Below are 57,671 nucleotides of genomic sequence, written 5' to 3'. Positions count from 1 at the left end.
TTGATGATCGTCATCGCGCGCACGGCCTCGGGGGTGGACAGCGTGATGTCCCCCGACTCGTCGAAGTAGAACTGTCCCTGCTGCTGCAGCAGCTGCTGGAAGAGATTGGCGGCGTCGGCCTGGGTGGCGGACTTGTCGATGCCGAGCAGCGCCTTGCCGGTCGCCTCCTTGACGGCGACCCCGACCTCGACCAGGTCGTCCCAGGTCTCCACGTCCTCGATGTCGGCACCGGCCTCGTCGAGCAGGTCCGTGCGGTAGAAGAACCCGGCCGAGTTGACCTCGAACGGGACCCCGTACACCTGCCCGTCCCGGGCGGCCGAGTTCCACACCCCTTCGGGGAACTTCCCGGCGTGCTCGTCGGCCCCGAGCTCGGACAGGTTCGCCAGGCCGTCGGGGAAGTTCTCGACGTAACCGGCGATGTAGTCGATGCCGACGTTCATCACGTCCGGCAGGCCCTGTCCACCGGCTGCCATCCCGGCGGTCATCTTGTCCCAGATCGCTGGGTTGCCGACGTTCTCCACGGAGACCGTCACGCCGGGGTGCTCCTCCTCGAACGCGGCCGCCGCCACCTGGAGCTCGGTCGTGGGCTTGTCCCAGGACCAGACCGTGACCACCCCTGAGAGCTCGCCGTCCGACGCCGGAGCCGGCGTCGAGGCGGCGCCGCACGCAGCCAGGAGGGTCGATGCCCCGACGACGAACGCGATGGACGCCGCACGACGGGCGGATCCTGATCGCCGGGTAAGCCCCCTGCTGAACGTGCTCCGAGCATCGCCCGCGCTCGTCCGCACGACGACGGGTACTCGTTGGGTGTTCATGCTGCCTCCTCACGGCCGTGGGCGGCTTCGTTACCGGCCCACGATCAAACTCTAGACAGATGCCCACCGGTTTTGCAATAGTGAGTTGCAGGCTTGCAACGTATCGTCGAATCGCGGCAAGCCGTCGCACCACTGCCAGACCCCCGGGACGTCGTCGTCGGACGACTGCACCCACCGTTCGCACTCAAGGAGGAGAGCATGTTCGGTCGACCACACGGCGGCACGACCCCGCCACCCAGAAGCACCCCCGACAAGAGGACCGCGGCCCCCACGGCCCTCTCGATGCTCGTCGTGGCCGCGGTCGCCGCGACGCTGGCCGTGCCGGCACCCGCGCTCGCAGACCCCGGCCAGAAGGACGACCTCGTCCACAACGGCGGCTTCGAGCTCGGCGCCGAGGGCTGGGAGTTCGTGGGCGGCGGGCTCGCCACCAACAACCCGCGCTCGGGCACCGGGCACGCGTACCTGAACGCGGGCGCGTCCAACGAGATCACCCAGGAGCTCGACGTCGTACGACCCGGCGACTACCTGGCCGAGGCATGGATCGCCACGTCGAGGGCGGGCGGCACGTTCGGGGTGCGTGACGACGAGGGAACGGTGCTCGCCACCGTCCCGATCCCCCAGCAGACGGCGTACCGGTCGTACACCCTCCCGCCCGTCGCGCTCGATCCCGACGCGGGAGCCGAGGTCTTCGTGACCGGGTCCACCGGCTGGGTCAACGTCGACGACGTCTCCGTGACACCGGAGCTGCGGACGCTCTACGGCTTCGAGCTCGACGGCCAGCAGGGCCCGGCCCTGCTGGACCAGAACGAGCGCACGGTCGCCGTCCAGCTCCCCTACGAGACCGACGTCACCGGTCTAACCGGCGCCGCCACGATCCCCACCCACGCCACGATCAGCCCGGACCCTGCCGGACCCCGGGACTACTCGGCGCCCGTCGAGTTCACCGTCACCGACGCCGCCGGCAGCACGACGGTCTGGACCGTCACGGTGACGCACGAGGCGAAGACCGTCACCATCGACAGCGACAACAAGACGCTCGTCGACGCGTTCAACTGGTCCAAGTGGCGCGCCCGCGAGCACGTGCAGACCGGTAAGACCGGACCGATCAACGTCAGCGACGGCGGACCGGGCACCACCCAGGTGGACTACATCCCGTCCTACTGGGCGGGGTACGCCCACCGCACCGCGTTCTACTCGCGCGACTTCGTGCACCAGGCCGCCGGCGGCCACCTCCTCGGCCTGGAGGAGGAGAACAAGTCGATGCTGCGTGCGTTCGCCGCCTCGGCCAACGAGGCGCGCAAGTGGTACCCGCTGTGGGCGCTGAACTTCGACGGCAGCCCGTACAGCGTCGACTACCGCAGCGACACCAACTTCGTGCGGGAGGTCCCGGCGGTCTTCGAGCTCGTGCACGAGGCGCACGACCAGTACCTGTGGACCGGCGACACCGACTACCTCGACGACGAGGTGCTGTGGCAGTACTACACCAAGGCGGTCACCGACTTCGTCGAGCTGCACGACACGCAGATCCCCAACGGGGTGGCCGAGGGCACCGGGCGCGGGATCTTCGCCGGCGCCGCCAGCTACAACGAGCGCGGCGACCACGCGGTCATCGAGGCCGGCGACGGCATCGCCTCCCAGTACCGCGGGTTCCTCGCGTACGCGGAGCTCGCCCGCGCCAAGGGCGACGACGCACTGGCGGCGGAGTTCACCACGAAGGCCGACGAGCTGCGCGACTACTTCAACACCGACTGGGGCGTGACCCGCGGGGCGTGGGAGTACGTCAAGGGACGCACCCCGGAAGGAGATCCGGTGACAGGGTTCGGCCGGGAGGCCTCGGTGTTCATCGGGCTCAAGGAGATCGGTGACCCGGACTCGAAGCGCACGGTCGACTTCATCGACTGGCTCGACGAGATGTACGTCGAGGACCGCCCGCCGAACATCGAGGCGACCACCTACGTCCCCGACACGCTCTTCACGTACGGGCGCGACGAGCAGGCCTGGGTCTGGATGAAGGACATCATCTCCAAGCTCCACCTGCCGCACGAGGTCCGCACGCAGGGCTCGAACGGCGACTACCCGGAGACCAGCTACACGCTCGTCTCGCAGACGATCGAGGGCCTGGCCGGCGTCCGGCCGAACGCACCCGAGCACGCCGTGACGGTGCGTTCCCACCTGCCGTCCGAGATCGGCCATCTCGACCTCGACCACATCACGGTCGGCGAGCACGACCTCGGGGTGCGGCACGACGGGCGCACCCGGACGACCGTCACCCACGGCGCAGGACCGCAGCCGCTGACGACGACCGTCCAGTTCGCCGGCGGGTGGCCCAAGATCTCGGTGAACGGCAAGCCCCAGAAGGTCGAGCACGTGCACGTCGCCGGACGTGCCGTCACGCAGGTGACCGTGAACGTCCCCGTGGGAGCCACGGTGACGTTCGAGACCGTCGGCGACGACGACCCGAACCGGTTCGGGGACACGATCCTCACCCACCCGACCGACTTCGAGCTGCTCTCGCCCGCTGACGGGGCCACCGGCGTATCCACCCACCGCACCCGGCTCACCTGGACCCGCTCCGACAACGCGAAGAGCTACGTCGTGCAGGTGGCGCGCGACGCGGGCATGACCGACCTCGTCGCCGAGGAGGAGGTGCGCGGACCGGTCGCCCACATCGACGGGCTCGCCGCCGGACGGACCTACTACTGGGAGGTCACCGCGATCAACCCCACGACCGGTCAGCGGCTCACCGTCCCCGGCGGGGAGCGCCGGTTCCGCACGGAGCCGGCGGCGGTGCCCGACGCCCCGACGGGGGTCGCCGCCTACCGGTCCGACGACCTCGTGGGTGTCGTCTGGTCCGCCGCCGAGTCGGCCGTGACGTCGACCGTGTACCGTGCTGCGGCCGGGACGGACGACTTCGAGGTCCTCGCGACCGACCTCACCGGCACCACGTTCCTCGACCGCAGCGCCGGCGGCGGCACCTACCGGTACCGCGTCACGTCGACGAACGAGCTGGGCGAGGGCCCGGGCACGGCCGTCGAGGAGCAGGACGCACCGGCCGACGGTCCGACCGAGCACCTCAGCGACCGGGAGTGGATCTCGGCCACGTCGGGCTGGCGCACCGTGAACAAGGACCGTGCCGTCTCGGGCAACCCCCTGCGGATCGACGGCACCACCTACACCAAGGGCATCGGCACGCACGCAAACTCGCGCATCGAGTTCGAGCTCGAGCCGGGGGACGCGATCTTCCGGGCGGTCGTCGGCATCGACGACGCCCAGCGCACCTCGCCGAACACGTCGATCGGCTTCCAGGTCTTCGCCGACGACGAGTTGGTGTTCGACAGCGGGGTCATGCGAGCGTCCCCGACGTACTCGCCGCCGCAGGAGGTCCAGGTGCCCGTCCTGGGGGTGCAGCGCCTCGTCCTCGTGGTGCACGACGCCGGTGACGGGAACAACAGCGACCACGCGAACTGGGCGGACGCCCGCGTGGTCACGCTGCCCACGGGCTGAGCGTGGGCGCCGAGGGCCGGACGGTCGTCACCGTCCGGCCCTCGGTCGCGCCTCGGGCCGCGACTCAGTAGGCCGTGCGGTCGGCGTGGGCGCGCCACGCGTCGAACGGCGCGTCCCACCCCGTCCCCTCGACGTGCCGCACGGGCATGTGCCGGTCCTCGGGCGCCGTCGCGAAGTAGTCGTAGAACACGGCGTCGTCGAAACCGGCGCGCGCGGCGTCGTACCGGTCCGCGGCGTAGACGACCGACCCGACGCGGGCCCACAGCGCCGACGACAAGCACATGGGGCACGGCTCGCAGCTCGCGTAGAGCGTGGCGCCGCTCAGGTCGTAGGTCTCGAGGCTCGCGCAGGCCGCGCGGATCGCGGTGACCTCGGCGTGGGCCGTGGGGTCGTTCGTCGCGGTCACCCGGTTCACGCCGTCGAAGACCTGGCCGTCACGCGTGACGAGGACCGCGCCGAACGGCCCGCCCGCGTCCGCCACGTTCGCGACGGCGAGCGCCACCGCCCGTTCGAGATGCTCTGCACGCTCGAGGTGCTCTGGGTGACCGGCGTCCATCCGAACCTCCACGACAGGGGTGGAGGGTCCACCGCGGGGCTCGACGCTAGCAGCGGTCACCCACGGCGACAACGACCGTTGCGCGTCAGGGCTCCACGCCGCACAGTTGTCCCAGCACCCGACGCGAACGAGGAGACGCGTGTGACCGTTCCGCCACCGTCTCCCGCCACGTCCTCCCCCGGACCGCCCCTGCGCATCCAGGTGCGTCCGGTGGCCCCGGCCTTCCGCGCCTTCCTCGCGACCGAGGCCGGTGGCGCGGTCCTGCTGCTCGCGGCGACCGTCCTGGCGCTCGTCTGGGCCAACTCTCCGTGGGCGGCGTCGTACGCTCAGGTGTGGGGGACGACGCTCGGGATGCACCTGGGGACCTGGGAGCTCGACCTCGACCTGCACCACTGGGTCAACGACGGCGCCATGGCGATCTTCTTCCTCGTCATCGGGCTCGAGATCAACCGCGAGCTCACGACGGGCGAGCTGCGCAACCGCCGCCGCGTCGCGGTCCCCGCCCTGGGCGCGCTGGGCGGGCTCGCGGTCCCGGCGCTCGTCTACGTCGCGTTCACCGCGGGCGGCCCTGCCTCGCACGGCTGGGGCATCGTCATGTCGACGGACACGGCGTTCCTCGTGGGCGTCCTCGCGCTCTTCGGCCCGCGCTGCCCCGACCACCTCCGGCTCTTCCTGCTCACCCTCGCCGTGGTCGACGACATCGGCGCCATCACGGTGATGGCCGTGTTCTACACCGACGAGCTCTGGCTGCCGGGGCTCGTCGTCGCCGGCTTCCTCGTCGCCGTGCTCGTCACCCTGCGCTGGCTGGGCGTCTGGCGCCTGGGTCCGTACGTCCTCGTCGGGCTCGCGCTGTGGCTCGCCGTCTACGAGTCCGGGGTGCACGCGACGCTCGCCGGCGTCGCCGTCGGCCTCATCATCCCCGCCCGGCGCTCGCGGCCCGACGAGGTCGACGTCGTCCGCGCCTATGCCCGCAGGCTCCAGCAGGACCCGACGGCGGAGCGCGAGTACCAGACCGAGCTCGCCGCGCGGGCGGCGGTCCCGGCGAGCGAACGCCTGCAGCGGGTGCTGCACCCGTGGAGCGCGTACGTCGTCGTCCCCGTCTTCGGCCTCGCCAACGCCGGGGTGCGCCTCGACGCGGAGTCGCTGCGCACCGCCGCGACGTCCTCCCTGACCCTGGGTGTCGCGGTCGCGCTCGTCGTGGGCAACGCCGTCGGCATCTTCGGCGCGTCGGCCCTCGCGCTGCGCCTCGGCCTCGGCGAGCTGCCGGGGCGGGTGCGCTACAGCCATCTGCTGGGCGGTGCGATGCTCGCGGGCATCGGCTTCACCATCTCGCTGTTCATCGCCGAGCTCGCGTTCGACGACCCCGCGCTCGTGGAGCAGGCCAAGATCGGCATCCTCGCCGGGTCGCTCGTCGCCGCGGTCCTCGGGTCCGTCACCCTGCGGGTCTTCGGCGAGCGCTCGCCCCTGTGCTCCCCGACCGCGGACGGTCCACCCGCCGAGCTCCCCTCCGGCCCCTGGTCGGCACCGGAGCGCTGACGAGACGCGTCAGTCGAGCGCGGACGAGACGGCGGCCTGGAGCCCTTGCGCGGTGACCCGCCCGCGATACCGCTCGCCGTTGACGAAGAGCGTCGGCGTCCCCTCGACACCGGCCGCGAGACCGTCGGCGTAGTCCCGCCGGACCGCGTCCGCGTGCTGCTGGACCGCGTCGCCGACCACGGCGCCGGCGTCCAGGCCGAGCGTCGCGGCGTGCTCCACGAGGTCGTCGTCGGTGAGCCGGTCCTGGTGGGCGAACAGCAGCTGCTGCATCTCCCAGAACTTCCCGGCCGCACCGGCGGCCTCGAGCGCGAGCGCCGCCGTCAGCGCGTGCGGGTGGCTCTCGAACAGCGGGAAGTGCCGGAAGACCAGCCGCACCGTGCCGCCGGAGGTTTCGACGAGCTCGCGCAGCACGGGCACGGCGTCCCGGCAGAAGGGGCACTCCAGGTCACCGAACTCGACGATCGTCACGGGGGCGTCCGAGTCTCCCAGGACGTGCGCGTCGACGGGGACGAGGGCGTCGTGCGCCGTTCCGCTGATCACCCGCCCAGGATCTCGACGGCGGGCGGCCGGCGCAACCGGGCGGGCTCACCGGCCACCGGGCACGAACCGGCGGCGGTCGTCGGCGACGCCCGGTACGGGTTCGACGACGGGTGCCAGGTCGCCCCCGACACCGTCCCTCCACCAGGCGATGTTCACGGCGTGCCGGGCGTAGGCCGGGTCGTTCCCGAGGAGCAGCGCGGACTCCGCGAGCCGCACCGCCTCGACGTAGCCGTCGCCCTCGCGCGGCGGCACCCCCGCGAGGAGGCGGACGTCGCCGCGGAACCGCGGTCGGCGCCGCAGCCGCTTGACGACGTTGAGCAGGCGGAACGGCAGGGACGGGTGCAGCGCGAAGCCGACGGTCTCCTCGTGGCTGAGCTGGGCCTCGACCCGGTCGGTGTGGAAGACCAGTCCGCAGGCCTGCGCCTCGCCGACCATCCAGCGCAGCGCGACGTCGGACAGCGCCCGGCGCGGCGCCCCGCCGCCGACATCGCTGTGCGCGCCGGGGAACCAGACCTGCTTGACGCGGTCCGGACGGGCGGGGTCGTCCTCGACGCTCCAGAGGCTGGGCTCGTAGGTGATCCGGCGCTCGTCGATCGCCAGCGCCTGACGTGCGCAGGCGACGGACCGCCCGAGGCGCACGTCGTGCCACATGCTGCGCCGCCGGGTGAGGCCGGGCACCCCGAGCGCGCCGACGGTGTCGAAGACACCGAGGAACGTGATCTCGACGTCCGCGTACGCGTGCTGCGCACGGAAGGCCGCTCCGCGCTCGGCGCGCGCGGGGGTGCGGTCGGCGTAGATGCGCGCGGCCTCGTCGAGCCTGTCGGTGACGAGCGCCTGCGGGGTGAGCAGCCCGACGACGCCGATCATGCCGACGACGCTGCGCGCGGTGTACGCCCCGCGGGAGAAGCCGATGACGTAGATCTCGTCCCCCGGCTCGTAGGCGAGCGCGAGGTGGCGGTACCCCGCCACGACGTTGCGGCCGAGACCGTAGCCGAACGCCCCGCCGAGGACCCGGTCCACGAGGTAGCCCTGCGTCCCGACCCCGGCAACCGAGAAGACGAGCTGCTGCACGCCGTCGGGCGCGACGCCCGAGACGACCGAGCGCACGATCTTCTCGACGTTGGACACGCTGGGGTTGACCGGCGAGTTCCACGTGCCGTCGCAGCACAGGACCAGACGCTTCATCGCTCCTCCTCGAACGACCCGCACGATGCGCCCCCTTGCCTAGGAGGAGGGCGACTGCCCCGCTGCTGATACGCGCGCTAGCAATCGCTCATCTGAGAGTCCACGGGCGCTCATCTGATACGGTCGAGGAGTTCACCGCAGCCCACCGCGACCCCGAGGATCACGCATGACCACTCTCGACGACGAGACCGTCCACCGGCTCCCGACCGGACTCGACACCCCGACGTACGACCGGTCCGCCCTCACCGCGGGGATCGTCCACCTCGGGGTGGGCGGGTTCCACCGGGCGCACCAGGCGATGTACCTCGACCGGCTCATGCGCGACGGCGCGGCCCAGGACTGGGCGATCTGCGGGGTCGGCGTCATGCCCGGCGACGCGCGCATGCGCGACGTCCTGCGCGCGCAGGACGGCCTGTACACGCTCGTCCTCAAGCACCCCGACGGAGCGCTCGAGGGACGCGTGATCGGCTCGATCGTCGACTACCTGCTGGCGCCCGACGACCCCGAGGCCGTCATCGAGAAGATGGCCTCTCCCGAGATCCGCATCGTGTCGCTCACCGTCACCGAGGGCGGCTACAACGTTCATCACGTCACGGGCGAGTTCGACGCCACGAATCCTGCCGTGCAGGACGACCTGCGCCCGGGCGCCGTCCCGGCCACGACGTTCGGCCTGGTCACCGAGGCGCTGCGGCGCCGACGCGACCGGGGCACCGGCCCGTTCACGGTGATGAGCTGCGACAACATCCAGGGCAACGGCGACGTCGCCCGCACCATGTTCGTCGCGTTCGCCCGCCTGGCGGACCCGGACCTCGCCGACTGGGTCGAGGCTCAGGTCCCGTTCCCCAACTCGATGGTCGACCGCATCACCCCCGTCACCACGGACGCCGACCGCGCCCTGGTCACCGAACGCTTCGGCGTCGAGGACGGCTGGCCCGTGGTCGCCGAACCCTTCACCCAGTGGGTCCTGGAAGACCGCTTCGCGGCCGGTCGGCCGCCGTTCGAGGACGCGGGAGTGCAGGTGGTCGACGACGTCGAGCCGTACGAGCTCATGAAGCTGCGGCTGCTCAACGCCAGCCACCAGGCCCAGTGCTACCTCGGCTACCTCGCCGGCCACCGGTACGCGCACGAGGTCTGCCAGGACCCGTCGTTCGCGACCTTCCTGCGCCGGTACATGGACAGCGAGGCCACGCCGACCCTCTCGGCCGTCCCGGGGATCGACCTCGACGAGTACAAGGCCACCCTCATCGAGCGGTTCTCCAACCCGCACGTCCGCGACACCCTCGCGCGGCTGTGCGCCGAGTCCTCGGACCGGATCCCGAAATGGCTGCTGCCCGTGGTCCGCGAGAACCTCGCGACCGGCGGGCCGGTCGAGTGCTCGGCGGCCGTCGTCGCGAGCTGGGCCCGGTACGCCGAGGGCACGGACGAGCAGGGCGAGCCCATCGAGATCGTGGACCGCCTCGCCGACCGGCTGCGCGCCGCCGCGCTGCGCCAGCGCACCGATCCGCTCGCGTTCCTCGCGGACCGGGAGGTCTTCGGCGACCTCGCCGACGAACCCCGTTTCGTCGAGGCCTACCTCACGGCGCTGACCTCCCTGCACACCCGGGGCGCCGCGGCGACCGTCGAGGACCTGGCCCCCCGGTGACGCCGCTCCCTGGCGGGAGCGACCGGCGGCGGGAGCGGCCTCGGCCCGCCGCCGGTCGGCGGTGAACCCGACCCGTCAGTCGGTGCTGCGCTCCTCGTCGAGGAGCCGCTCGAGGCCCGCGGCCGCCGCCTCGTCGACGACGAGCGTCGTGGCGAAACCGCCGGTGACGGCGGCCCGCAGCCCGCGGGCGGCGTCGGCGCCGTAGCCGACCACCACGACCTCGGGCGTCCGCGCGAGCTGGTCGATCGTCACGCCGACGATGCGCTCGTCGAGAGGTGTGCGCACGGGTGCACCCGCGTCGTCGAACAGCCGCCCCGAGCACTCGGCGACGGCGCCGCCGGCCGCGGCGGCCGCCCGCTCGTCCTCGGTAGCGTGCTCGAACACCGTCGACAAGGAGGGCGCCCACGCCCCGACGGCGACGACCGCGACGTCGAGCGCGTCGGCCCGGCGCAGCGCCTGGGCGATCTCGGGCTGGCGGCTCAGCCCGGCCGCCGTCGCGCCGTCGGCGACGACGAGCGGCGCCCAGACGGGCCACGTGCGCACCCCGGGGATCGACTTGAACCGCTGGATGAGCTCGAGGGAGTTCCCGCTGCCCGCGACCGGCAGCGCCCCGACGAGCTGGACGACGTCGCACGGGGGCAGCGCCTCGATGTACGACGCCGCCACCTCGATGGTCCGCGACCAGGAGATCCCGACGCTCGCGCGCTCCGTGACACGCTCGGCGAGGACACGGGCGAGCTCGCGCGCCACGTGGTCACGCGTGGCCGCGACGTCGGCACCGGTCCGCACGACCGCGACCTCCCGGACGGCGAGCAGGGCGGCGAGCCCGCGGGACCGGTCGCCGTCGAGGTGCCGCGGCCCGTTGATCTCGATCCGCACGACGCCCGTCTCCCGGGCCTGCAGGAGCAGGCGCGCCACCTGGAAGCGCGAGATCCCCCGCGCCTTGGCGATCTCGACCTTGGACTTGTTGTCGAGGTAGTAGTCCGTGCTCACCTCGGTGAGGAGCTGGTCGTGGGCGGCGCCGGCAGAGTCGTTCACGGAGGAGTCGGGCATGGTGGTCCTCGTCTCGGGCACCTCGTCGCGCCGCTGCGCGCGTTCGAGCATGGGGCCTTGCTCAGGTGAGCATATACGACTAGGGTCTCAACAGATGAGCGCAGTGCTGCCTCTCATGTGAGCGCAAGCGGCATCGGCACCGGTTCCCGAGAGCGACCGCCCGCACCAGGTCGCACCGACGTGAGGACAACGATGTTCGGATCAACCGCCGCGCCACCGAGCGCCGCCGAGGACCGCAGCACCCGCGGACCGACGCACACCCCACCCACCCGGCGGCGACGCACGGACCGCCGCCCGGTCCGCCTCGCCGCCGCGGTGTCCACGGTCGGACTGCTCGCGGGCTGCGCCGGCGCCGGCGCCGTGGGCGGGGGCGACGGCCGTGAGCAGATCATCGTCGCGATCGTCTCCAACCCGCAGATGCAGGACGCGATCTCCCTGCAGGACGAGTTCCGCGCCCAGCACCCGGACGTCGACGTGCGGTTCGTCAGCCTCCCCGAGAACGAGGCGCGCGCGAAGATCACGGCATCGGTCGCGACCGGCGGCGGCGAGTTCGACGTCGTCATGATCTCCAACTACGAGACGCCCATGTGGGCCGCCAACGGCTGGATCGAGAACCTCCAGCCCTACGCCGACGCCACCGACGGGTACGACCCCGACGACTTCATCCCCAGCGTCCGCGAGGCGCTCTCGGTCGACGGGGACCTGTACTCCGTCCCCTTCTACGGGGAGTCGTCCTTCCTCGCCTACCGCGAGGACCTGTTCGACGAGGCAGGGCTCGAGATGCCCGAGCGTCCGACGTGGGACGACGTGCGCGGCCTCGCCGCCGAGCTCCACGACCCGGACGCGGACTTCTCCGGGATCTGCCTGCGCGGCCTCGCCGGGTGGGGCGAGGTCATGGCGCCGCTGTCCACCGTCATCAACACCCACGGCGGCAGCTGGTTCGACGAGGGCTGGAACGCGCGGCTCGACTCCCCCGAGGTGCTCGAGGCCGTCGAGACCTACGTCGACACCGTCCAGAGCTACGGCCAGCCGGGCGCGGCGACCTCCGGGTTCGGCGACTGCCTGACCCGGTTCTCCCAGGGCCAGACGGCCATGTGGTACGACGCGACCTCGATGGTCTCGAGCGTCGAGGACCCGTCGTCCTCGACGGTCGCCGGGCAGACCGGGTACGCCCCGGCCCCGGTCGACGAGACCGACGCCGCCGGATGGCTCTACAGCTGGTCGCTCGCCATCCCGACGACGAGCGAGCACAAGGACGCCGCCTGGGACTTCGTGTCGTGGATGACGGACAAGGACTACATCCGGCTCGTCGGGGAGGAGATCGCCTGGGAGCGGGTGCCACCGGGCAGCCGGCTGTCGACGTACGAGATCCCCGAGTACGCCGAGGTCTCGCAGGCCTACGCCGACGCGACGCTCACCGCGATGGGCGAGGCGACCCAGGCGAACACCATGGTCGCGCCGGTCCCGTACCCCGGGATCCAGTTCGTCGGCATCCCGGAGTTCCAGGACCTCGGCACGCGCGTCGGGCAGCAGATGTCCGCGGCGATCGCCGGTCAGCAGACCGTCGCCGAGGCCCTCGAGCAGTCCCAGTCCTACGCCGAGACCGTCGCCGAGACGTACCGGGCCGAGTCCGCGTCCGCGTCCGCGTCTGAGCCCGACGCTGAGCCCGACGCCGCGTCCACCACCGAGTCCACAGACGCCGGAGGCTCCTGATGACCACGCTCACCACCCAGGCCGCGAGCGCGCGCCGCGCGCAGGAGCAGCGGGCGGCGCGGGACAAGCACACCCTGAGCCGCGCCGAGCGCTGGCGTCGCCGGGGCCCCCTGCTGCCGGCGCTGCTCTTCACGATCGCCGTCACGCAGATCCCGTTCCTCGTGACGATCTGGTACTCGCTGCACTCGCGCAACCTGCTGCGCCCCGACTCCGACCTGTTCGTCGGCTTCGCCAACTACGCGGACATCGCCCGCGACTCGACGTTCCGCGGTGCCGCGGTGAACTCGGTCGTCATCACGCTCGGGTGCGTGCTGGTCGCGATGGTCCTGGGCATCGTCCTCGCGCTGCTCCTCGACCGGCCGTTCCGGGGGCGTGGCGTGGCGCGGACCCTGCTCATCACGCCGTTCCTCATCATGCCCGTCGCGAGCTCGGTGCTGTGGTCGATGGCGATGCTCAACCCGACCTATGGCCTGTTCAACTGGACGCTCGGCCTCGTCGGGATCGACCCGGTGGACTGGACGTCGACCTACCCGATCGTCGCGATCCTCATGGCGCTCGTCTGGCAGTGGACGCCTTTTATGATGCTGCTCGTCCTCGCCGGCCTGCAGGCCCAGCCGAAGGACGTCCTCGAGGCCGCGTCGGTCGACGGCGCCGGCCCGTGGCGCACGTTCTCCTGGATCACCATGCCGCACCTGCGCCGCTACGTGGAGCTGGGCGTGCTGCTCGGGATCATCTACGTCGTCAACACGTTCGACCAGATCTACCTCATGACGGCGGGCGGGCCCGGCACGGCGAGCGCCAACCTGCCCTTCTACATCTACCAGCGGGCCTTCCTCGGCTTCGACGTCGGGCAGGCCGCCGCGATGGGTGTGGTCGTCGTGATCGCCACGATCTTCGTCGCGATGGCCGCACTGCGCCTCATCTTCCGCAGCTTCGACGTCAAGGAGCGCTCATGACCACCACCGCACCGGCCCCGACCTCTTCGCGGCCCGGGCCCGCCGCACCCGGCGGTCCGCGGCGGCGGCCGCGCCGCCGGACCACGGGCACGCTCCTGACGGCGCTCACCTGGATCCTCGCCATCGGGTTCTTCTTCCCCGTCGCGTGGATGGCGATGACGGCGTTCAAGCAGGAGAGCCAGGCGTCGTCGAACCCGCCCACGTTCTTCTTCGAGCCCACGCTCGACCAGTTCCGCGCCGTGGTCGGCGAGTCGGGCACCTACGTGGCGAACTCGCTCATCGCCACCGGGGTCTCGACGCTGCTCGTGCTGCTCCTCGGCATCCCGGCCGCCTACGCCCTGTCGATCCGGCCGGTGGAGAAGGTCGGCGACGTCCTGTTCTTCTTCATCTCGACGAAGATGCTGCCGGTCGTGGCCGTCATCGTGCCGATCTACGTCATCGCCGGGCAGCTGAAGGTCCTCGACAACATCTGGACCCTCGTGGTGCTCTACACGGCGATGAACCTGCCGATCGCCGTGTGGATGATGCGCTCGTTCTTCCAGGAGGTGCCGGCCGAGGTCCTCGAGGCGGCGTCGGTCGACGGCGCCGGGCTGCTGCGGACCATGCGGTCCGTCCTGCTGCCGATGGTCGCGCCGGGCATCGCCGCCACCGCGCTCATCTGCGTGATCTTCGCGTGGAACGAGTTCTTCTTCGCGCTCAACCTCACCGCGTCGCAGGCGGCGACCGTCCCGATCTTCATCGTCTCGACGATGACGAGCGAGGGCCTGTTCCTCGCCCGCCTGTGCGCGGCCGCCCTGCTGGCCTCGCTGCCCGTGATCATCGCGGGATGGGTCGCGCAGAAGCAGCTCGTGCGTGGGCTGTCCATGGGCGCGATCAAGTAGGGGCGATCAGTCGTCCGCCGGGCCGGTCACGTCCACCGACGTGACCCGGCCCGGCGTCGACCCGCCGCGCAGCCACCCCACCAGGCGCTCGAGGTCCGCGCGCGGGCCGCGCGCCTGCACGACGACGGTGCCGTCCGCCTCGTTGCGCGCTCCGCCGTCCAGCCCCAGCCGCGCGAGCTCGCGGCCCGTCGTCCAGCGGAAGCCGACGCCCTGGACGTGCCCGTGGACGACGGCGCGCACGTGCGCCACGCTCAGTGGTGCACGTGGGCGGGCGCGCCCGTCGACGACTCGATGTCCGACTCCGCGATCCCGAGCAGCCGGTCCGAGAGTCTGCGCAGCGCGCGACCCACCGCGATCTCGTCCCCGATGGCCGGGACGTCCACGTCCCCGGGGTCCTTGCGCGCCTCGCCGATCGCCCGCAGCCTGTCGGGGGCGTCCGCCACGAGCACGGCCTCGGCCGTCGTCCGCCCGTCGTCCTCGAGCACCGCGACCTGCACCCGCCACACCTTGCTCGAGGTGCTCGGCGCGCTCGGCGTGCCGGAAGCGTCCCGCGCCCCCGGCGTGTGCTCGACATAGCTGTCGGACCCCGGGAAGACGAGGGTCCGCTCGCCCGTGTCCGACCACTCGACGAGGTACGGCGGCGCACCCGCCGGGTCACGCAGCTCGACGACGACCCCGTCCCGGACCGCACCACCGACCACTCCCGAGGCTGTCACGATCCGATCTCCCACGGCTGCCTTCATGATGACGTCTCCTTCGCTCGTCACGCACCGGCTTCCCCACTCCCATCATGCGCGCGCCCGCCCGCGGGCGCACCTGTGCCCGCCAGCACGGCGCGCAGCTCGTCGGGCTCGGTCACCGGCAGTCGGCAGACGAAGGACTCGCACAGGTACGCCCCGACGCCTCGACCGTCGAGCAGGGCGACGCCCTCGGCCGCGAGCCGCACGGCCCCGGCCGGTGTCGCCCGCACCACGAGCGCCCCCGGGTGGTACCAGTCGCGCGCCGCTCCGAGGAGCGCGACGTCTGCGGGCGGCGTCGCGACGAGCGCGAGCTGTCGGTCCGGCTCCGCCAGCGTCAGCCCGAGGCGCAGCACCGCCCCGAACGCGAGCGGCCGCTCGAGCGCGATGCCGGCGACCGCCGCCACGACCGACCCGGCCGCCTCCCGGTACGCGGTCTCCCCCGTGGCAAGGTGCGCGAGCGCCGCGGCCCGGCCGGCCGCCGTCGGGCCGGACGGGTACGCACCCTCCGAGGGGTCGGCGTCCTGGTCCAGCCCCTGCGCCGCGAGCACCGGGTCGCCTCCCTGCGGCGTGCGCAGGCGAACTCCCTCATCGGTCCGCTCGAGGACGCCGGCGGCGAGGCGGAGCCCGGCCCGCAGGTACCGGGAGTCCTCGGCCTCGTCGCCCGGACCGGACGGCAGCAGCCCGCCGAGCACGATCAGGCCTGTCGCGAGCGCGCCGTGGTCCTCGAGGGTCGCGGCGGCGGCCGAGGCCCGGCCGGCGCGTGTGACGCGGACGAGGGTGCCGTCGTCGCGCACGTGCTCGGCGAGGAGCTGGTCCGCCGCACGTCGCGCGGCGTCCAGGAGGTCGGGCCGCCCGAGGTGGTGGCCGGCGCGGGCCAACGCCTCGATCGCGAGCCCGTTCCAGCCCGCCAGGACCTTCTCGTCGAGCGCGGGCGGCGCCTGCCGTTCCCGCTCGGCGGCGGAGAGCCGGTAGTAGCCGCCCTCGACGCGCTGCCCGTCGACGACGCTCTCGCTGTCCTGCGCGCTCGCGAACGCTCCCCCCGGAGTTCGCAGCACACCGGTGAGGAAGTCGCCGATCCCGCCGGCGACCGCCGCCGCCTCCCGCGCGATCGCCGAGCCGGGGTCCTGCGCCCGGGTCAGGACCGCGAGCGTCGTGTACGCCGACAGCAGCTGCGCGTTGTCGTAGAGCATGCGCTCGTAGTGCGGCTCGGACCAGTCCCGACGGGTGGCGTAGCGGAAGAAGCCGCCCTCGACCGGGTCCCGCAGCTCGCCGCGCGCCATCGCGAGCAACGACCGCTCCGCGAGCGCCAGCGCACGGCGCCGGGTCTCGTCGTCGGGCACCGACGCGGCCGCCACGTCGAGCAGCAGCTCGAGGACCGGTGCGGCGGGGAACTTCGGGGCGGTCCCGAACCCGCCGAGCTCGGTGTCCTCCTGATCCTCCAGCGCCTCGACGACGCGGGCGAGCGCCTCGCGGTCCACCGCGCCGGCGTCCCCGCCGGACCCCTCCGGGACGGCCGCACCCGACGCCAGCGCGTCGGCCACCGCACGACCCGTCTCCTCGATCTGGTCCCGACGCTGGGTCCACGCCTCGTCGACCGCGGCCAGCACCTGGGTGAACGACGCCCGACCGCTCACCGGCACGGGCGGGAAGTACGTGCCCGCGTAGAACGGGCGTCCGTCCGGCGTCGTGAAGACGGTGAGCGGCCACCCGAGGTCCCGGGTGAAGGCGCTCGCCGCCGCGAGATAGCTCGCGTCCACGTCCGGGTGCTCCTCCCGGTCGACCTTGACCGCGACGAAGCGCTCGCGGAGGTAGGCGGCGACCTGCTCGTCGGCGAAGCTCTCCCGCGCCATCACGTGGCACCAGTGGCACGTCGCGTAGCCGATCGAGACGAGGACCGGGACGTCACGCCGTCGGGCCTCCGCGAACGCGTCCTCGCCCCACGGGTACCAGTCCACCGGGTTCTGCGCGTGCTGGAGGAGGTACGGGCTGACGGCTCCGGCGAGGCGGTTGCTCATCGAACCACCCTACGGTCGGGGCTCAGCGCAGGCGCCGCAGGAACTCCCGGGTGCGCTCGCGCTGCGGGTCGCCGAGCACCTGCTCGGGGGTGCCGCGCTCGTGCACGGCGCCGGCGTGCAGGAAGCAGACCTCGTCGGCGACCTCGCGCGCGAAGCCCATCTCGTGGGTGGCGACGATCATCGTCATGCCCTCGGTGCGCAGGTCCGCGAGCAGGTCGAGGACCTCACCGACCAGCTCGGGGTCGAGCGCGGAGGTGACCTCGTCGAGCAGCAGGAGCTCCGGGGAGCTCACCAGCGCCCGGGCGATCGCCGCGCGCTGCTGCTCGCCGCCGGAGAGCTGGTCGGGGTACGCCGAGACCTTGTGCCCGAGCCCGACGCGACGGAGCATCGCCTCCGCCCGCTCCTCGGCCTCGGCGCGCGGCCGCCGGTGGACGAGGCGCTGCGCGAGGGTCACGTTGTCCAGGACGCGCATGTGCGGGAAGAGGTTGAACGACTGGAAGACGAGCCCCATCCGGGCCCGCACCCGGTTCGCGTCGAGCCGGGGGTCGGCGACGTCCTGCCCGTCGAGGAAGATCTCGCCGTCGTCGATCTCCTCGAGGAGGTTCACGACCCGCAGCAGCGTGGACTTGCCCGACCCGGAGGAGCCGACCAGCACGACGCAGCGGTGCTCGTCGACCGTGAGGTCCAGGTCGTCGAGGACGACGCGTCGCGCGGCGCCCTGGCCGTAGGTCTTGCGCACCGCGCGCAGCTCGAGGAGGTGGGTCACCGGATGTCCCCTCCCCCGCTGACCGTGGCGAGCGAGCCCCGCCAGCCCTGCCGGGCGGAGTACGCGTCGACCGCGCGCGTGAGCGGGATGGAGACGAGGAGGAACAGGACCCCGGCGACGACGTAGGGCGTGAAGTTGTAGTCCCCCGTGGTCGCGATCTGCGCGGCGCGGATCGCGTCGACCGCACCGAGGATCGAGATCAGGCCGGAGTCCTTCTGCAGGGACACGAGGTTGTTCGCCAGCGGTGCCGTGACGTTGCGGACCGCCTGCGGCAGGACGACGCGACGCGTCGTCTGCCCGCGGGTCAGGCCCAGGGACCGGGCCGCGGCGACCTGCGACGGGTGCACCGACTCGATGCCCGCCCGGAACACCTCCGCGAGGTACGCGGTGTACGTCAGGACGATCGCGAGCGCGCCGAGGAACGCGCCCGACGTCGGCAACCACTCCAGGCGCAGCGCCGGCAGCCCGAAGCCGACCAGGAGCAGGACGAGCAGGAGCGGGACCCCGCGGAAGACGTCCACATACACGGTCGCCGCGACCCGGCCCGGGAAGAGCACCGGCACCTTGCTCGTGCGCACGACCGCGAGCAGCAGGCCGACCACCAGGCCGACGACGCTCGCCACCACCCAGACCCGGAGGTTGAGCCACAGCCCCTCGGCGACCGCGGGCAGCACCTCCCACGCCCGCTGCGGGTCGAAGAACGCCTGCCGGGCGCGCTCCCAGCCGGGCGCACCGGTCACGACCAGCACCACCGTCACCGTCACGACGAGCGTGCTGGCGAGCGCGACCAGCAGCGAGCGCCGCCGCTGCGCGCGCCGGTAGGCGGCCCGCGCGAGCGCCTGGGGCGAGGGCGTCCAGTCCGGCGCCTCGTCCGGGGTGCGTGCCCTCACGCCCGGTCCGCTCAGCCCAGCTCGGGGACGTCGTCCGACTTCAGCCACGTGGTGCGCAGCTCGTCGAGGGTGCCGTCCGCCTCGAGGGAGTCGACCGCCGCCGAGACGCACTCGGTGAGGTCAGAGCCGAGGTCGAGGACGAGGCCGTACTGCTCGACCGTGCCCTGGTCGGGGAGCGTGCCGATGACCTCGGAGTCGGGGAAGTAGATCTCCGCGGCGGCGACACCCTGGTCGACGTCCATGACCATGACGTCGATCGTGCCGGACGTCAGGGCCGTCATGCCGTCGCCCGCGGCGTTGAACGGCACGATCTCGGCGTCCTCGCCGAACGCGGCCTCCGCGAGGGTCAGGCTCGTCTGCGACGCGGTGACCCCGATGCGCAGGTCCGCGAGCTCGTCGAGCGTCGTGGCGTCCGCGTGCTCGCCGTCGCCCTGCACGATCACTCCCTGGCGGGTGGTGAGGTACGGGCTGGAGAAGTCGACCGCCGAGCGCCGCTCCTCGGAGATCGAGGTCTGGTACGCCGCGACGTCGAAGGGCTTGATGCTCGGGCTGATGATCTGCTCGAACGTCACCAGCTCCCACTGCACGTCCTCGGGCGCGTAGCCCAGCTCGCCGGCCACGGCGTAGACGAGGGCGGACTCGAAGCCCTCGCCCGAGTCGTACTCGCCGAGGTACCAGGGCGCGTACGCCTCCCCCGCGCCGACCGTCAGCACACCGTCCGTGAGCGTGGGCAGCGTCGCAGGGTCGCACTGCAGGCTCTCGGCCGTGTCGTCGGGCGTCGGGCTCGCGGCGGGCTCCTCGTCGGCGCCGCACGCGGCGAGCAGGAGGAGGCCGGACGCAGCAGCCATCGAGGTGAACAGAGCGGGCAGACGACGCATGGGAACCTTCCGGAAGTCGGCGCGCCGGGCGCGCGCGGTGCGCGTGGACGCGCCGTCGACTCTACGCCGAACGCCCACGCTCCGGCAGAGCGCTCCGGGGGCACCCGCGGTGGGGCGCGTCACACCAGGTACCTCGACGCGCCGTCGGTCAACCGAGCCGGAGCGCGACGATGATGCCGACTATCTGAACGACGAAGGCCCGGACCAGTGGTCCGGGCCTTCGATCTCTGAGTAGCGGGGGCAGGATTTGAACCTGCGACCTCTGGGTTATGAGCCCAGCGAGCTACCGAACTGCTCCACCCCGCGTCGCTGAATAGAACTCTACGGGAAGGTGGCGGACGAGCCAAATCGGTGCCACGTGCGCCCCGTCACACCCCGGGCACGGAAGCGACCACGTCCACCCCGACCTCCATGACGTGCTCGTCGCCGGGCGCGAGGCGGACCGCGCCCACGCTGTCCTCCCGGTTGAAGGCGTCGGTGAGGGCGGAGACGGGCTCCAGGGCGATCGAGGTGCGCGCGCGCGGGCCCAGCCCGTCCCCGGTGAAGACGTGCATCCCACCACCGGTCTGCCAGACCTCGATCCCCTGGCCCGTCGCCGGGTCGGTCAGCCGCGTGCGCGCCCGGCCGTCCGGTCCCGGGACGAGGTCCCAGAACGCGTGGTCGTACCGGAGGCCCGCCAGCGGCAGCGGCCCGACGCCGTCGATCGCCACGCGGGCGGCCTCACCGCCCAGCGGGATCTGGTCCTCGTCCGTGACGATCGCCGTCCGGGCGGGGACCTCGAGCACGAGGTCGTCGATGCGGTCGCGGCCGGGGAGCCGGAAGTAGGGGTGCCACCCGGAGGTCACGGGCGCATCCCCCGCGCCGACGTTGCGGACCGACCACCGGACCCGCAGGCCGGAGGCCACAAGGGTGTAGCGCACACCGAGGTCGAGGTCGAAGGGGTAGCCAGCGGCGTCGCCGGCCCTGACCCGCGCCGCGAGGGCGAGGGAGGGCCGCGCAGCACCGTCCGGCCCGTCGAGGGACCCGGTCGTCGGGTCCTCGACCTCCCAGTCCAGCACCCGGGCGAACCCGTGGAACGTCACCGGCTCACGCTCCAGCACCGGCGGCACGACGTGCCGCGCACCGTCGAAGGTGAAGGTGCCGCCCGCGACACGGTTCGCGAACGGGATCATCAGCGCGCTGCGGGAGGCGTCCTGGGCACGGAGCTCGGCGGCGTCCGCGTAGCCGTCGACCAGGTCCGCGAGGTGCACCTGCCCGTCCGCCGTCCGCCACGGCGCGCGCCAGGCGAGGACGGTCGCACCCCGCAGCGCGACCGCGAGCTCGGCCCCGCTCGGGCTGCGGAGCGTTGCCGTGGGGAGGTCGTCGAGCACGTCCGCATCGCTGTAAGCGTTGCTGCAAGGGCTTGCAGAGGTCATGGGCACCCATGGTGGCGTGCGCACGGTGAAATGCCAAACGCCCCGCGGGGGTTCGCGCAGGCTGTGTGCCTGGGCGAACCCCCGCGGGGCGTCCGGGCGCGTGGTGCGCTAGCCCTCGAGCTCCTCCTCGGCGGCGATCGCCGCCTCGAGCGCCGCCTGCAGGCGCTCCTGCGACTCGCCGTAGGCCGTGAAGTCCCCCTCGGCGAGAGCCGCCTGGCCGTCTTCGATGGCCTGCGTCGCGTCCCGCAGCGCCTGGTCGAGCCGCACCCGGGCGTCCGGGTCGGCGTCGCCACCCGTGGCGGGGGCGTCCGGCTCGGTCGTCTCGGTGTCGGGCTCGGTGGTCGGCTCGGGCTCGGTGGTCGGCTCACCGACCGAACCGCTGTCCGTCTCGCCGTCTGCCGGCTGGTCGGGCACCTCGGTCTCGACCTCGCCGGACGCGTCGCCCGCCGTGGCTCCCGAGTCGCCGCCGAAGACCTGGTCGAGAGCCTCGTCCAGGGTGTCGGCGAACCCGATCTCGTCGCCGAACGACACCAGCACCTTGCGCAGCAGCGGGAACCGGGTCCCCTCCGCCGACTGCACGTACACCGGCTGCACGTACAGCAGCCCGCCGCCCACCGGGAGGGTGAGGAGGTTGCCGTTGATGACCGTCGAGTCACCCTGCCGCAGCAGGTTGAGCTCGGTGGACACCGTCGGGTTCGAGTTGAAGTTGTTCTGCACCTGGCCCGGGCCTGGCACCGTGGCGTTACGTGGCAGCTCCAGGAGACGCAACGTCCCGTAGTCGTCGTCCACCTGGCCCTCGGTGTCACCGGCCTCCGCGTTCACCGCGAGGAACCCGGTGAGGATGTTGCGGTCGCTCTGACCACCCGGGATGAACGTCGACATGAGCGAGAACGTCGGGTCGTCCTGGCTCGGCATCTGCAGCGTCAGGTAGTACGGCGGCTGCAGCGAACGCGTCGCCTCGGGGGCCGTGGGGTCCTCGGGGTTGCGCCAGAAGTCCTGACCCGAGAAGAACTCGCGCGCGTCGTCCACGTGGTAGCTCGCGAGCAGCGTGCGCTGGACCTTGAACAGGTCCTCCGGGTAGCGCAGGTGGCTCATGAGGTCCGCGCTGATGTCGGACATCGGCAGGAGCGCCTGGGGGAAGACACCCGTCCAGGCCTGGAGCACCGGGTCCTCGGTGTCCCACGCGTACAGGTCGACCGACCCGTCGAACGCGTCGACGGTGGCCTTGACCGAGTTGCGGATGTAGTTGATCTCCTGGGGCGCGAGCGCCTGGACCGCCGTGGACGTCGCGGTCAGGGTGTCCGCCGTCGCCTCGTCGAGCGGCTGCAGGCTCGAGTACGGGTACGCGTTCGTGGTCGTGTACCCGTCGACGATCCACTTCACGCGACCGTCCACCACGGCCGGGTAGACGCGTCCGTCGAGCGTCAGGTACGGCGCGACCTTCTCGACGCGCTCGCGCGGGCTGCGGTCGTAGAGGATCTGCGACTCCGCCGTGACACGGTCGGAGAACAGGAGCTGCTCCGAGCCGAACTTCAGCGCGTAGAGGACCTTGTTGAGGAACGGGCCGACGCTCGGGCCGGCCACCGCGCCCTCCTGCTCACCAGGGAAGGTGGTGTTGACCTGACCGCCGCTGGCGTCGTCGGCCGGGAAGTCGAGCTCCCACGGGGTCGTGCCCTCGGGCGCGCCCACGATGGAGTACTCGGGGGCGTTGGGGCTGAAGTAGATCCGCGGCTCGTAGCCCTCACCGTTGTCGCTGAACGCACCGGTCGACGGGATGCCACCCTCGTAGAAGGCCGGGCGGCCGTCGGGACCGATCTGGTTGCCGTAGGCAGCGACCACACCGAACCCGTGCGTGAAGACGGTGTGGTCGTTGACCCAGTTGCGCTGGTCCGCGCCGAGACCATTGAGGTTGAGCTCGCGCACCGCGATGACGGTGTCCCGGCTCTCGCCGTCGATCATGTAGCGGTCCACCGCGAGGGTGTCCGCGAAGTTGTAGTACTGCTTGTTCTGCTGCAGCTGACGGAACGACGGGCTGACGATCTGCGGGTCGAGCAGACGGATCGACGCCGCGGTCTGGGCGTCCTCGCGCAGCGCCCCTGCCTCGGCCTCGGTCTTCGCGTTGTACTGGTCCACCTCGACGTCGTTGAGGCCGTAGGCGGTCTTGGTCGCGTCGATGTTGCGCTGGATGAACTCGGCCTCGAGCTCCTGCGCGTTCGGGGCTACCTGGAACCGCTGCACGATCGCGGGGTAGATGCCACCGATCGCGATCGCGGACACGACCATGAGACCGACGCCGATCGCGGGCAGGCGCCAGTTGCCCCGCACCGCGGTGAGGATGAACAGCACCGCCACGAAGACCGCGACCACCGTGAGGATGGTCTTGGACGGGACCACCGCGTTCACGTCCGCGTAGGAGGCGCCGTCGAAACGGTCACCGCCCGAGACGAGGATCGAGTACCGGTCGAGCCAGTAGTTCGCGGCGATCAGGAGCATCAGCGCGGCAGCGGTCACGGACAGCTGCACCCGGGCCGCTGCCGTCGTCCGCGGGCCCGCGTCGTTCCCGCCACCGACCCGCAGGCCGCCGTAGAGGTAGTGCGTGGCGATCGCGGCGATACCGGAGATCACGACCACGGCCATGAGGAAGCTCACGACAAACCGGATCAGCGGGAGCGTGAAGACGAAGAACGACAGGTCCATGCCGTACTGCGGGTCGTTGGTGCCGAACGGCACGGCGTTGAGCGCGAGCAGGATGGTCTGCCACTGCGCGGCCGCTGCGACGCCCGCGAAGAAGCCCACCAGCACGGGCACCGCGATCATCACGATCCGCCGCAGGGGCTCGACCGCCTCGCGGTACTGGTCGAGCGTGGCCTGCTCCGGCGTCGAGGGCGCGTAGATGGGGCGCGAACGGTACGCCAGGGAGAAGGACAGGAAGACGAGGCCACCCATGAGGAGGAATCCACCCGCGAACAGCGCGGCGCGGGTGCCCCACTCCGTCCAGAGCACCTCCTCGTAGCCGAGCTGCGTGAACCACAGCACCTCGGTCCAGAACTGGGCGAGCAGGAGCAGGAGGACGACCAGGACGCCGACGACGGCGATGGCGATCCCGAGCGGACTGCGGCGTCGGGCGGGCCTGGACCCGCCGGCGGACGGCCGGCTTGGCGCTGCGGCGAATGACACGGTGGACTTACCTCTTCGCGATCTTCGGGTGTGTGGTCTCGAGCAGGCGAGGACGGTCGCGCGTCACGGACGCGGGCCGCCCTGCCTCCTACCCTGCCGAGTCAACGTTCCGGCGTCGTCCAAGGTTCCCACGATTCGCGCACGCGACGCACGCGCGTTCGCCTGGCGCCCCGTGGGTCGACGTTCTGAGATCCTGGTGCGATGTCTGACGCATCCTCGCCCGAGACCGTACCCCTGCCCGCGACTCCCGTCGGTACCCCGGCACCGGCGCCGCTGCCGCCCGCCCAGGTCTCGCTCGCCGAGGCGGTCCGCGAGATCGAGCAGCACGTGGCGGGCGCCGGGTGGGACGGTCCCGTGCGGGTCTTCGCCCTGGTCAACGCGCGCTCCGCGATCACGGCCGACCCGGCCCTCGTGTCCCAGCTGCCGCCCGAGGTCGTCGCGGCCGCCGGCGCCGACCCGCACCACCTCGTGTCGGTCGAGCAGGAAGGGCTCGACGCCGCGACCGACGTGGAGTCGCTGCTGGCAGGGATCTCCTGGCCGCCGAGCGTGGACGGAGCGGCGATCGTGCTCGAGCGCGTCATCCTGCCGCCGTCCGCCGAGGCCGGGGTGCCCGAGGACCCGCAGGAAGCGCTCGCCCACCTCGCGCAGCACCCGGACCGCGAGGACGTGCGGCTCGCCGTGGGTGTACTGCGCGACGGGCCCGGGTGGTGCGCCGTGCGCACGAAGAGCCACGACGCCGACACGGACGTGGCGTTCGGCCCGACCCTCGTCCCCGGCCTGCTCGACGCGCTGTCCGCGACCTTCGAGGACTGACGGGTCCGGTCAGTCGGTCGAGCTCGTCAGTCGGTGGAGCAGGTCGGCAGGCGATCACCCTCGCCCGCACCGATGGCCGTCACCGCGGCCCGCGCCTCGGACAGGGTCGCGACCCGTGCGACCTGCAGTCCGTCCGGCACGTTCCCGTCGACCTCGGGGCAGTTCGCCGACGGCACGAGGAACCACGTCGCGTCGTCCCGCAGAGCGCCGTAGAGCTTCTGTCGGATCCCGCCGATCGGGCCGATGTTCCCCTCGACCCCGATGGTCCCGGTGCCGGCGATGATCGCGCCGCCCGCCTCGTCCTCGGGCGTGAGCAGGTCGATGATCCCCAGCGCGAACATCATCCCGGCGCTCGGGCCACCGATGTCGTCGATCTGGATGGTCACGTCCACCGGGAAGTCGAACGCCGGGTCGATGTAGACCCCGAGCAGGGCGGAACCATCGTTGTCACCGGTCGTCACCGTCAGGTCCAGCTCCTCGCCGTCCCGTTCGACCGCGAGGGTCACCTCGTCGCCGGGGGTCACAAGGGCGAGGTCGTCGATGAGGTCCTCATAGCTGAGGACCTGGGCGCCGTTCATCGCGGTGATCACGTCCCCCTCCTCCACGACGCCGTCCGAGCCGGTCCCCTCGACGGCACCCGCGACGGTGAGCGTCGCCGGAACCTCGTAGCCCAGCTCGGTGAGCGCCGCGACGGTCGCGTTCTCCTGCGAGCTGACCATCTCCGCCTGGCCCTGCTGCTCGGTCTCCTCCCGCGTGCGGTCCCGGGGGAAGACCTCCTCGACCGGGCCCACGGAGCGCGACGTCTGGAACCACCCCTGGACGACCTGCGTGAGGTTCGCCGGGTAGCCCGGGCCACCGGCGACCGAGACCGTCGTGAGCAGCAGCTCGCCGCTTGCCGGGAAGGTCTCGGCGCCCTCGATCTCGATGAGGGGCACGTCGCCCTGGGCGCCGAGGGTGTCCTCGGTCGGCCCGGGCGTGCGCACCGCGTACGGCGCCGGCAGCACGGCGAGGCCGGCGAGGAGCAGCGTCGAGACCAGCAGCGAGACACCGAGCGTCATCGTGCGCCGGGTCACCGGTGGGGGGCTGAGGTCCTCGTCGCCGGCACGCGCGCCGAAGGAAGGTGTGTCGCTCACGGCCCTATCATCCCCGACCGTGCTGGAGATTCGCTGAGGACCGGCTGCCGGTGCCCCGCGAGGCACCGCGGAGCCTCACCGTCGGCCGCGCGCCTGACGCCAGACGGCGGCCGTCCCGAGCAGCGCGACCGCCGCACCGGCCGCGCCGAGCGCCGCCGCGTCACGACCGCCGACCCGCCGGCCGGCGACCGCGACCCGGCCCCGGACCTGCGCGAGGAGCACCTCCAGGCAGGCGTCGCTCGACCACTCGGCCGACCACCCGGCGTCGTGCAACCGGCGCGCCGAGACCGTCCACGGGTGCACGACGAACGCCAGGTCGCTCGCGGGCGACGGCAGCACGCGGGCGCGGTACAGGCGCTCGGCGGCCCCGAGCGCGGTCGCCTCCGGCAGAGAGACCGTGCGCATCCCGGCGAGGGCCGTCACGTCCTCGACCGGCAGGACGTCGGGCTTCCCGTCCCGCAACGCGCCGACGGTCAGGGTGCCGTCGAGCCCGGCGTCGACCGCGACCATGACCGCCCGGGCCAGGTCCTCCACGTGCACGAGCTGCCAGCCACGCTCGCTGCCGCGCACCGTCAGCAGCCGGGGTGCCTCGAAATGGCGGGTGACGATCGTGTCCACGCCGGGCCCCACCACGACGGCAGGCCGCAGGACGGTCAGGGGCACGCGCCCGACGGCGGCACGCACCGTCTCCTCGAAGGCCACGAGGTCGGCGGTGAATCCGGCGGCGTCGTCGGCGGGCTCGTCGTCGTCCTCGATGACGGGCCGGTCCGGCCACGCGCCGTGCACCATGGCCGACGTGATCACGACCACCCTGTCGATCCCGTGCGCGACCGCTGCCTCGCCGGCGCGGCGCGCCTGCGTGAGGAGCTGGTCGCGGCGGCCCGTTTCGCCGCCCCTGTGCGCACCCACGCCGAACTCGCCGGCGGGGGCCACCACGACGAGCACCCTCGCCTGCCCGTCGTCGACGACCCACGGTGACGACAGGTCGTTCGCAGGCTCCGGCACGCGCTCCGGCCCGTGACCGCCGAACGCCTCGCGCAGGGACGCCGCGACCTGGCCCTCCCCGACGACGACGACGCTGCGCCGTGAGCGAACCAGGCGCTTCGACATGGCTCACTCCCCCTCGTGCACGTCCGGATGTGGTTACGGTGATCATGACGCTACCCGAGGAGCACAGATGAGCAGTCAGCCACCCGACGGACCTACCCCCGGTGACCCGGGGCGCCCCGAGGAGCAGTGGGAGGCGCTGCTCCGCTCCATGCTCGGGGCCGACGCCGAGGAGGCGATGCGCCAGTTGCGCGAGCGCGGGCTCGACCCCGCGGCGCTCGCCGGCGGGTCGGGGATGGCTGCGGACCCCCAGCTGATGAACCACGTGATCGCGCAGGTCCAGCGCATGCTCTCGACGTCGGGCGACGGTCCGGTGAACACCGAGGTCGCGCACGACGTCGCCCGCCAGGTGGCCGTCGCCGAGGGCGACCCCTCCCTGACCGCCGCCCAGGACCGGGCGGCCACGCAGGCGTTGTCCGTCGCCGAGCTCTGGCTCGACGCCGTGACCGAGCTCCCGCCCTCGGGCGGCCGAGCGCGGGCGTGGAGCCGGTCCGAGTGGGTCGAGGCAACCCTGCCGGCGTGGAGCGCGCTCGCCGCGCCTGTGGCCGCCTCCGTCGCCGACGCCCTCGCCACCGTCATGCGGGACCAGCTCCCCGAGGGGATGGCCGACGGCGGGCTGCCCGGCCTGCCTCCCGAGATGGCTCAGAGCATGCCCGGCCTGGGCGCGCTCGGTGGCGCGATCGACCCGGCTCAGATGATGCGGAGCCTCGGCTCGGCGGTCTTCGGGATGCAGATCGGTCAGGCCGCAGGCACCCTCTCGCGCGAGGTCTTCGGCGCCACCGACATCGGCCTGCCTCTGCTGACGGAGAACTCCACGGTCCTGCTGCCGACGAACGTCGACGCCTTCGCCGAAGGGCTCGACGCGCCCGTCGAGGAGGTGCGTCACTTCCTCGCGCTGCGCGAGGCCGCCCACGCGCGGCTCTTCACGCACGTCGGCTGGCTCCGCGGTCACCTCCTGGGCCTCGTCGAGGCCTACGCACGCGGCATCACGATCGACATCGAGTCCCTCGAGTCCCAGCTCACCGACATCGACCTCACCGACACGGACGCGATCCAGCGCGCCCTGTCCGGTGGTGTGTTCGGGCTGCAGAACACCGAGGAGCAGAAGGCGACCCTCCTACGCCTGGAGACCACCCTCGCGCTCGTCGAGGGATGGGTGGACGAGGTCACCGCGGTCGCGGCGCTGCCCCACCTTCCCCACGCCGTCGCACTGCGCGAGATGATCCGTCGACGCCGGGCGGCGGGCGGGCCCGCCGAGCACACGTTCTCGACCCTCGTGGGCCTTGAGCTGCGCCCTCGTCGTTCGCGCGACGCCGCGGCGCTCTGGGCGCTCATCGCCGCCCAGGGTGGCGGTCCGGCGCGCGACGCGGTGTGGGACCACCCCGACCTGCTCCCCGGCACGGTCGACCTCGACGACCCGGCCGGCTACTCCGGGCGCAGGGCCGAGAGCGACGCCGAGCACGCCGACGTGGACCGCGCCCTCGCGGAGATCCTCGGCGAGGCTCCCGGCGACGGCTCGGCGAGCGAGAGCACGTCCGAGGGCGGCGAGCCGCCGGACGGCGAGGGCACCGCGGACGGAGACCGCTAGCTCTGCGACCGGACGCGCCGCCCGGAGACATGCTTGCCGAGGAGCTCGCCACGGAAGGGACAGCTCTTAGTCCACTGCGCCGCTCGGGACGCCGTCCGCGCCGTCGTCCGCGACCGGGTCGGCGGGCTCGTCGGGCGGGCGACCGAACGAGACACCCTCGAGGAACCCACGGGCCCGCTCGGTGCGCGGGTACGACTCCAGGAGCTTCCAGAAGCCGGGGCCGTGCCCGGCGTGCAGCAGGTGCGCCAGCTCGTGGAGCAGGACGTAGTCGAGCACCCACTCGGGCATCCCCTGGAGCCGGGTGGAGATGCGGATGCTCCCGTCGAGCAGCGTGCACGAGCCCCAGCGTCTCCCCTGGTTCGACGACCAGCGCACGCTCGTCGGGTGCGCGCGGTCGTCGAGGTACTTGGCGGACAGCTCTGCGGCGCGGGTGACGAGCTCAGCGTCCGAGGGACGTCTGCGTCGCTCTTTGTCCTCGAGCCGGTCAAGCATCCGCTGGACCCACTCGCGCTCCTGGGCACGGGTGAAGCGCGCGGGGATGGACACGATGGTGCGTTCACCATCGCGATACGCGCTGACCGTGCTCTTGCGGCGTCGGCTGCGGCGTACTTCGACGGACGTCTCGGCGTCAGGGGCCACGTACAGACCGTACTGGTTTCCACCCACAGATGACATGGCCCACGCCGTCCGCACGTGTCAGGCACCTCTGCGAACCGTCTACCCCGGGTCAAGAACACACCGACCGCACGTCCACCTGTGGACGACGGCCTGCGTGCGTCGTTCGCGTGCGAACCTGGCCGGGTGGACGTCAGGAGGACGTCCCTCGGCACACCACAGGAGTCCGGATGACCACTGCGCCGACCCCCGGGAGGCTCACGCTGCGACCCGGGACCGACGTCGTCGAGAGCGCACCCGGTGAGCTGCAGTACGGCACGGACCCCCGCTGGTCGGTGCGCATCGACGGGCTCAGCGACACCGAGGCACGCTGGCTGCGCGAGCGGGCCCGGCAGGGCGCCCGGTCGACAGCTGGACGAGGCACCGTCGCCGCGCCGTCGACCGTCGCCCCCGCCCGGCAGGACCTCATCGACCGTGCGCTGACGCAGGCGGCGATCCTGGTCCCGCTCGACCCACGCGCGGGGACCACCACGGCCCCGGCCCAGGGGGCGGCCGACGTCGCCGTGCTCTCGGCGCTCCGGGCCGACGGCGCCGGGCACACGACGCTCACGGCTCGCGCTCGACGGTCGGTCGCGGTGGTCGGGCTGGGCCGACTCGGGGTGGGGCTCGCGGCGACGCTGGCGACCGCGGGCATCGGGACTCTCGTGCTCGAGGACGACGGGGTCGTGCAGACCTCGGACGTCGGGCTCGGCGGCTACCGCCTGCGTGACGTAGGGAGCGTTCGGCGGGACGCGGCCCGGCGAGTGCTGCAGGACATCGCGCCGTCGGTGATGGGAGGCCCGGTCCACCGGCCGGACGTCGTCGTCCTCGTCGAGCACCGGGTCGCCGACCCGGACCGCGCGCGTCGCCTCATGGGCGAGGGGGTGGCGCACCTGTCCGTCGTGGTGCGCGAGGCCGACGTCGTGGTCGGCCCGTTCGTGCGACCGGGAGGCACCGCGTGCCTGCGCTGCCTCGACCTGCACCGCACCGACGCGGACGCGAGCTGGCCGCTGGTGGCCCAGCAGCTGAGGGACACTCAGCGGGCGGAACCGCGCGAGGTGGAGGAGACGGCGCTGGCCGCCACGGGTGCCGCGCTGGCCGCGAGCCAGGTGCTCGCTGCCGTCGACGGCCTGATGCCTCGCGCAGCCACGGCGTGCATCGAGATCGCGGTTCCCGATACCGTGCCGCGGCTGCGCGAGACGAAGCCGCACCCCGGGTGCGGCTGTACCGACCTCGGCCGCGCGATCTGCGCGGACCGGGCCGGGCCGACGTGACCCCGGCCGCCGGTCATGATCAGGCGGCCGACGAGGCGTCGGCCCGGCGGGCGGACTCCTCGGCGGCCTGACGGGCGAGCACCTCGGCCTTGCTCGGCCGACCGCGCCCGCGCTTGCGGGCGACGACGACTCCGTCGACGAAGACCTCGCCACCCCAGACGCCCCATGGCTCCTGGCGGTCGAGTGCCCCGGCGAGGCAGCCCTGGACGAGCGGGCACGTCTTGCAGAGAGCCTTGGCCTCCTCGACCTGAGCGGTCTGCTCGGCGAACCAGAGCTCGGGGTCGTTGGTGCGGCAGGGCAGCAGACCGGCGAGGAGCCGGTCGAACTCGGCGGCGTCCTGCGAGCCGAGCGGGGTGCTGAGTGGTTGGTGCGGCGCCCAGGGGCCGGATCCGCCCTGGGCAGTGATGTTGTCGAGCAGCGCGGTGAGCCGCACGATGTCCTCCAGTGATGTCCTGTCGAGATGTGAACGTCGTCGTCACAGGACCCGTGAAGGAGGTGAGCCGTCCCAGAGGACGGTCCTCACCGGCAGTCGCGTCGGAGAAACACGAAGGCCGCGGGTCCTTGGTGGACTCCGCGGCCTGGAAGGTGTCGGTCGGTCAGACCGAACAGATCCCTGGAGCGGAGTCGGGTGCGGGGCGAGTGATGGTGGATCCCCCGCGCACACGCGCACGGAAGATGAGCCCACCTGGCTTGCCGGCAAATTCGTACTTTGCGGTATCCAGCTGGCTCGTCATCACGATCTGCTTCTCCATCGCTGCACCCACCTCCTCTCCTCGTCGGCCGCCTGCCTCTCGGCACGCGCCCTCTCCATCAGGGACGTGTAGACCATATGCCGCACGCTTCGAGGCGCACAACTTATTTCTCGAACTTCTTCGGAACCGTTCCGGGTTGTGGCCGAATCGTGCCGTCGAACGGCAGGATCCCGGCGATGTGTCCCGGCGATGTCCCGGCGACATCGACGGTCCGGAAGGGCCCAGGCAGCCCTCGACCGCGTCCTGTCAGGACCGCGACCGCGCGACGATGTCGAGGAGCGTCTCCCCGAAGCGGTCGATCTTCGCCGGGCCGATCCCGTTGATCCGCGCGAGCTCCGGGACCGACGTCGGGCGCGCCTCCGCGATGGCGGCGAGCGTCGTGTCCACGAGGATGGTGAACGCCGGCTTGTCCGTCTCCTGCGCCACCTGCTGGCGCCACTCCTTCAGACGCTCGAAGAGCGCCTGGTCGTACTCCCCGGTCAGCCGCAGCTTCGCCTGACCGGCCCGGGACCGCTTGCCACCCGTGCGGGACGGCTCGTCGTCAGGCCACAGCCCGTCGAGGAAGCGGGTGCGCCGCCGCGACGCACGGCCACCCGGGTTGCGCGCCCGCGCGAACGAGAGCTCGAGGTGCTCGCGAGCACGAGTGATCCCGACGTACAGGAGCCGGCGCTCCTCGGCGATCGCCTCGTCGGTCTCGGCGAGCGAGATGGGCATGAGGCCCTCGCTCGTCCCGGCGAGGAAGACCGCGTCCCACTCGAGCCCTTTCGCCGCGTGCAGGGAGGCCAGCGTGACCCCTTCCACCGTCGGCGCGTGCTGCGCCGACGCCCTCTCCTCGAGCTCCGCCACGAACGTCTGCACGGTCGCGGGTGCGTCCTGCGGTGCGAGGGCCGCGACGTCGTCCGCCAGTGACGCCAGCGCCTGCATCGACTCCCACCGCTCCCGTGCGGCGCCGCGCGCCGCCGGGGGCTCGGCCGACCACCCCGCGGTGATGAGGACGTCGCGCACGGACTCCGGCATCGGCACGTCAGGGTCCGCCGAGCGGGCGGAACCCCGCAGCAGGACGATCGCGTCGCGCACCTCCTTGCGCTGGAAGAACCGCTCGCCACCCCGCACGAGGTAGCCGATCCCGGCGTCCGCGAGTGCCGCCTCGAAAGCCTCCGACTGCGCGTTCGTCCGGTAGAGGATCGCGATCTCGCTCGCCCGGGTGCCCGCCGCCATCAGCCGACCGACCCGGGCGGCGATTCCCTTCGACTCGGCCTCGTCGTCGTCGTACACCGTGAACGCGACGGGCGGGCCCGAGGGGCGCTGGGCGATCAGCTCGAGCGCCTGGTGCGCGCCGCCCTTGCGGCCGGCCCGCGCGAGGAGCTGGTTCGCGAGCGTCACGACCTGCGGCGTCGAGCGGTAGTCACGCACGAGCCGGATGACCTGCGCCCCCGGGAACTTCGTGGCGAACGTCAGCAGGTGGTGAGGGCTGGCTCCCGTGAACGAGTAGATCGTCTGCGAGGGGTCACCGACCACGCAGAGCTCCTTGCGCCCGCCGAGCCACTGGTCGAGGACGAACTGCTGCAGCGGCGAGACGTCCTGGTACTCGTCCACGACGAACCGTCGGTACTGGCGCCGGACCTCGTCCGCGACCGGACCCTGCGTCGCGAGCATGTCGCCGAGCATGAGGAGCACGTCCTCGAAGTCGATGACCGACCGCTCCGACTTGACCTCCTCGTAGGCCGCGATGAGCCGCGCAACCGTCTTGTGGTCGTACCCCGAGGGCGGTTCACGGTCGATCCCCTCGCACGCACGCACGTAGTCGTCGGCCGTGACGAGCGAGACCTTGGCCCACTCCACCTCCGAGGACAGGTCCCGCACCGCGACCCGGTCGACGCTCACGCCGAGCCGGCGCGCGGCCTCACCGACCGCGGGGGCCTTGTACTCGAGGATCTTCGGCGGTGCACCGCCCACGACCTTGGGCCAGAAGTAGCTCAGCTGCCGCAGCGCCGCAGCGTGGAACGTCCGAGCCTGGACCCCGGCCGCGCCGAGCTCCCGCAACCGCGTGCGCATCTCCCCCGCCGCACGCGCGGTGAACGTCACCGCCAGGACACTGGTCGGCGCGAACGCCCCCGTGCGGACTCCGTAGGCGATCCGGTGGGTGATCGCCCGCGTCTTGCCCGTTCCCGCACCCGCGAGCACGCAGACCGGACCGTTGAGCGCGAGCGCGACGTCGCGCTGGTCGGGGTCGAGGGCGTCGAGGAGCTCGTCCGCGGTACGCGGCGGGGACACGGGGGCAGGGTGCGGGGAAGACATCGTCTCGATTCTCGCAGGCCCGTCCGACACGGGCGTACGTGATCCCCAGGCAGGCGGGCGGGGAACAACGAGTGCCCCGGGCACGTTCATCTCGGTGATCACCACCGTGCGGGACGCCACCTCGGCCGCACGCGACCCTCGACCTCCTGGAGACCCTGATGCCCACCGCCCCGACGACTCCCGCACCCGGCTCGATCGTCATGTACTCGACGACGTGGTGCGGCTACTGCCGCCGGCTCAAGACCCAGCTCGACTCCGCCGGGATCGGGTACGAGGAGATCAACATCGAGGAGCACCCGGACAGCGCGGCGTACGTCGAGCAGGTCAACGGCGGCAACCAGACCGTCCCCACCGTGGTCTTCCCCGACGGGTCCGCCGCGACGAACCCGTCGCTGCGCGAGGTCTCCGAGCGGCTCGCCGCCTGACCCTCCGCGGCAGGTCCCCGCTCACGCGCCCGGCAGCTCCCCGCCGTACCAGCCCTCGATGAGCGCACGGGCGATGGAGGCCCTGCTCGGCAGGAGGATCTCGCCGGACGCCGCCTGCCGCGCGAGCTCGTCCCGCGTGAACCACCGGGCGTCGGTGACCTCGTCACCGTCGACCCGGATCTCCGTCGTCACCGCGCGCGCGGTGAAGCCGAGCATGAGCGACGCCGGGAAGGGCCAGGGCTGGCTCCCGCGGTAGCGGACGTCGTCGACCACCACCCCCACCTCCTCGTGGACCTCCCGGCGCACCGCGTCCTCGAGGCCCTCTCCCGGCTCGACGTAGCCTGCGAGCGTCGAGAACCGGCGCTCGGGCCAGTGCGCCGCGTGCCCGAGCAGCAGCCGCTCCCGCGGTCCGGAGCTGTCGACGACGCTCATGATGACCGCGGGGTCGGTGCGCGGGTAGTGCTCGATGCTCTGCGCCACGCAGCGACGCACCCACCCGGCGCTCGCGAGCACGGTCGGCTCCCCGCAGCGCGGACACCGTCCGTGCCGGGCGTGCCAGGACGCCAGGGCGACCGCCTCGGTCGCGAGCACGTGGTCACGGGCGTCGAGGCGCCCGGCGAGCTGACGCAGTCCGGCCCACTCGTGCTCGCGCACGAGCAGGGTCACCGGGGACGACGGGTCGATCCCTTCGATGTCGAGGCCGTCAGCGTCCGCGGCGTCCGGCAGGACGAGCGCGAGGAACCCCGCGCCCGACGCCGGGTCCTCGCCGAGGAACAGCCAGCGCGGCGAGGCCTCGTGGTCGCCGTAGCCCGTGGCGTCGTCCTCGGGGACGTCCGCGACACCGTCCGGCCCGACGAGGGCGAGCCCGTCGCCGTCGGTCGCCAGCCGACCCCGGTGGACCAGCAGCAGCCGGGTGCGCGGATCAGCGCGCAGCGTCGCGACCAGACCGTCCTCGGTGCGACGGTGTGCGGCCCGGTCGACGGAGACGACCTCGACCGCCGCCAGGAACGGCGAGGCCCAGGCCCCCGCCTCGGACGGAGACGACGGTCCGGAACGGGCCGAGGGCGGACGGGGCAAGGGTGCGGGATCTGGCCGCGAGGGGACGTTCACACCTCGACCGTAGGCCACCAGCGCGCCCGGGGCGCAGGTTCGCGGGACACGCCAGTGCGTGGGGTCCGGGACTGCCGGAGGTTGCGACTACCGTAGACAGGGTGCCTCGTTCACCGCTCACCCTCGCCGCGCTCGCCACGGCCGCCGTCCCCGGGCTCGACGCCCTGGCGGCCCGGCCGGCCCCGGCGAGCGGCGACTACGACACGGCGGTCGTCACCGACGCGGACGGTCGCGAGTGGGTGGTCCGCGCCCCTCGTACCGTGACGGCCGGAGCTGCCCTCGAGGCCGAGACGGCACTGCTCGCATCGCTCGAGCACTTCGTGACGACCGGGGCGCTCCCCTTCACCGTGCCGCGCCCCTCGGGCTACGCGCTCCTGCCGGAAGGTGGGCGCGCCGTCGTGCACCCGGCCACCGAGGGGAGGCCCGTCGACGTCGAGTCCCTGCGCCCGGGGCCCGGCCTCGCGGCCGACCTGGGCCGCGCGATCGCCGCGGTCCACGAGCTGACCACGTCGGTCGTGTCCGACGCCGGCCTGCCCGAGTACACGGCCGAGGAGTACCGGGACCGGCGTCTCGCCGAGGTGGACGAGGCCGCCGCCACCGGGCGGGTCCCCGCGCGCCTGCTGCGGCGCTGGGAGTCCGCGCTCGAGGACGTGTCGATGTGGAAGCATCAGCCCGTCGTCGTCCACGGCGACCTCGGCGCCGACCAGGTCCTCGTCGCGCACGGGCGCGTCGTCGCGATCACCGACTGGGCCGAGGCCCGGGTGAGTGACCCGGCGGACGACCTCGCCTGGGTGCTCGTCTCCGCGCCGCCGGAGGCGGTCGACGCCGTCATGGAGGCCTACCAGCTGCGCCGCAAGGAGCTCACCGATCCGCACCTCGCGGACCGTGCGCTCCTCGTCGGCGAGCTCGCGCTCGCGCGCTGGCTGCTGCACGGGGTCCGCCACGGGCTCGCCGACGTCGTGGACGACGCCGTCGAGATGCTCGTCGACCTGGACGAGACGACCGCCGACGAGGAGTGAGTGCGCTACCCCGTGATGAGGGCGGCGAGCTCGTCGGCGTCGAGCAGCCTGTCCGGGCGGACGGTCTCGTCGGACGAGACGTAGTAGAACGCCGCGTTCACCTTCTCCAGCGGCAAGCCTGACCACCGCGACCACGCGAGGCGGTAGACGGCGAGCTGGACCTCTCGCGTCCGCCGGGCCTCCGGGTCGGTCGGCGCCCTGCCGGTCTTCCAGTCCACGACGACCACCGCGTCGCTCGCCCCGCCCGCGTGCTCGGGGAGCTCGGGGAACACGGCGTCCATCCGGGACCGGAACATCACGCCGGCGACAGGCGTCTCGATGTCGACCTCGACCGCGATCGGGGTCATCGCCGCCCACTCGGACGCCAGGAACGTCGCCTGCAGGACGTCGAGGTCGACGTCCGCCGGCAGGTCGTCGTCCTCGGCGCCGGTCAGGTCCTCGACGTCGAGGAGGGACGCGGCGCGGAAGTAGCGCTCCGCCCACAGGTGGAACTGCGTGCCGCGGCGGGCGTGCGCGGTGGGCTGGCTCGGGACGGGACGGCGCAGGTGCAGCGCGAACGCGTCCCGGTCTGCGGCGAGCCGCACCATGCCCGACGCCGACACGTGGGCGGGGAACGCGATCTCCCCTCCTCGGCGCGCACGCCGGGAGCGCTCCGCGAGGAGGACCTGCGCCAGTGCGTGCAGGTCCGTGCCGTGCGCGTCCTGCAGCACGGCGGCTTCCCGGGGTTCCTGGTCGTCGAACCCGGCGTGGTCACGCACCGCCCGCCGTACCCGCTCGGCCGCCGCACCGAGCACGTCGCGCGCCGTCTCGGGGGCGCCCCGTGCTTCCACGGGCCAGGTGACCTCGGCCGCGAGGGCCTCCCGGGGGTTGCCCCCGTCCTTGTCCGGTGCACCGGCCCAGTCCGCGTCGTCGAGCAGGCCCGCCACGACGAGCTCGCGCAGGAACGGGGACGGCGCGCGCGGCGTGGTTGCGTCACGCCACCACGACCCGGCGAGCAGGAGCTCGGAGCGAGCCCGGGTGAACGCGACGTACGCGAGCCGGCGCTCCTCGTCGACCTGGTGCTCGCCACACGCGCGGCGGAACTCCTTGCGGCGCTCGTCGAGGTCCTTGCTGTCCTGCGCGGCGCGGTACAGGAGCTCGGGCAGGTCGTCGGCGTCCCCCCGCAGCGGGTAGGGCAGCGTGCCGAGCCCGGTCAGCCAGCCCGAGCTCGTCGGACCGTTCTCGCCGACGGCCGTCCCGGGGAACACCCCGTCCACCATGCCGGGCACCGCGACGACGTCCCACTCGAGGCCCTTGGCGGCGTGCACCGTGATGATCTGCACCGCGTCCGGGTCGGGCTCGTGGACCGGCAGCTCCAGGCCTCGCTCCTGCGACCCGGCGGTCGCGAGCCAGGCGAGGAACGCCCCGAGCGTCGGGGCGTCGGCGGACTGCGCGAACGTCGCCGCGACGTCGCGGAACGCGTCCAGGTGCGCTCGGCCCCGGTCGCCGGAGCCGACGGTCGGACCGTCGAGGAGCCGGTCGAGCGTCGCGACGGCCGAGACTTCGATGTCGAGGCCGAGAGCTCGCTCGGCCTGGACCACGAGCTCGGGCAGCGAGAGGTACGTCTGCCCGCGCAGGTCGCGCAGCACCCGAGAGAGCGCCGTGAGGCGGGTGTGCGCGGCCGGGGTGAGCGTGCGGCCGTCGCGCGTCGCGCGGCCTGCCGGCGGCAGGTCGTCCAGCGCGTCGACGATCGACCGGTGGTCGACGACGTCTCCCTCCACGACCGGCGCGTCCCCGGTCTCGGGCTCCCCCACCGCCGGGTCGGGCGCCGCGGCCTCCCGCGGTCCCCGGCCGCGCTCGGGCCGGTCCCGGGCGGCGAGGTCGGCGGCCCGGCTCGCCAGGGCGTGCAGGTCGGCCGCGCCGAGGTTGAGCCGCGGCCCGGTGAGGATACGCATGAGGGAGTCCCCGCGCGACGGGTCGTGCGCGGCCTCGAGCAGCGCGACGAGGTCCACGACCTCAGGTGTCGAGAGCAGACCGCCGAGGCCGACGACCTCGACCGGCAGACCCCGGCCGCGCAGCGCGACCTCCATGGCGAGGAACTGCGACCGCGCACGGCACAGCACGGCGGCGGTGACGCGGTCCTGGGACGCGGTGCGGGGTCGCCAGCGCGCGGCGACGAAGTCCGCGACGGCCGCCGCCTCCTCCTCGAGCGTCGCGGCGTAGACGCCGTGCACCGCCCCGGGCCCCGCGCCCGGGCGCACGTCGAGCGGCGGGACCTCGACCCGTGCCGACCCCTCCCGCAAGGGGCGCGCCGTGACGTTCGCCGCCTCGAGCACCCGGACGTCGTTCCGCCAGGAGGTGCTGAGGTACCGGACCCCGGCCCGCGCGCCGTCGGACCGCACGAAGCGCTCCGGGAACCGGGCGAGCCCGGACGCGCTCGCGCCGCGCCAGCCGTAGATGGACTGGTTCGGGTCACCGACCGCCGTGACCGGGTGCCCGCCGCCGAAGAGGGCGCTCAGCAGCTCGACCTGCGCGGTCGACGTGTCCTGGTACTCGTCCAGCAGGACGACGGCGTACCGCGAGCGCTCTGCCCTGCCCACTGCCGGGACCTCGGTCGCCAGACGTGCCGCGATCGCCACCTGGTCGCCGAAGTCGAGGCTGTCCGCAGCCCGCTTGCGCGCGCGGTACGTCTCGACGACGTCCAGCAGGCGGTGCCGCTCACCGAGCGACCCGAGGAGCTTGCGGACCTCTGCCAGGTGCTCGGTGCGCTTGCCGCCGAACGGTGTCGCGGCGATCTGCTCGATCATCTCCCCGAGCCGCGCACGCGCCTCGCGCGGGTCGAGGAGGTGGTCGCTGAGCGCACCGGACAGCTCGAGGACCGCACCCACGACGGTGGAGAACGCCGCGTCCGTGCCGAGGTCGTCCGCCCAGGTCTCGACGACCTCGGCCGCGAGCTGCCACTGGCTCGCCTCGCTCAGCAGCCTCGCGCCGGGCTCGACGCCGAGGCGCAGGGCGTGGTCCCGCACGAGCGACGCGGCGTAGGAGTTGTACGTCGAGATCGCGGGCCGGTCGAGCAGCTGCAGCCCGCTCGACGGCCTGCCCTGCGCACGCGCGAGCTGGACCAGGCGGGACCGGACCCGCTCGGCGAGCTCGCCCGCGGCCTTGCGGGTGAACGTCAGGCCGAGCACGGACTCCGGGGCGACGAGGCCGTTGGCGATGAGCCAGACGACGCGTGCCGCCATCGTCTCCGTCTTGCCCGAGCCCGCACCCGCCACCACGAGCAGGGGCTCGAGCGGCGCCTCGACGACCCGGACCTGCTCGTCCGTGGGACGGGGGCGCCCCAGCATCTCGGCGATCTCGACGGCCGACCAACGGGCCCGGTAGGCACCCGTGGCGCCTCGTGACCCCTCTGGCACCGCGGTCGGCATGACCGACCCGAGGTCGAGGACCTCCTCCACATAGCCGCTACCGCGCGCATGCTCCTGCCTCATGCCACCACCTGCCGTCCCTCGGCCTGCACGGGGCACGACCGCCGTACCGGGCACACCGTGCACAGCTTGTTCTCGCGCGCGACGAAGACCGAGTCGGCCATCGTCTCGGCGACGTCCTCGACGAGCGTGCGCGCCCAGCTCCGCCCGTCGGGCTCCGGCGCCAGGACGCCCTGGGTGCGGAGACCGGCCTTGGCGCCGTCCGCGAGGAACACGAGCCGACCGCCGGCGCTCCGGGTGCCGTCGGGCACGTCGAGGGCGCCCTCCTCGACGGCGAGCTGGTACGCCCCGAGCTGAGGGTTCGTGAGCGTCTCGGTGACCGACGGCTTGGAGCGGCCGGTCTTGAGGTCGGCGACCACGACCGCGCCCTCGCCCGCGTCCTCGACCCGGTCGACGACCCCGCGCAGGACCGCGCGCCCGATCTTCACCTCGAACGGCGCCTCGACGAGGAGCGCCTCCCCGCTGTCCTGCACGTACCCGGCGAGCCGCTCGATCATCCCCTCGGCGCGTCGGCGCGTCTGCGTCGCCGGCCAGCCGGGCTTGAGCGCGAGCTCCGGCCAGCGCCGCGCGAGCTCGGCCTTGAGCTCGGCGTGGCCACCGTCGGGCGCGTCCTGGGCGATCGAGTGGATGAGGTTGCCCAGCGTCTGCGCGGTCGCGTCGGGCGCCGTGCCGCCCGCGCTCTCGAGCGCCCAGCGCAACGCGCAGGTGCTCACCGACTCGACCTTCGACGGGGAGACGCCGACCGTGTCCTGCGGACCCCACAGCGGGTCGGAGCTCGACACGTCGCTCACGCCGTACCAGGTGTCCGGGTCCGCCTCGCCGACGCCCGCCTGCGCGAGCCCGGCGAGCAGGTCGGCCGCACCGCTCGCGTCGGCACGCTCGACCATCGCGTCCTCGACGAGAATGCTGCGTGCGGCCGCCACCAGCCCCCGCAGGTCCAGCGGCTCACCGACCGTGACGCGACGCGGGTCCGCGGGGTTCCCGGCACTCTCCGGCCCGCCGGCTCCGGGCCCACCGTCCGGCCCGTCCTCCGGTCCGCCGTCAGGGCTCTCGTCAGGTCCGGGTGGCGGTTCCACGAGGTCGACGAACGGTGACGGAACCTCCTCGACGTCCGAGACCGCCGTGACGAGCAGCCGCCGGGCCGCCCGGGAGGTCGCGACGGCGAACGACCGCAGCTCGTCGGCGAGCACGGCCTTGCGCGCGTCGGGGCCCAGTCCGTGGGCATCGTCGGACCTGCCGGCGAGCAGCTCGACGAGAGCCTGCGAGCCGAGGAGCGAGTCTCGCAGCCGCAGGTCCGGCCACACGCCGTCCTGCACGCCGGCGACGACGACCACGTCCCACTCGCGGCCCGCCGCACCCGCCGGTGTGAGGGCCGCGACCGCGTCGGCACCCGAGGCCGTGGCCGCGAGCGAGTCGGCCGGAAGGTCCTGCGAGCGCAGGTACTCCACGAACGCCGACGGCGGTGCCCCGGGCATCCGGTCGACGAACGTCTCGGCCGCGCGGAAGAGCGCGAGCACCGCGTCGAGGTCGCGGTCCGCCCGGGCACCGGTTGCACCGCCGTCCAGCGCCGCGGACCGCCACCGCTCGGCGAGGCCGGTCGCGGACCACAGGGCCCACAGCACGGTCTGCGCGCTCGCCCCGGGAACGGCGGCAGCGGCGCGCCCGGCGTCGAGCACCCGAGCCAGGGCGACGACCCCGCGTCGCACCGTCGGCGGCAACGTCTGTGCCCGAGCCTCGTCGAGGACGACCTCCACGAGGAGCGCGTCCGACGTGCGCCCGCCGCCGCCCGAGAGCTCCTCGGCGCGCAGCGCACGCCGCAGCCGGCGCAGCGCGACGACGTCGAGGCCGCCGAGCGGCGACGTGAGCAACCCGGCGGCGGTCTCCGGTGCCAGCTCGTCGGCAGCGCGCTCCCCCGCCAGGGCGACCTGCATCGCCGCCAGGAGCGGGTGCACGGCAGGCTCGTCCCGCAGGGGCACGTCGGACCCGAGGATGCCCACCGGCACCGACGACGCGACGAGCGCCCGGCGCAGCGCGGCGAGCTGGGTCCCGGTGCGGGTGATCACGGCCATCCGGCTCCACGGGGTGGCGTGCAGGAGGTGCTCGGCCCGCAGCTCGCGGGCGACGTAGGCCGCCTCCTGCGCCGCGCTGGGCAGGATCGCGACACGAGCTCCGCGCGGCGCGACCTCGGGGCCCGCGGCGCCGGGCTCACCCTCCGCCTCGGCCCCGCCCTCCGCCTCAGTACCGCGGAGCACCGCCTCGGCACCGCGATGCACGGCCCCGGCGACCGTGCCGACCTGCGAGGTCACCGTCCGCGTGACGGCTCGCAGCGCGACGTCCTGGCGCCAGGCCGTGCCGAGCACGTGGACCGCCGCGCCGAGCTCCCCCGCGCCGGCGCCCCCCGGACGGCGCTCGACGCTCGCCCGTCCCACCAGGCCGGGGCTCGCCCCACGGAACGCCTGGACCGCGGAGTCCGGGTCGGCGAGCAGCACGACGCGCGCACCGTCGTCGTGCAGCGCCTCCAGGAGGCGGGCCGTGGCGACGGTCGCCTCCTGGTAGTCGTCGACCACCACGAGGTCCCACCGCGGCCGAGGCACCTCGGGGACCTCGTCCTCCCAGGCGCGCAGCGCCGCCGCCGCCTCGTCGACGACCACCGCAGGGTCGAAGCGCGAGCCGAGGTCCGGTGTCGCCGTCCCGAGGGCCGTGACGTCGAGGTACTCCTGGTAGACCTGGGCTGCGGTGACCCACTCGGGACGGTCGTACCGCTCGCCGAGGCCCGCCAGGTCCGGTGGGGCGAGGCCACGCTCAGCGGCCCGCATCAGCAGGTCCCGCAGCTCCTGGCGCAGGCCGCGCAGACCGAGCACCTCCTCGGGCAGGCCCGGCGGCAGCCGCAGCGGAACCCCGTCACCGTCGAGGTGCCCGGCGAGGAGCTCGGCGAGCACCAGGTCCTGCTCGGGGCCGGAGATGAGGGTCGGTGCCGGCTCGCCGAGCGCGCTCGCGCGCTCCCGGAGCACGAGGAACGCGGCGGAGGCGGCGGTCCGGACCATCGGTGCGCTGACCGTGCGGTCCGCGCGCGCGGCGAGACGATCACGCAGCTCGGCCGCCGCGCGGCGCGACGCCGCGAGGACGAGGACCCGCTCCGGCGCGGTGCCGGCGGCCAGGGCCCGGCCGGCGATCTCGAGACCCACAAGTGTCTTGCCCGTCCCGGGCGCCCCGACGACCAGCGTCGAACGGCCGTGGGCCCCCGCCTCGACAGCGCCCGCCTGGGCGTCGTCCAGCTCGACCGTCGCCGCGCCGCGCTCGGCCGGCAGGACGAGGCGAGGGGCCCAGGGGGTGGTGGTCTGCTGCACGGACAGATCCCACCATGAGCCAGTGACACGAGCCAGCGACACGAGCCAGCGACACGAGCTACGGGTTGGGCCAGCCGTTCGGCTCGCAGCCCTGCGTGGACATCGACTGCTGCACCATGACCGGCGCGAGGTCGCCCTCCGCGGGGCAGTCCACGTGACCGTGCCCCAGGAGGTGCCCCACCTCGTGGTTGACGAGGTAGTGCCGGTAGGTCTCCCGGTCGTCCCCGAAGTCGGGTGCCCCGTTGACCCACCGGTCGAAGTTCAGCACCGCAGCCCCCGCGTTGGCGCAGGAGTACTTGCCGCCCGTGTCGAGCGGAGCGCAGAGCGCGTCCGTCGTCGCCGGGCTCGCGAGCACGACCCGCAGCTCGGCGTCGGTGTCGGTGCGCTCGAAGGTCACACCCTCGCTCGGTCCCCACCCCCGGGGGTCGTTGAGCGTCGCGAGCACGGCGTCGGCGAAGACCGCACCGTCCACCGGCAGTCCCGTCTCCACCTCGACCTGCACCGTCCGGACGGTGCCCGGTCCCGGCGCGTCGAGGGACCCGGGGACGACCTCGAGCCCGCCGTCGAGCGCGGGCACGACCTCCACGTCGTCCCCGGTCAGACCGGACAGGGGGTCCACGGCCGGCTCGACCGGCTCGACCGGCTCAGGTTCCAGGACGAGGTCGGGGACCTCCGGCGCCGTCGGGACCACGACCGGGACGAGTGAGTCCGGCGTCGTCACGTCGGGCTCCCGCAGCGACCGACTGGGAGCCTCCTCCGTCCGCTCGACGGCTGCCGTGCCGCCCTCGGGCGCTGGACCCGCGGCGGGCACCGGCCCGGTCGTCTCGGGCACGACCGACCGTGACTGCGGAGCCGCGGGCTCCTGGGCGCCCGGTGGTGCGACACGGTGCGGGACGATGTCGTCGCCGACCGCGACGCCCGCGCCGACACCGGCCCCGAGGCCGACCACGAGGGCCAGCACCGCAGGACCGGACCGCAGGACCGGGCGGCGGGGGCGCTGCGCACGGGCCTTCGCGTGGGACTGCGCGCGCACCTCGCGGCGGCTCGGCATCCCGCTCGGCACCGTCCTCGCGGGCTCTGGCAGGTTCCCTGAGTCCGTCACGGACACATGATCGCACTTTTGGGCACCCGCGCGGGGCCCGCCCCCCGATCGCCTATCCTCGGGCCATGACGGGCTCCTCGCGCCGCGCGGCCCCGGTGTCCGCCGGGCCGCGCGTCCGGATGCCACGGTCCCAGCGGCGGGCCCAGGTCCTGCGGCTCGCGGAGGAGCTGTTCGCCGAGCAGGGCTTCCACCACATCTCGATGGACGACATCGCGGACCGTGCCGGGGTGAGCAAACCCGTCCTCTACCGCCACTTCCCCTCGAAGCTCGACCTGTACCTCGCACTGGTGGACCTCCAGGCCGAGCACCTGGTGAGCACGGTCCGCGCGACGCTCGAACCGTTCCTCGAGCCGGCCCCCGGGACCGCACCGAGTGATCCGGACGCTCTCGCCGTCGACGGTCTCGCCGTCATCGAGGGGGTCGTGCGGGCGTACGTGCGGTACGCCCAGGCCGCGGGGCGGGCGTCGACCCTCCTCTTCGAGTCGGACGTCATGCACGACGCCGCGGTGCGCGCCCGGGTGCTGGAGCCCGACGCCGTCAACGCGCGGACCTTCGCCGAGGTGCTGGTGCGACTGACCGGGCTCGCTCCGCACGAGGCGCTACTCGTGGCCCGAACGTGCACGGCGATGGCTCGCACCGCCGCCGCCGAGCGGTTCCGCGAGGACGGTGCGGTCAGCGAGGAGGACGTCACCCGCCTCGTGCCGGCGCTCGCCTGGCGCGGTGTGCACGGGATGCTGCGCCGTCCGGCCTCGCCGGAGCAGTGACGAGCAGTGCCGGGGAAGCCCGGGAATCTGGCTACTATCGTTCACGTTGCAGTACGGGGCGGGCACGACCGCCCGTCGCAGTCGCCCTGAGGAGATGAACGTGGAAGTCACGATCGGTGTGCAGAACCTGGCCCGCGAGCTCGTCGTCGAGACCGAGCAGAGCGCGGAGGACGTCGCCACCGCCGTGTCCGCGGCTCTCGGAGGTGCTCCCGCTCTGGAGCTGCTGGACGCCCGCGGTCGGCGCGTGATCGTCCCGACGTCGTCGATCGGCTACGTCGAGATCGGTACCGAGGAGCAGCGCAAGGTGGGCTTCGGCTCCCTCTGAGCCGTTCGACCGGCGGCAGACGACGTCCGCCACGACGACGGGGCGTCGTGCACCATCCGGTGCACGGCGCCCCGTCGTCGTGCGGGCGTCAGGTCACGCCGCGAGCCCGAGGCGCCCCATCCTCCGGGTGTGCTCGGCGGTCAGCTGGGAGAAGACCCATGCCTGCATCTCGGTCCCGCCCTCGGTCCCGAGGTCCGCAGGCGCGGCGATCCCGGAACCGCCCGCGAGGCCAGCGCTGACCTCCGTGCTGTCGACGACGAGCCGACCGAGCCCGGGGCGCTGCGCGAGCAGGTTCTGGACGAGCCCGAGGGCCTCGCCCACGAGCCGCCGTCCCCACAGCGCGAGCCGGGAAGCGAGCACGGGGTCGCCCGTCGCGGCCTCCGCGAGCACGGACGCCGAACGCTCCGCGTCCACGCCGTCGGAGAGGATCCCGAGGACGATCTCGCGGCTGGGGCCGTCGAGCCCGTCGGCGGCCAGCCGGCAGAAGTCGTCCGCGACGCCGTGCCCGACGTACCCCTTGAGGATGCCCTCCCACCAGGTGCTGGGCCGCGTGCGCTCGTTGAAGTCGTCGAAGATGCCGTCGAAGGCCGCCATCTCCGCCTCGGGGTCGGTGCCGAGTTCGGCGAGGTGCGCCAGGACGCGATCCTGGCGGTCGAGCATCGTCGCCGCCTGCCGGGACAGGACGAGGCGTTGGTGGAGCGTGGGGGCGTGCGCCGCGTCCGAGGCGAGCCGGCCGAAGGTCGCAAGCTCGGTGTAGGCGACGAGGCCGAGGAGCTCGACCGCATCGCGGTCCGTCGCCCTGCGCGCCACGCCCCCGGGGGTCGCTCCGGGTGCGAGCCCGGGGTCGTCGACGGCGGCCGTGGCGTGATGGGTGGGCTGCTCGCTCATCTCGTCAGGATAGTCGCCCGGGCACCCCGTCGAGGGCGCGCCGACGTCGTCGGACCCTGTTTCACCGGCCGGACGGCACCGGTCCGATACCATGAGCGGGTACATCGGTTGCCCGGTCGTTCGATATCCCGGCGCTCCCCGCTCGCGCGGGGGTCCACGCCCGACATTGCACGACACGCTGGCCGCGGCCAGCTCGCCCGGCAGGAGCCTCGCTCCGCCCCCTCACGGGGAGCGGAACGGCCCCGACGAGCGACGAATACCCACGATCGGCTGCCGGCCACGAGGCGCGCACGAGCGCACCGACCGGAGCGTCGTGGACCCGTCCGCACAGCGGACGAGGGACGCGGACGTCGCGCCAGAACGAGACACAGAGGCACCAGTGACCACCACACCCACGACGGCCGAGCCGTCAGCACCCCTCGGCGGGAGCATCCCGACCGTCAGCGCAGAGGCCGACAAGGTCTCCTCGAGCATCCAGGCCCAGGACACCAGCTTCGGCGACTTCGGCGTCCGTCCCGAGATCGTCGAGGCGCTCACCGACGCCGGCATCACCCACCCCTTCCCGATCCAGGCGATGACGCTGCCGGTCGCGATGTCCGGCCACGACATCATCGGCCAGGCGAAGACCGGTACCGGCAAGACCCTCGGCTTCGGCGTCCCGCTGCTGCACCGCGTCGTCGCCCCCGGCGAGGACGGCTGGGAGGACCTGCCCGCGCCCGGCAAGCCCCAGGCGCTCGTGATCGTCCCGACGCGCGAGCTCGCGGTGCAGGTCGCCGGTGACCTGGCCACGGCGTCCGCCAAGCGGACGGTCCGCGTCGTCCAGCTCTACGGCGGCCGCGCGTACGAGCCGCAGCTCGCCGCGCTCGAGCGGGGCGCCGAGGTCATCGTGGGCACCCCGGGTCGCATGATCGACCTGATGAACCAGGGGCACCTCAACCTCACCCGCGCGCACACCGTGGTCCTCGACGAGGCCGACGAGATGCTCGACCTGGGCTTCCTGCCCGACGTCGAGAAGATCCTGGCCCGCACCCCCGCGCAGCGGCACACCATGCTGTTCTCGGCGACGATGCCCGGGGCCGTCGTGTCGATGGCGCGGCGCTACATGAAGCAGCCGACGCACATCCGGGCGAACGACCCGGACGACGGCGGGCACACCGTCAAGAACATCAAGCAGGTCGTCTACCGGGCGCACGCGCTCGACAAGGTCGAGGTGCTGGCCCGCATCCTGCAGGCCCGCGGGCGTGGGCTGACCATCGTGTTCGCGCGCACCAAGCGTACGGCGGCGAAGGTCGCGGACGACCTCGCGGAGCGCGGTTTCGCCTCCGGTGCGATCCACGGCGACCTCGGCCAGGGTGCGCGCGAGCAGGCGCTGCGTGCGTTCCGCTCGGGCAAGATCGACGTCCTGGTCGCGACCGACGTCGCTGCCCGCGGCATCGACGTCGACGACGTCACCCACGTCGTGAACTACCAGTGCCCCGAGGACGAGAAGACCTACCTGCACCGCACGGGTCGCACCGGCCGCGCGGGCAACAAGGGCACCGCGGTGACCTTCGTCGACTGGGACGACCTACCGCGCTGGTCGCTCATCGACAAGGCACTCGACCTCGGGATCCCCGCCCCGGCGGAGACGTACTCGACCTCTCCTCACCTGTTCACCGACCTCGACATCCCCGAGGGCACCAAGGGCCGCCTCCCGCGCTCGGCGCAGACCCGCGCGGGCCTGGACGCCGAGGTGCTCGAGGACCTCGGCGAGACGGGCAAGCGACACTCCCCTGCCCCCGACCGTGGTGGGCGCGGGCAGTCCGGCGGCCGTGGGCAGTCCGGCGGGCAGTCCGGCTCCCGCGACGGCCGCGGGCGTTCGGGCGGCTCGCGCGACGGCGGCTCGCGCGGCAACGGTTCCCGGGACGGCGCCCAGGGCGGCCGCGGGCGCAGCGCCGGCAGCACCGAGAGCGGCAGCCGGCCCACCCGTCGTGACGGCGCACCGGATCGCTCCGTGGCGACCGCGGGCGCGGAGAGCGGGTCGGAGGGCGGCGAGCGTCGCCGCCGCAACCGCCGCCGTCGCACCCGCGGCGGCGCGGACGGCGCAGCGGCAGAGGGGCAGAGCGGCGCAGCTGCAGAGAGCCAGAGCGGCTCCGCGGGCGAGTGACCACGGGGGTGCGGCGCTAGCGTGGGGTGCATGGAACCACGCGTGAGCCTCGTGACCCTGGGTGTGCGCGACGTCGCACGTGCCCGCACGTTCTACGTCGACGGCCTCGGCTGGGACCCTCTCACGGAGGTCCCGGCCGAGGTCGTCTTCGTCCAGGTGGGCCACGGCCTGCTGCTGTCGCTGTGGCGACGGAGCGACCTGCTCGCGGAGTCCGGGCAGGACGGCACGGGTTCAGACCGCGCGGGGTCCGTCGTTCCGGTCGCGCTCGCGCACAACGTCTCGTCCCCTGCCGAGGTCGACGCCGTCCTGGCGAGCGCGCGCGCCGCGGGAGGCACCGTCGTCGTCCCGGCGCAAGCGCGCGAGTGGGGCGGGTACTCCGGCTACTTCGCGGACCCGGACGGCTTTCGCTGGGAGGTCGCGCACAACCCCGGTCTGGTCGTGGGCGACGACGGCCGGGTCACCCTGGAGGCGGTCGAGCCCGACCCGGGCGCCTGGTAGCGGACCCGGGCCGGGCGGTGCCCGTCAGGCGGCCTGGACGAACGCGGTGACGGCGTCGGCCACGAGCTGGACCGCGATGGCGGCGAGCAGGAGGCCAGCGATGCGGGTCACGAGGATCGTGCCGGAGTCGCCCAGGACGCGGTGGATGACGTTGGCGAACCGCATCGACAGGTAGAGCGTGACGTGCACGGCGACCACGCCGGCGGCGATCGCCACCCAGTCGGCGACCGTGCCGTCGGAGCGCTGGACGAAGACCATCGTCGCGACGATCGCGCCCGGACCGGCGAGCAGCGGTGTCCCCAGCGGGACGAGCGCGACGTTCACGCCCTTGTTGCCTGACGGCGCGGGCTCCTCCATCTTCCCGGTGAGCAGCTCCATCGCGACGAGGAGCAGCAAGAGGCCGCCCGACGCCTGCAGCGCGGGCAGCGAGATGTGCATGTAGGTGAGGATCTGCTGGCCGAACAGCGCGAACGCGACGATGACGCCGAAGGCGACGAGGATCGCGGTCCGGGCGGCGGTGTTGCGCTGCTTGGCAGCCATGGCGCTGGTCAGCCCGAGGAAGACGGGAACCGTCCCGGGCGGGTCCATGATGACGAACAGCGTGACGAACACCTCCGTGAAGAGGCGGACGTCGAAGAAGTCGCTCACGGGCGGATCACGTCCAACAGACCTGTCTCCTCGATGATCTCCAGCACGGGTGGTGCTGTGGTGTTCTCCCCGAGCCGGTTCGGTTTGCCGGCTCCGTGGTAGTCGCTCGAGCCTGTGACGAACAGCCCCAGGGTGCGGGCCAGGTCGTCGAGGCGGGTGCGTTGCGCGTCGCTGTGGTCGCGGTGGTGGACCTCGAGCCCGGCGAGCCCTGCGTCGGTCAGCTCCTCGACGACCTCGTCCGCCACGACCCGTCCGCGCCCGTCCGCGCCGGGGTGCGCGAAGACCGGCACTCCCCCGGCCGCGCGCACGGCGCGCACGGCCGCCACCGCGTCCGGGGCGTAGTGAGGGACGTAGAAGGGTGTGCCCGGGTGCAGGATCGTCGCGAACGCCGCCGACCGGTCGCTCACGTACCCGGCGGTGACGAGGGCGTCGGCGATGTGGGGGCGCCCGATCGTCGTGCCAGGTTCGGTCTGCGCGAGGACGTCGTCCCAGGTGAGGGCGTACTCCTCGCCGAGGAGCTCGACCATCCGACGAGCGCGGGTGAGGCGCGCGGCGCGCGTGCGCTCGGTCTCGGCGAGCAGGTCGGGGTGGCTCGGGTCGTGCAGGTATGCCAGGAGGTGCACGCTCACGTGCTGCGCCCGGGCGGAGATCTCCGCGCCGCGCACGAGCGCGATGCCGTGAGTCAGCGCCGACTCCTCCGCCTCACCCCACCCCGAGGTCGTGTCGTGGTCCGTGAGGGCGACGACGTCGAGGCCCGCCGCGGCGGCGTCGGCGACCACCCGTCCCGGCGCGTCCGTGCCGTCGGACGCGGTCGAGTGGGTATGGAGGTCGATGCGCACGGACCCCAGGATAGTGATCCGCGCGGCCTTCGACGTGCACACGATGTTCACGGCCTGGGTGTCGACCCTCCAGGACCCTCCCAGACTGCGCTGCGACGATGGACCAAATGCTCAGACTCCGACGCAGACGACCGACCGCGCTCGCCACCACCTCCGTGACGGGCCTCCTCGCCGAACCTGCCCGCGGTCCGGCAGAACCCGCCGGGGTCGTGTTCGTGCACGGGGTGCGCACCTCGTCGGAGATCTGGACCGAGCAGCTCGCGCACGTCCGCGCGGCAGGTCACCCCGCCGTCGCGATCGACCTGCCGGGCCACGGGTCACGCCGCGACGAACGCTTCACGCTCGAGCGCGCCTACGCCGTCATCGACGAGGCTGCTGCCTCGTTCGCACCCGGTACGCCGGTCGTCGTCGTCGGCATGTCGCTCGGCGGGTACACGTCCCTCGCATACGCGGCGAACCGGCCCGACCGCCTCGCCGGTGTCGTGGCCTGCGCCTGCAGCGCGGACCCGCGCGGCAAGCCCGTCGCCCTCTACCGCGACGTCGCCCACGTGCTCGTCGGTGCCCGACGCCGGGTCCGCGCCCTGGTCTCCACGCTCGCCCGGACGGGCCGGCCGCTCCCCCCGGGGTCGCTCGCGGCCCTGCAGCTGACCGGTGCCGGTCATCCCGGCGACGGTGACGACCGCTCGGCCCGGCCGAGCTGGGACGTCGTCACACAGGTGCTCTCCGAGCTCGCCGGGCGGTCCAGCCGCGCCGACATGCGTGCCGCGGGTGTCCCCGTCTGGCTCGTGAACGGCAGTCGGGACCACCTGCGCCTCGACGAGAAGCGCTACCTCGAGGCCGTGCCGGGTACCGCGCTGGTCGTCGTGCCAGGTGCGGGCCACGACGTGAACCTCGAGGCGCCCGCGGCGTTCAACGCGGCGCTCACCCGTGCACTTCGAGACATGTCGCGGGGTGCGAGACTGGGGGCATGACCGACGCCACCCCTGTCACCCCGCACGACATGCCGTCCGAAACTCCGGCCCAAGACGTCGCCGAGCGTGTGAACAACCGCTCGCAACGACCGGACTCGGCGGCGTTCAAGGCCTTCATCACGAGCGGCTGGGCGCCGCGCGCCGCGCTCGACGTCGAGCCGCTCGCCGCCGCACCCTTCACGGCGGCCCGCCGTGACGCGCTCTCGGCGCGCTTCCCCGGTGCGCGGCTGGTCGTCCCGGCCGGGGCCCTCAGCGTGCGCTCGAACGACACCGACTACCGGTTCCGGCCGCACTCGGCGTTCGCGCACCTCACGGGCCTGGGCACCGACCAGGAGCCCGACGCCGTGCTGGTGCTGCACCCGAGCGCCGGCGGCGGCCACCACGCCGTGCTCTACGTGCGCCCGCTCGCGCCGCGCGATACCGAGGAGTTCTACGCCGACTCGCGCTACGGCGAGTTCTGGGTCGGCGCCCGCCCGTCCCTGGACGACGTCACGACCGTCACGGGGATCGAAGCGCGGCACGTCGACGAGCTGCGTGACGCCCTCGCCAAGGACGTCGGCGAGGGCGGCGTGACCTTGCTCGTCGTCACGGGCGCCGACGCCGGGGTGGAGGCGCTCGTCGAAGCCATCCGTGCCGAGGCCGGCAGCGACACGATCGCGGGCACCGACGTGACCGGCAGCGAAGCCGTCGACGCCGACCTCGTCGAGGCCGTCTCGGAGCTGCGACTCGTCAAGGACGCCCACGAGATCGAGCAGATGCGCCAGGCGGTGGACGCGACCATCGCAGGCTTCGCGGAGGTCGTCCGCAACCTGCCGCGTGCGACGGCGCACCGGCGCGGCGAGCGCGTCATCGAGACGACGTTCGACGCGCACGCCCGGCTCGAGGGCAACACGGTGGGCTACGAGACGATCGCCGCCGGGGGCGAGCACGCCACGACCCTGCACTGGATCCGCAACGACGGAGTCGTGCGTTCCGGCGAGATGGTGCTGCTCGACGCCGGCGTCGAGGTCGAGTCGCTGTACACGGCCGACATCACGCGCACGCTGCCGGTCGACGGCGTCTATACCGAGACCCAGCGCCGCATCTACACGGCGGTGCTCGACGCCGCCGACGCCGCCTTCGCCGTCGCGGTGCCCGGGGCGCGGTTCCGGGACATCCACGCCGCCGCGATGGAGGTCATCGCGGCGCGGCTCGAGGAGTGGGGCCTGCTGCCGGTCACGGCCGCGGAGTCGCTGTCGCCCGAGGGCCAGCAGCACCGTCGGTGGATGGTGCACGGCACGAGCCACCACCTCGGGATGGACGTCCACGACTGCGCGCAGGCGCGCCGGGACCTCTACCTCGACGGCGTGCTCGAGCCCGGCATGGTGTTCACCATCGAGCCCGGCCTCTACTTCAAGAGCGACGACCTGACGGTGCCGGAGGAGTACCGAGGGATCGGCGTGCGCATCGAGGACGACGTCCTCGTCACCGCCGAGGGCAACGAGAACCTCTCGGCCGCGCTCCCGCGCCGGGCCGAGGACGTCGAAGCCTGGATCGCGTCCCTGCTCGACTGAACGCCCGCTGCCCGTCTCGGCCCCGGAGCCTCAGGGCTCCAGCGGCTCAGGCGGGCGGCGTGGGCCGGTTCTCGTCGGTCGTGGATGCCGGCGGTGCGGGCGGAGCCTGCTGACCCGTCTGCTCCGGCTCGGCGACCGGGCGCATGGCCCCGTACCGAGGCTCCCCCGTCGGGGTGCGCAGCGGCGCACCGTACCGGGGCTCGGGTGCCGGCTGAGCGGGCGGCTGCGCCTGCCCGGGCTGCGGGACGGCCTGAGGCGCGGCCTGCGGGCCGGGCGGTACCTGCGCCTGACCCGGCGTACCCCACGCGGAGCCGGCGTTCCCGCGGACCCCGGCCGCGCCGTCTGGCATCTGCTGCAGCATCTGACGAGCCTCCCCGGCACGCTCGGGCGCGCAGAGGATCGAGTACGCCGACGCGACGATCTGGCTCGAGGACGTGAAGTCGCGCTTGCCCCCGGTCAGTGCGTACGAGAGCACCGAGAAGAGCATGCCGAACCCCGCGCCCAGGCCGATCGCGGCGAACAGCGCACCGCTCTGCTGGGAGAAGATCATCAGCAGGAGCCCCACGAACAGGCCGAACCACGCACCGGCCGCCAGCCCGGCGAGGGCGACCCGGCCGTAGGTGAGCCGACCCGTCACCCGCTCGACCATCTTGAGGTCGGTCCCGACGATCATGACGTTCTCGACGCGGAACTTGTGGTCGGAGAGGTAGTCGACGGCCTTCTGCGCCTCGATGTACGTCGCGTAGGAGGCGATCTCGTCGCCGCGGGGCGGGGTGGGGACCTTGGGGACGGCGTTCTGGCGCGTCATGCTCATCGCCCTAGTCTTCCCTACCGGGACGCCCGGCGCGAGGATCTTCGCTCCCGGCGCACACGACGCGCACCGGACCGGCACGTGGCTCAGACCGCGCGCAGGACTCCCAGGAGCCGCACGACCTCCGCACGGACCGCCTCGCGTCCCGCACCGAGGTACTTGCGAGGGTCGACGACGTCCGGGTGCTCGGCGAGGTAGGTGCGCAGGGCGGTGGTCAAGGTGTGGTTGAGGTGGGTCGAGACATTGATCTTCGTCATGCCCGTCTCGACGGCGCGCGTGAGGTCGCCGTCGGCGACACCGGACGAGCCGTGCAGCACCAGGGGCACCGGCACGACGGCGCGCAGCTCGGCGATGCGGTCGAAGTCCAGCGCTGCGGTGCGGTGGGTCATGGCATGGGACGAGCCGACCGCGACCGCGAGCGCGTCGACTCCCGTGGCACGCACGAACTCGACGGCCTCGCCCGGGTCGGTCCGCACACCGGGGGCGTGCACCCCGTCCTTGCCGCCGACCTTCCCGAGCTCCGCCTCGACGACGACCCCGCGCGCGTGCGCCTCGGCCACGACGGCCGCGGTCGCGGCGACGTTGTCGTCGTAGTCGAGCGCCGAGCCGTCGTACATGACGGACGTGAACCCGAGCCCGATCGCCTCGGTCACGAGCGACCGGTCCTCAGCGTGGTCGAGGTGCACGACGACGGGCACGGACGCGGCCCGGGCGAGCGCGAGGCTTGCGAGGGCGATCGGCTCGAGCCCGCCGTGGTAGGCCGCGGCGTTCTGGCTGATCTGCAGCACCACACCCGTGCCGGCGTCCGTCGCGGCCGCGACGAACGCCTCGGCGTGCTCGATCTGGATGACGTTGAAGGCGCCGACGCCTCGCCCCGCCTGTCGGGCGGGGGCGAGCAGGTGGTCGGTGGTGACGAGGGGCATCAGCTCTCCTGAGCAGGGTCGGTGCGGTCGGTGGGGTCGGTACCGTCGGCGGTTCCGGCGGCGACGTGGCCGAGCAGCCGGGCGACGTCGGCCGGGTCGACCTCGCCCGCGACGGGTCGCAGGACCGCGGCGGCGGACGTCGCGACGGCGAGCGCGAGGCGGCGTGGCCAGGGCAGGCCGGTGGAGACCGCGAGCGCCGCCATCGCGGCGTCGCCCGCTCCGGTCGGGTTCCCCTGGACGACGGCGCCGGGTCGGGCGGTGGCGACGGGCCCGTCGGCAGGGTGGGCCGTGAGGCCGCGCGCACCGTCGGTGACGACCACGGTGCGGGCTCCGTGCCCGTGGAGCGCGGCCACACCCGTCGCGAGGTCCGGTGTCCCCGCGGCCTCGGCGAGCTCGGCGCGGTTCGGCTTCAGCAGGTCGGCGCCCGCCGCCGCGGCCCAGAGCAGCCCGGGGCCGGACACGTCGACGTGGACGGTGCAGCCGGCGTCGTGCAGCGCGTCGAGGAGCGCCGTGAACCGCGCAGCGGTGGTGCCGGGCGGCAACGACCCGGAGACCGTGGCCACCACCGCGCTGCCCAGCGCTCTCCCGGCGGTCGCCGCGCGTCGTGCACCCTCGACGAGGTCGGCCCACTCGTGGTCCGTGAGCGCTGGTCCCGGTTCGTTGAGCACGGTGGGGTGCCCGTCGTCGCCCGCACCGGGGTGCGCGGGGACGACGGCGATCGACTGCCGCAGTGCTCCCGCGACGGCGACGAGGGTCGCAGCCTGCCCCGCCGCCGCGAGGTCCTCCGCGAACGGTGCGGCGAGGGGCCCGCCCGTGGGGGCGACGACGTGCGTGCGTGCTCCGAGGGTGCGGGCGACCCGGGCGACGTTGACACCCTTGCCGCCCGCACGTGCCACCGCGGAGCGGACGCGCAGCGACTCCCCCGGCACGAGCCGGTCGATCCCGTACGTCACGTCCCACGCGGGGTTCGGCGTCACGCACACGAGCGTCGGGGGGTCCGGCGGCAGGGCGGTCATCGGGGGTCCCTCCCTGCCGCGGCCCACGCGAGGATCCCCGCACCGCGCACGCCCGCCGCGGAGCCCAGCCGCGCGGGCACGATGCGGGGCACGGGGTGGATCGTGAGGCGGGCGCGGACGGCGACGTCGAGCGGGTCGAGAAGGTCGGCGCCCGCGCGCACGAGCCCGCCGCCGATGACGACGACCGGCAGCGCGAGGACCCGGACCATCTCGGCGACGAGCTCGCCGAGCCGGTCGACCCCGCGGGCCCACACGACCCGGGCGACGGCGTCGCCCGCCTTCGCCCGGGCGAGCACCTCGGCGGACCCGGGGACCTCCTCCAGGCTCGCGCCGGTCTCCTCGCGGTACCGCCGCGCGATCCCCGCCGCGGAGGCGAAGGTCTCGGCGCACCCTCGCCCCCCGCACGGGCACACGGCACCGGATGTCGTCCCGCCGTGCCCGATCTCCCCGGCGTAGCCGTGCGCGACGTAGGGCTCGCCCCGCAGCACGATCGCCGCGGCGATGCCCGTGCCGATCGAGACGAACGCGTGGTCGTGGGCGCCGCGCCCGGCGCCCAGACGCCACTCCGCGAGCCCGCCCGCGCGGACGTCGTGGCCGAACCCGACGGGCAGGCCCGTCGCGTCCGCGACCAGCCGCCGCAGCGGGAGATCCACCCAGTCGAGGTTCTCCGCGCTGATGACCAGCCCGTCCTCCTCGTCGACCGTCCCGGGGACCACGACGCCGACCGACAGCACCTCGTACCCGGCCGGGACCTCGCCCCGCAGGTCGGCGACCGCCGCGAGGACCGCGGCGACCGACGCCTCGGGGCCGTCCGCGGCCCGCGTCGGGGTGAGGCGCTGGAGGACCACGCCGTCCGCCGAGATGAGGGCGGACTTGATGTCCGTGCCTCCGACGTCGAGCGCGACGACGGCGGACCGGAGGCCCGAGGCGCTCACGACGCCGTGTCCTCCAGGATGATCGAGCGCGTCAGGTGCCGGGGCGCGTCCGGGTCGAGCCCCTTGCGCTCGGCGTTCGCCACGGCGAGGAGCTGCAGGCGCACGAGCGCGACCTGCGGGTCCTCGTCGAGGACCACGACGAGCGCCCCCGTCGGGGCGATGTCCTCCGCCAGGCCGGGGACCTGTTCGCCGACGAGGAAGACGGCGCTCGTGGTGTCGGAGATGCTGATCGGTCCGTGCCGGTAGTCCATCGCCGGGTACGACTCGGCCCACGCGAGAGATGCCTCCCGCATCTTCAGCGCGGCCTCGTTCGCGATGCCCACACCGAACCCGCGCCCCAGGAAGGTGAACTGGGTGCGCGCGAGGATCTCGGCCGGCACCCGCCAGGTGACGGCGTCCTCGGCGGCGACGGCAAGAGCGTCGACGTCCTCACCGAGCCCCGCGCGCAGGAGGGACAGCGCGCTGGTGGCGAACCGCGTCTGCACGACCGAGCGCTCGTCGGCGAACGGCATGACGACCACGTCCTGGGCGGCCGCCGCCCCGGGCGAGTCCGGGTCGCCCACGATCGCGAGGGTGCGCCGGTCGGGGCCGAGGGCCGCGAGGAGCTGCAGGATCTCGGTCGTGGTGCCGGAGCGTGTGATCGCGACGACCCGGTCGTACCGACGCTCCAGCGGGTACTCGCTGCCGGCGAACGCGTCGGTCTCGCCGAGCCCGAGGGCTTCTCGCCGCGCGGCGTACGCCTGCGCGACGAACCAGGACGTCCCGCAGCCGACGACCGCGACCCGCTCGCCCGGCTGCGGCAGGACGTCCCCGCGGGCGGCAGCGAGCCGCGCCGCCTGACGCCAGACGTCGGGCTGGCTGGCGATCTCTGCGCTGACGTGGGAGGAGCTCATGGTGTGTCGAACCTTTCGTTGGGTGCGCGCGGCGACGCCCTCGGGCGACCGCACGCGGATGATGTGCCAGGGCTCTCAGACCACGACGACCTCGATGCCTGCGTCGCGCA

Annotated in this window: 48 protein-coding genes and 1 tRNA gene (2 of these 49 cut by a window edge); 17 read left to right on the top strand and 32 right to left on the bottom strand. The window is 73.4% G+C overall.

Annotation, left to right across the window (positions count from 1 at the left end; all coding sequences use genetic code 11):
* A protein-coding gene (locus OHL10_RS03775; protein WP_265520807.1) for an ABC transporter substrate-binding protein crosses the window boundary here: on the bottom strand, positions 1-815 show its 5' portion. 598 nt of this gene lie to the left of the window's left edge; only the first 815 of its 1,413 coding nucleotides appear in the window; it begins with the start codon at positions 813-815; its stop codon lies off the left edge, out of view.
* 198 nt (positions 816-1,013) lie between these two features.
* Between OHL10_RS03775 and OHL10_RS03770 the strand changes: the two genes are divergently transcribed.
* Positions 1,014-4,319, top strand: a complete 3,306-nt coding sequence (locus tag OHL10_RS03770) for an NPCBM/NEW2 domain-containing protein (RefSeq protein WP_265520806.1) — start codon at positions 1,014-1,016, stop codon at positions 4,317-4,319.
* 64 nt (positions 4,320-4,383) lie between these two features.
* Here OHL10_RS03770 and OHL10_RS03765 read toward each other — a convergent pair whose 3' ends face one another.
* Positions 4,384-4,875 (bottom strand): nucleoside deaminase, encoded by a 492-nt coding sequence (locus tag OHL10_RS03765; RefSeq protein ID WP_265520805.1) that lies wholly within the window; start codon positions 4,873-4,875, stop codon positions 4,384-4,386.
* A 141-nt stretch (positions 4,876-5,016) separates the two neighbouring features.
* Between OHL10_RS03765 and nhaA the strand changes: the two genes are divergently transcribed.
* Positions 5,017-6,411 (top strand): Na+/H+ antiporter NhaA, encoded by a 1,395-nt coding sequence (gene nhaA / locus OHL10_RS03760; RefSeq protein WP_265520804.1) that lies wholly within the window; start codon positions 5,017-5,019, stop codon positions 6,409-6,411.
* 9 nt (positions 6,412-6,420) lie between these two features.
* Here nhaA and OHL10_RS03755 read toward each other — a convergent pair whose 3' ends face one another.
* Both OHL10_RS03755 and OHL10_RS03750 read right to left on the bottom strand, forming a co-directional pair.
* Positions 6,421-6,951 carry a DsbA family protein gene (locus OHL10_RS03755; RefSeq protein ID WP_265520803.1) on the bottom strand — a complete coding sequence of 177 codons (531 nt, stop codon included), beginning with the start codon at positions 6,949-6,951 and terminating at the stop codon, positions 6,421-6,423.
* 45 nt (positions 6,952-6,996) lie between these two features.
* Positions 6,997-8,136 carry a DUF2235 domain-containing protein gene (locus tag OHL10_RS03750; protein WP_265520802.1) on the bottom strand — a complete coding sequence of 380 codons (1,140 nt, stop codon included), beginning with the start codon at positions 8,134-8,136 and terminating at the stop codon, positions 6,997-6,999.
* Between the two features lie 166 nt (positions 8,137-8,302).
* On the opposite strand from OHL10_RS03750, the gene OHL10_RS03745 reads away from it, so the two are divergent.
* Entirely contained in the window at positions 8,303-9,778 is a 1,476-nt protein-coding gene (locus OHL10_RS03745) for a mannitol dehydrogenase family protein (RefSeq protein WP_265520801.1), read from the top strand.
* A gap of 75 nt (positions 9,779-9,853) precedes the next feature.
* Here the strand turns inward: OHL10_RS03745 and OHL10_RS03740 are convergent, their stop codons facing one another.
* Entirely contained in the window at positions 9,854-10,831 is a 978-nt protein-coding gene (locus tag OHL10_RS03740) for a sugar-binding transcriptional regulator (protein WP_265520800.1), read from the bottom strand.
* Between the two features lie 192 nt (positions 10,832-11,023).
* Here OHL10_RS03740 and OHL10_RS03735 point away from each other — a divergent pair, with 192 nt between their 5' ends.
* The 3 genes from OHL10_RS03735 to OHL10_RS03725 are packed head-to-tail and all read left to right on the top strand — an operon-like array spanning position 11,024 to position 14,381.
* Positions 11,024-12,544, top strand: coding sequence for an ABC transporter substrate-binding protein (locus OHL10_RS03735; protein ID WP_265520799.1), 1,521 nt, complete (start codon positions 11,024-11,026; stop codon positions 12,542-12,544).
* A complete protein-coding gene (locus OHL10_RS03730) occupies positions 12,544-13,500 on the top strand; it encodes a carbohydrate ABC transporter permease (protein WP_265520798.1) in 957 nt (318 codons plus the stop codon). The genes OHL10_RS03735 and OHL10_RS03730 overlap by 1 nt, the downstream gene beginning before the upstream one ends.
* A complete protein-coding gene (locus OHL10_RS03725) occupies positions 13,497-14,381 on the top strand; it encodes a carbohydrate ABC transporter permease (protein ID WP_265520797.1) in 885 nt (294 codons plus the stop codon). Before OHL10_RS03730 ends, OHL10_RS03725 begins: the two co-directional genes overlap by 4 nt.
* Before the next feature lie 6 nt (positions 14,382-14,387).
* Here the strand turns inward: OHL10_RS03725 and OHL10_RS03720 are convergent, their stop codons facing one another.
* The 9 genes from OHL10_RS03720 to OHL10_RS03680 all read right to left on the bottom strand — a co-directional run bounded on the left by OHL10_RS03720 (position 14,388) and on the right by OHL10_RS03680 (position 24,262).
* Positions 14,388-14,621, bottom strand: a complete 234-nt coding sequence (locus tag OHL10_RS03720) for an acylphosphatase (protein WP_265520796.1) — start codon at positions 14,619-14,621, stop codon at positions 14,388-14,390.
* A gap of 11 nt (positions 14,622-14,632) precedes the next feature.
* Positions 14,633-15,124: a dsRBD fold-containing protein gene (locus OHL10_RS03715; protein ID WP_265520795.1), complete on the bottom strand. Its 492-nt coding sequence runs from the start codon at positions 15,122-15,124 to the stop codon at positions 14,633-14,635.
* 20 nt (positions 15,125-15,144) lie between these two features.
* Entirely contained in the window at positions 15,145-17,136 is a 1,992-nt protein-coding gene (locus tag OHL10_RS03710; protein ID WP_265520794.1) for a thioredoxin domain-containing protein, read from the bottom strand.
* Positions 17,137-17,158: 22 nt separating this feature from the next.
* Complete coding sequence (locus OHL10_RS03705; RefSeq protein ID WP_265520793.1) at positions 17,159-17,902, bottom strand: amino acid ABC transporter ATP-binding protein; 744 nt, start codon at positions 17,900-17,902, stop codon at positions 17,159-17,161.
* The gene (locus OHL10_RS03700) at positions 17,899-18,792 is read right to left on the bottom strand and encodes an amino acid ABC transporter permease (protein ID WP_265520792.1); all 894 of its coding nucleotides are present in this window, start codon (positions 18,790-18,792) and stop codon (positions 17,899-17,901) included. The genes OHL10_RS03705 and OHL10_RS03700 overlap by 4 nt, the downstream gene beginning before the upstream one ends.
* 11 nt (positions 18,793-18,803) lie before the next feature.
* On the bottom strand, positions 18,804-19,670 hold the full coding sequence (locus OHL10_RS03695; RefSeq protein WP_265520791.1) for a substrate-binding periplasmic protein: 867 nt from the start codon (positions 19,668-19,670) through the stop codon (positions 18,804-18,806).
* Positions 19,671-19,902: 232 nt separating this feature from the next.
* Positions 19,903-19,976, bottom strand: a tRNA-Met gene (locus OHL10_RS03690).
* Between the two features lie 62 nt (positions 19,977-20,038).
* On the bottom strand, positions 20,039-21,085 hold the full coding sequence (locus OHL10_RS03685) for an aldose 1-epimerase (RefSeq protein ID WP_265520790.1): 1,047 nt from the start codon (positions 21,083-21,085) through the stop codon (positions 20,039-20,041).
* Between the two features lie 108 nt (positions 21,086-21,193).
* Positions 21,194-24,262 (bottom strand): UPF0182 family membrane protein, encoded by a 3,069-nt coding sequence (locus OHL10_RS03680; RefSeq protein WP_265520789.1) that lies wholly within the window; start codon positions 24,260-24,262, stop codon positions 21,194-21,196.
* Between the two features lie 201 nt (positions 24,263-24,463).
* On the opposite strand from OHL10_RS03680, the gene OHL10_RS03675 reads away from it, so the two are divergent.
* Positions 24,464-25,075: a PPA1309 family protein gene (locus tag OHL10_RS03675; protein WP_265520788.1), complete on the top strand. Its 612-nt coding sequence runs from the start codon at positions 24,464-24,466 to the stop codon at positions 25,073-25,075.
* Positions 25,076-25,101: 26 nt separating this feature from the next.
* Here the strand turns inward: OHL10_RS03675 and OHL10_RS03670 are convergent, their stop codons facing one another.
* Together OHL10_RS03670 and OHL10_RS03665 are read right to left on the bottom strand one after the other, a co-directional pair.
* A complete protein-coding gene (locus OHL10_RS03670; protein ID WP_265520787.1) occupies positions 25,102-26,208 on the bottom strand; it encodes a YlbL family protein in 1,107 nt (368 codons plus the stop codon).
* A gap of 75 nt (positions 26,209-26,283) precedes the next feature.
* Positions 26,284-27,318 carry an NAD-dependent epimerase/dehydratase family protein gene (locus OHL10_RS03665; RefSeq protein WP_265520786.1) on the bottom strand — a complete coding sequence of 345 codons (1,035 nt, stop codon included), beginning with the start codon at positions 27,316-27,318 and terminating at the stop codon, positions 26,284-26,286.
* Positions 27,319-27,385: 67 nt separating this feature from the next.
* Here OHL10_RS03665 and OHL10_RS03660 point away from each other — a divergent pair, with 67 nt between their 5' ends.
* Positions 27,386-28,903, top strand: coding sequence for a zinc-dependent metalloprotease (locus tag OHL10_RS03660; protein WP_265520785.1), 1,518 nt, complete (start codon positions 27,386-27,388; stop codon positions 28,901-28,903).
* A gap of 66 nt (positions 28,904-28,969) precedes the next feature.
* Here OHL10_RS03660 and OHL10_RS03655 read toward each other — a convergent pair whose 3' ends face one another.
* Positions 28,970-29,578, bottom strand: coding sequence for a M48 metallopeptidase family protein (locus OHL10_RS03655; protein ID WP_265520784.1), 609 nt, complete (start codon positions 29,576-29,578; stop codon positions 28,970-28,972).
* Positions 29,579-29,748: 170 nt separating this feature from the next.
* Between OHL10_RS03655 and OHL10_RS03650 the strand changes: the two genes are divergently transcribed.
* Positions 29,749-30,831 carry a ThiF family adenylyltransferase gene (locus OHL10_RS03650; RefSeq protein WP_265520783.1) on the top strand — a complete coding sequence of 361 codons (1,083 nt, stop codon included), beginning with the start codon at positions 29,749-29,751 and terminating at the stop codon, positions 30,829-30,831.
* A 19-nt stretch (positions 30,832-30,850) separates the two neighbouring features.
* On the opposite strand, the gene OHL10_RS03645 is transcribed toward OHL10_RS03650, so the two are convergent.
* Both OHL10_RS03645 and OHL10_RS03640 read right to left on the bottom strand, forming a co-directional pair.
* On the bottom strand, positions 30,851-31,264 hold the full coding sequence (locus OHL10_RS03645) for a WhiB family transcriptional regulator (RefSeq protein WP_265520782.1): 414 nt from the start codon (positions 31,262-31,264) through the stop codon (positions 30,851-30,853).
* Between the two features lie 565 nt (positions 31,265-31,829).
* Complete coding sequence (locus tag OHL10_RS03640; protein ID WP_265520781.1) at positions 31,830-33,881, bottom strand: ATP-dependent DNA helicase UvrD2; 2,052 nt, start codon at positions 33,879-33,881, stop codon at positions 31,830-31,832.
* A gap of 158 nt (positions 33,882-34,039) precedes the next feature.
* Here OHL10_RS03640 and OHL10_RS03635 point away from each other — a divergent pair, with 158 nt between their 5' ends.
* Positions 34,040-34,306 (top strand): mycoredoxin, encoded by a 267-nt coding sequence (locus OHL10_RS03635; RefSeq protein WP_265520780.1) that lies wholly within the window; start codon positions 34,040-34,042, stop codon positions 34,304-34,306.
* 21 nt (positions 34,307-34,327) lie between these two features.
* Here the strand turns inward: OHL10_RS03635 and nudC are convergent, their stop codons facing one another.
* Positions 34,328-35,416, bottom strand: coding sequence for an NAD(+) diphosphatase (nudC, locus tag OHL10_RS03630; protein ID WP_265520779.1), 1,089 nt, complete (start codon positions 35,414-35,416; stop codon positions 34,328-34,330).
* 101 nt (positions 35,417-35,517) lie between these two features.
* Between nudC and OHL10_RS03625 the strand changes: the two genes are divergently transcribed.
* Positions 35,518-36,435 (top strand): phosphotransferase, encoded by a 918-nt coding sequence (locus tag OHL10_RS03625; RefSeq protein ID WP_265520778.1) that lies wholly within the window; start codon positions 35,518-35,520, stop codon positions 36,433-36,435.
* 5 nt (positions 36,436-36,440) lie between these two features.
* On the opposite strand, the gene OHL10_RS03620 is transcribed toward OHL10_RS03625, so the two are convergent.
* Genes OHL10_RS03620 through OHL10_RS03610 form a run of 3 tightly spaced genes read right to left on the bottom strand, consistent with a single transcriptional unit; the run spans position 36,441 to position 44,351 of the window.
* Positions 36,441-39,842, bottom strand: coding sequence for an ATP-dependent helicase (locus OHL10_RS03620; protein WP_425498953.1), 3,402 nt, complete (start codon positions 39,840-39,842; stop codon positions 36,441-36,443).
* A gap of 59 nt (positions 39,843-39,901) precedes the next feature.
* A complete protein-coding gene (locus OHL10_RS03615) occupies positions 39,902-43,249 on the bottom strand; it encodes an ATP-dependent helicase (protein WP_265520777.1) in 3,348 nt (1,115 codons plus the stop codon).
* A gap of 58 nt (positions 43,250-43,307) precedes the next feature.
* Positions 43,308-44,351, bottom strand: a complete 1,044-nt coding sequence (locus tag OHL10_RS03610; protein ID WP_265520776.1) for a DUF3152 domain-containing protein — start codon at positions 44,349-44,351, stop codon at positions 43,308-43,310.
* Between the two features lie 65 nt (positions 44,352-44,416).
* Here OHL10_RS03610 and OHL10_RS03605 point away from each other — a divergent pair, with 65 nt between their 5' ends.
* Positions 44,417-45,115, top strand: a complete 699-nt coding sequence (locus tag OHL10_RS03605; RefSeq protein ID WP_265520775.1) for a TetR/AcrR family transcriptional regulator — start codon at positions 44,417-44,419, stop codon at positions 45,113-45,115.
* Between the two features lie 100 nt (positions 45,116-45,215).
* Complete coding sequence (locus tag OHL10_RS03600) at positions 45,216-45,440, top strand: DUF3107 domain-containing protein (RefSeq protein WP_265520774.1); 225 nt, start codon at positions 45,216-45,218, stop codon at positions 45,438-45,440.
* A gap of 93 nt (positions 45,441-45,533) precedes the next feature.
* Here OHL10_RS03600 and OHL10_RS03595 read toward each other — a convergent pair whose 3' ends face one another.
* Entirely contained in the window at positions 45,534-46,328 is a 795-nt protein-coding gene (locus OHL10_RS03595; RefSeq protein ID WP_265520773.1) for a ferritin-like fold-containing protein, read from the bottom strand.
* A gap of 379 nt (positions 46,329-46,707) precedes the next feature.
* Between OHL10_RS03595 and OHL10_RS03590 the strand changes: the two genes are divergently transcribed.
* The gene (locus OHL10_RS03590) at positions 46,708-48,474 is read left to right on the top strand and encodes a DEAD/DEAH box helicase (RefSeq protein ID WP_425498930.1); all 1,767 of its coding nucleotides are present in this window, start codon (positions 46,708-46,710) and stop codon (positions 48,472-48,474) included.
* A gap of 30 nt (positions 48,475-48,504) precedes the next feature.
* Complete coding sequence (locus tag OHL10_RS03585; RefSeq protein ID WP_265520772.1) at positions 48,505-48,972, top strand: VOC family protein; 468 nt, start codon at positions 48,505-48,507, stop codon at positions 48,970-48,972.
* Between the two features lie 24 nt (positions 48,973-48,996).
* Here the strand turns inward: OHL10_RS03585 and OHL10_RS03580 are convergent, their stop codons facing one another.
* Both OHL10_RS03580 and OHL10_RS03575 read right to left on the bottom strand, forming a co-directional pair.
* Positions 48,997-49,620, bottom strand: a complete 624-nt coding sequence (locus OHL10_RS03580; RefSeq protein WP_265520771.1) for a MarC family protein — start codon at positions 49,618-49,620, stop codon at positions 48,997-48,999.
* A complete protein-coding gene (locus OHL10_RS03575) occupies positions 49,617-50,459 on the bottom strand; it encodes a PHP domain-containing protein (RefSeq protein WP_265520770.1) in 843 nt (280 codons plus the stop codon). Before OHL10_RS03575 ends, OHL10_RS03580 begins: the two co-directional genes overlap by 4 nt.
* A gap of 107 nt (positions 50,460-50,566) precedes the next feature.
* Between OHL10_RS03575 and OHL10_RS03570 the strand changes: the two genes are divergently transcribed.
* Entirely contained in the window at positions 50,567-51,430 is an 864-nt protein-coding gene (locus OHL10_RS03570; protein ID WP_265520769.1) for an alpha/beta fold hydrolase, read from the top strand.
* On the top strand, positions 51,427-52,983 hold the full coding sequence (locus tag OHL10_RS03565) for an aminopeptidase P family protein (RefSeq protein ID WP_265520768.1): 1,557 nt from the start codon (positions 51,427-51,429) through the stop codon (positions 52,981-52,983). Before OHL10_RS03570 ends, OHL10_RS03565 begins: the two co-directional genes overlap by 4 nt.
* A 46-nt stretch (positions 52,984-53,029) precedes the next feature.
* Here OHL10_RS03565 and OHL10_RS03560 read toward each other — a convergent pair whose 3' ends face one another.
* The 6 genes from OHL10_RS03560 to OHL10_RS03535 all read right to left on the bottom strand — a co-directional run.
* Positions 53,030-53,797: a YflT domain-containing protein gene (locus OHL10_RS03560; protein WP_265520767.1), complete on the bottom strand. Its 768-nt coding sequence runs from the start codon at positions 53,795-53,797 to the stop codon at positions 53,030-53,032.
* An 83-nt stretch (positions 53,798-53,880) separates the two neighbouring features.
* Positions 53,881-54,717, bottom strand: a complete 837-nt coding sequence (locus OHL10_RS03555) for a class II fructose-bisphosphate aldolase (protein ID WP_265520766.1) — start codon at positions 54,715-54,717, stop codon at positions 53,881-53,883.
* Entirely contained in the window at positions 54,717-55,733 is a 1,017-nt protein-coding gene (locus tag OHL10_RS03550; RefSeq protein ID WP_265520765.1) for a 1-phosphofructokinase family hexose kinase, read from the bottom strand. The genes OHL10_RS03555 and OHL10_RS03550 overlap by 1 nt, the downstream gene beginning before the upstream one ends.
* A complete protein-coding gene (locus tag OHL10_RS03545) occupies positions 55,730-56,668 on the bottom strand; it encodes an ROK family protein (RefSeq protein ID WP_265520764.1) in 939 nt (312 codons plus the stop codon). Before OHL10_RS03545 ends, OHL10_RS03550 begins: the two co-directional genes overlap by 4 nt.
* Positions 56,665-57,561: an SIS domain-containing protein gene (locus OHL10_RS03540; RefSeq protein ID WP_265520763.1), complete on the bottom strand. Its 897-nt coding sequence runs from the start codon at positions 57,559-57,561 to the stop codon at positions 56,665-56,667. The genes OHL10_RS03545 and OHL10_RS03540 overlap by 4 nt, the downstream gene beginning before the upstream one ends.
* A 75-nt stretch (positions 57,562-57,636) precedes the next feature.
* Positions 57,637-57,671 carry the 3' end of a DeoR/GlpR family DNA-binding transcription regulator gene (locus OHL10_RS03535; RefSeq protein WP_265520762.1) on the bottom strand. It continues 871 nt past the right edge of the window, so the window shows 35 of its 906 coding nt (coding positions 872-906); its start codon lies off the right edge, out of view; its stop codon occupies positions 57,637-57,639.

Source organism: Oerskovia flava, from assembly GCF_026163685.1.
Classification (GTDB): domain Bacteria; phylum Actinomycetota; class Actinomycetes; order Actinomycetales; family Cellulomonadaceae; genus Oerskovia_A; species Oerskovia_A flava.
Note: the sequence above shows the minus strand (reverse complement) of the source record. Positions and strands in the feature narration are given on the sequence as shown.

What these genes read in the sequence shown, in the direction of transcription:
- OHL10_RS03750 (WP_265520802.1), bottom strand. Translation starts at nt 8,136, where the DNA reads ATGAAGCGTCTGGTCCTGTGCTGCGACGGCACGTGGAACTCGCCGGTC.
- OHL10_RS03650 (WP_265520783.1), top strand. Translation starts at nt 29,749, where the DNA reads ATGACCACTGCGCCGACCCCCGGGAGGCTCACGCTGCGACCCGGGACC.
- OHL10_RS03640 (WP_265520781.1), bottom strand. Translation starts at nt 33,881, where the DNA reads ATGTCTTCCCCGCACCCTGCCCCCGTGTCCCCGCCGCGTACCGCGGAC.
- OHL10_RS03710 (WP_265520794.1), bottom strand. Translation starts at nt 17,136, where the DNA reads ATGAGCAACCGCCTCGCCGGAGCCGTCAGCCCGTACCTCCTCCAGCAC.
- OHL10_RS03725 (WP_265520797.1), top strand. Translation starts at nt 13,497, where the DNA reads ATGACCACCACCGCACCGGCCCCGACCTCTTCGCGGCCCGGGCCCGCC.
- OHL10_RS03675 (WP_265520788.1), top strand. Translation starts at nt 24,464, where the DNA reads ATGTCTGACGCATCCTCGCCCGAGACCGTACCCCTGCCCGCGACTCCC.
- OHL10_RS03765 (WP_265520805.1), bottom strand. Translation starts at nt 4,875, where the DNA reads ATGGACGCCGGTCACCCAGAGCACCTCGAGCGTGCAGAGCATCTCGAA.
- OHL10_RS03695 (WP_265520791.1), bottom strand. Translation starts at nt 19,670, where the DNA reads ATGCGTCGTCTGCCCGCTCTGTTCACCTCGATGGCTGCTGCGTCCGGC.
- OHL10_RS03570 (WP_265520769.1), top strand. Translation starts at nt 50,567, where the DNA reads ATGCTCAGACTCCGACGCAGACGACCGACCGCGCTCGCCACCACCTCC.
- OHL10_RS03585 (WP_265520772.1), top strand. Translation starts at nt 48,505, where the DNA reads ATGGAACCACGCGTGAGCCTCGTGACCCTGGGTGTGCGCGACGTCGCA.
- OHL10_RS03550 (WP_265520765.1), bottom strand. Translation starts at nt 55,733, where the DNA reads ATGACCGCCCTGCCGCCGGACCCCCCGACGCTCGTGTGCGTGACGCCG.
- OHL10_RS03595 (WP_265520773.1), bottom strand. Translation starts at nt 46,328, where the DNA reads ATGAGCGAGCAGCCCACCCATCACGCCACGGCCGCCGTCGACGACCCC.
- OHL10_RS03620 (WP_425498953.1), bottom strand. Translation starts at nt 39,842, where the DNA reads ATGCCGACCGCGGTGCCAGAGGGGTCACGAGGCGCCACGGGTGCCTAC.
- OHL10_RS03540 (WP_265520763.1), bottom strand. Translation starts at nt 57,561, where the DNA reads ATGAGCTCCTCCCACGTCAGCGCAGAGATCGCCAGCCAGCCCGACGTC.
- OHL10_RS03555 (WP_265520766.1), bottom strand. Translation starts at nt 54,717, where the DNA reads ATGCCCCTCGTCACCACCGACCACCTGCTCGCCCCCGCCCGACAGGCG.
- OHL10_RS03660 (WP_265520785.1), top strand. Translation starts at nt 27,386, where the DNA reads ATGAGCAGTCAGCCACCCGACGGACCTACCCCCGGTGACCCGGGGCGC.
- OHL10_RS03655 (WP_265520784.1), bottom strand. Translation starts at nt 29,578, where the DNA reads ATGTCATCTGTGGGTGGAAACCAGTACGGTCTGTACGTGGCCCCTGAC.
- OHL10_RS03730 (WP_265520798.1), top strand. Translation starts at nt 12,544, where the DNA reads ATGACCACGCTCACCACCCAGGCCGCGAGCGCGCGCCGCGCGCAGGAG.
- OHL10_RS03635 (WP_265520780.1), top strand. Translation starts at nt 34,040, where the DNA reads ATGCCCACCGCCCCGACGACTCCCGCACCCGGCTCGATCGTCATGTAC.
- OHL10_RS03565 (WP_265520768.1), top strand. Translation starts at nt 51,427, where the DNA reads ATGACCGACGCCACCCCTGTCACCCCGCACGACATGCCGTCCGAAACT.
- OHL10_RS03745 (WP_265520801.1), top strand. Translation starts at nt 8,303, where the DNA reads ATGACCACTCTCGACGACGAGACCGTCCACCGGCTCCCGACCGGACTC.
- OHL10_RS03685 (WP_265520790.1), bottom strand. Translation starts at nt 21,085, where the DNA reads ATGACCTCTGCAAGCCCTTGCAGCAACGCTTACAGCGATGCGGACGTG.
- OHL10_RS03665 (WP_265520786.1), bottom strand. Translation starts at nt 27,318, where the DNA reads ATGTCGAAGCGCCTGGTTCGCTCACGGCGCAGCGTCGTCGTCGTCGGG.
- OHL10_RS03605 (WP_265520775.1), top strand. Translation starts at nt 44,417, where the DNA reads ATGACGGGCTCCTCGCGCCGCGCGGCCCCGGTGTCCGCCGGGCCGCGC.
- OHL10_RS03770 (WP_265520806.1), top strand. Translation starts at nt 1,014, where the DNA reads ATGTTCGGTCGACCACACGGCGGCACGACCCCGCCACCCAGAAGCACC.
- OHL10_RS03560 (WP_265520767.1), bottom strand. Translation starts at nt 53,797, where the DNA reads ATGAGCATGACGCGCCAGAACGCCGTCCCCAAGGTCCCCACCCCGCCC.
- OHL10_RS03735 (WP_265520799.1), top strand. Translation starts at nt 11,024, where the DNA reads ATGTTCGGATCAACCGCCGCGCCACCGAGCGCCGCCGAGGACCGCAGC.
- OHL10_RS03715 (WP_265520795.1), bottom strand. Translation starts at nt 15,124, where the DNA reads ATGAAGGCAGCCGTGGGAGATCGGATCGTGACAGCCTCGGGAGTGGTC.
- OHL10_RS03740 (WP_265520800.1), bottom strand. Translation starts at nt 10,831, where the DNA reads ATGCCCGACTCCTCCGTGAACGACTCTGCCGGCGCCGCCCACGACCAG.